The 53,292-nt window shown below is 72.8% G+C and carries 48 protein-coding genes (1 of these 48 cut by a window edge); 45 read left to right on the top strand and 3 right to left on the bottom strand.

The window, feature by feature from the left end:
• Positions 1-139 precede the first annotated feature (139 nt).
• The 3 genes from AB0F61_RS22660 (at position 140) to AB0F61_RS22650 (ending at position 3,019) form a co-directional block, all read left to right on the top strand.
• Positions 140-952, top strand: a complete 813-nt coding sequence (locus tag AB0F61_RS22660) for a sugar nucleotide-binding protein (RefSeq protein WP_357812741.1) — start codon at positions 140-142, stop codon at positions 950-952.
• 66 nt (positions 953-1,018) lie between these two features.
• The gene (locus AB0F61_RS22655; protein ID WP_357812722.1) at positions 1,019-1,618 is read left to right on the top strand and encodes a helix-turn-helix domain-containing protein; all 600 of its coding nucleotides are present in this window, start codon (positions 1,019-1,021) and stop codon (positions 1,616-1,618) included.
• Positions 1,619-1,732: 114 nt separating this feature from the next.
• Complete coding sequence (locus AB0F61_RS22650; protein WP_357812720.1) at positions 1,733-3,019, top strand: MFS transporter; 1,287 nt, start codon at positions 1,733-1,735, stop codon at positions 3,017-3,019.
• 21 nt (positions 3,020-3,040) lie between these two features.
• Here the strand turns inward: AB0F61_RS22650 and AB0F61_RS22645 are convergent, their stop codons facing one another.
• On the bottom strand, positions 3,041-3,781 hold the full coding sequence (locus AB0F61_RS22645) for a GNAT family N-acetyltransferase (protein WP_357812718.1): 741 nt from the start codon (positions 3,779-3,781) through the stop codon (positions 3,041-3,043).
• 141 nt (positions 3,782-3,922) lie between these two features.
• Here AB0F61_RS22645 and AB0F61_RS22640 point away from each other — a divergent pair, with 141 nt between their 5' ends.
• From AB0F61_RS22640 to AB0F61_RS22535, 22 genes are all read left to right on the top strand, one after another.
• A complete protein-coding gene (locus AB0F61_RS22640; RefSeq protein ID WP_357812716.1) occupies positions 3,923-4,135 on the top strand; it encodes a hypothetical protein in 213 nt (70 codons plus the stop codon).
• Between the two features lie 74 nt (positions 4,136-4,209).
• Complete coding sequence (locus AB0F61_RS22635) at positions 4,210-5,748, top strand: replication-associated recombination protein A (RefSeq protein ID WP_357812714.1); 1,539 nt, start codon at positions 4,210-4,212, stop codon at positions 5,746-5,748.
• 2,513 nt (positions 5,749-8,261) lie between these two features.
• On the top strand, positions 8,262-8,957 hold the full coding sequence (locus tag AB0F61_RS22630) for a hypothetical protein (protein WP_357812739.1): 696 nt from the start codon (positions 8,262-8,264) through the stop codon (positions 8,955-8,957).
• A gap of 149 nt (positions 8,958-9,106) precedes the next feature.
• The gene (locus AB0F61_RS22625; RefSeq protein WP_238679808.1) at positions 9,107-9,571 is read left to right on the top strand and encodes a DUF948 domain-containing protein; all 465 of its coding nucleotides are present in this window, start codon (positions 9,107-9,109) and stop codon (positions 9,569-9,571) included.
• Positions 9,572-9,599: 28 nt separating this feature from the next.
• Complete coding sequence (locus AB0F61_RS22620; protein WP_357812711.1) at positions 9,600-9,905, top strand: hypothetical protein; 306 nt, start codon at positions 9,600-9,602, stop codon at positions 9,903-9,905.
• A complete protein-coding gene (gene alaS, locus AB0F61_RS22615; protein ID WP_357812709.1) occupies positions 9,902-12,580 on the top strand; it encodes an alanine--tRNA ligase in 2,679 nt (892 codons plus the stop codon). Before AB0F61_RS22620 ends, alaS begins: the two co-directional genes overlap by 4 nt.
• A 72-nt stretch (positions 12,581-12,652) precedes the next feature.
• The gene (gene ruvX / locus AB0F61_RS22610; RefSeq protein ID WP_112677948.1) at positions 12,653-13,111 is read left to right on the top strand and encodes a Holliday junction resolvase RuvX; all 459 of its coding nucleotides are present in this window, start codon (positions 12,653-12,655) and stop codon (positions 13,109-13,111) included.
• Positions 13,112-14,311 (top strand): endolytic transglycosylase MltG, encoded by a 1,200-nt coding sequence (mltG, locus tag AB0F61_RS22605; protein WP_357812707.1) that lies wholly within the window; start codon positions 13,112-13,114, stop codon positions 14,309-14,311.
• Positions 14,312-14,363: 52 nt separating this feature from the next.
• Positions 14,364-15,203 (top strand): shikimate dehydrogenase, encoded by an 840-nt coding sequence (locus AB0F61_RS22600; RefSeq protein WP_357812705.1) that lies wholly within the window; start codon positions 14,364-14,366, stop codon positions 15,201-15,203.
• A 101-nt stretch (positions 15,204-15,304) separates the two neighbouring features.
• Positions 15,305-17,005, top strand: coding sequence for a glycosyl hydrolase (locus AB0F61_RS22595; protein WP_357812703.1), 1,701 nt, complete (start codon positions 15,305-15,307; stop codon positions 17,003-17,005).
• Positions 17,006-17,217: 212 nt separating this feature from the next.
• Positions 17,218-19,167, top strand: coding sequence for a hypothetical protein (locus AB0F61_RS22590; RefSeq protein ID WP_357812737.1), 1,950 nt, complete (start codon positions 17,218-17,220; stop codon positions 19,165-19,167).
• A gap of 131 nt (positions 19,168-19,298) precedes the next feature.
• Positions 19,299-19,814 carry a DapH/DapD/GlmU-related protein gene (locus tag AB0F61_RS22585; protein ID WP_357812701.1) on the top strand — a complete coding sequence of 172 codons (516 nt, stop codon included), beginning with the start codon at positions 19,299-19,301 and terminating at the stop codon, positions 19,812-19,814.
• On the top strand, positions 19,807-21,405 hold the full coding sequence (locus tag AB0F61_RS22580) for a lipopolysaccharide biosynthesis protein (RefSeq protein ID WP_357812699.1): 1,599 nt from the start codon (positions 19,807-19,809) through the stop codon (positions 21,403-21,405). The genes AB0F61_RS22585 and AB0F61_RS22580 overlap by 8 nt, the downstream gene beginning before the upstream one ends.
• Positions 21,406-21,485: 80 nt before the next feature.
• Entirely contained in the window at positions 21,486-22,775 is a 1,290-nt protein-coding gene (locus tag AB0F61_RS22575; RefSeq protein WP_357812735.1) for an O-antigen ligase family protein, read from the top strand.
• Positions 22,772-24,400 carry a lipopolysaccharide biosynthesis protein gene (locus AB0F61_RS22570; protein ID WP_357812697.1) on the top strand — a complete coding sequence of 543 codons (1,629 nt, stop codon included), beginning with the start codon at positions 22,772-22,774 and terminating at the stop codon, positions 24,398-24,400. Before AB0F61_RS22575 ends, AB0F61_RS22570 begins: the two co-directional genes overlap by 4 nt.
• An 8-nt stretch (positions 24,401-24,408) precedes the next feature.
• Positions 24,409-25,311 (top strand): sulfotransferase domain-containing protein, encoded by a 903-nt coding sequence (locus AB0F61_RS22565; protein WP_357812733.1) that lies wholly within the window; start codon positions 24,409-24,411, stop codon positions 25,309-25,311.
• A complete protein-coding gene (locus tag AB0F61_RS22560) occupies positions 25,308-26,570 on the top strand; it encodes a hypothetical protein (RefSeq protein WP_357812694.1) in 1,263 nt (420 codons plus the stop codon). The genes AB0F61_RS22565 and AB0F61_RS22560 overlap by 4 nt, the downstream gene beginning before the upstream one ends.
• A gap of 214 nt (positions 26,571-26,784) precedes the next feature.
• Complete coding sequence (locus AB0F61_RS22555; RefSeq protein WP_357812692.1) at positions 26,785-27,264, top strand: UDP-N-acetylglucosamine--LPS N-acetylglucosamine transferase; 480 nt, start codon at positions 26,785-26,787, stop codon at positions 27,262-27,264.
• Positions 27,261-27,932: a glycosyltransferase gene (locus AB0F61_RS22550; RefSeq protein WP_357812690.1), complete on the top strand. Its 672-nt coding sequence runs from the start codon at positions 27,261-27,263 to the stop codon at positions 27,930-27,932. Before AB0F61_RS22555 ends, AB0F61_RS22550 begins: the two co-directional genes overlap by 4 nt.
• Positions 27,929-28,852, top strand: coding sequence for a glycosyltransferase (locus AB0F61_RS22545; RefSeq protein ID WP_357812688.1), 924 nt, complete (start codon positions 27,929-27,931; stop codon positions 28,850-28,852). Before AB0F61_RS22550 ends, AB0F61_RS22545 begins: the two co-directional genes overlap by 4 nt.
• A 100-nt stretch (positions 28,853-28,952) precedes the next feature.
• A complete protein-coding gene (gene aroC / locus AB0F61_RS22540; RefSeq protein WP_357812686.1) occupies positions 28,953-30,131 on the top strand; it encodes a chorismate synthase in 1,179 nt (392 codons plus the stop codon).
• Positions 30,131-30,634, top strand: a complete 504-nt coding sequence (locus tag AB0F61_RS22535) for a shikimate kinase (RefSeq protein WP_357812684.1) — start codon at positions 30,131-30,133, stop codon at positions 30,632-30,634. Before aroC ends, AB0F61_RS22535 begins: the two co-directional genes overlap by 1 nt.
• A gap of 30 nt (positions 30,635-30,664) precedes the next feature.
• On the opposite strand, the gene AB0F61_RS22530 is transcribed toward AB0F61_RS22535, so the two are convergent.
• Entirely contained in the window at positions 30,665-31,393 is a 729-nt protein-coding gene (locus AB0F61_RS22530; RefSeq protein ID WP_357812682.1) for an alpha/beta hydrolase, read from the bottom strand.
• Positions 31,394-31,472: 79 nt separating this feature from the next.
• Between AB0F61_RS22530 and AB0F61_RS22525 the strand changes: the two genes are divergently transcribed.
• The 5 genes from AB0F61_RS22525 to nusB all read left to right on the top strand — a co-directional run bounded on the left by AB0F61_RS22525 (position 31,473) and on the right by nusB (position 35,414).
• Positions 31,473-32,471: a YafY family protein gene (locus tag AB0F61_RS22525; RefSeq protein WP_357812680.1), complete on the top strand. Its 999-nt coding sequence runs from the start codon at positions 31,473-31,475 to the stop codon at positions 32,469-32,471.
• A gap of 10 nt (positions 32,472-32,481) precedes the next feature.
• Positions 32,482-33,561 carry a 3-dehydroquinate synthase gene (gene aroB, locus AB0F61_RS22520; RefSeq protein ID WP_357812677.1) on the top strand — a complete coding sequence of 360 codons (1,080 nt, stop codon included), beginning with the start codon at positions 32,482-32,484 and terminating at the stop codon, positions 33,559-33,561.
• Entirely contained in the window at positions 33,558-33,989 is a 432-nt protein-coding gene (aroQ, locus tag AB0F61_RS22515) for a type II 3-dehydroquinate dehydratase (RefSeq protein WP_357812675.1), read from the top strand. The genes aroB and aroQ overlap by 4 nt, the downstream gene beginning before the upstream one ends.
• Positions 33,990-34,422: 433 nt before the next feature.
• Positions 34,423-34,980 (top strand): elongation factor P, encoded by a 558-nt coding sequence (efp, locus tag AB0F61_RS22510; protein WP_007458344.1) that lies wholly within the window; start codon positions 34,423-34,425, stop codon positions 34,978-34,980.
• Positions 34,981-35,003: 23 nt separating this feature from the next.
• Positions 35,004-35,414 (top strand): transcription antitermination factor NusB, encoded by a 411-nt coding sequence (gene nusB, locus AB0F61_RS22505; protein WP_184188983.1) that lies wholly within the window; start codon positions 35,004-35,006, stop codon positions 35,412-35,414.
• A 75-nt stretch (positions 35,415-35,489) separates the two neighbouring features.
• Here the strand turns inward: nusB and AB0F61_RS22500 are convergent, their stop codons facing one another.
• Positions 35,490-35,978 (bottom strand): transcriptional regulator, encoded by a 489-nt coding sequence (locus AB0F61_RS22500; RefSeq protein ID WP_007458348.1) that lies wholly within the window; start codon positions 35,976-35,978, stop codon positions 35,490-35,492.
• Positions 35,979-36,266: 288 nt separating this feature from the next.
• On the opposite strand from AB0F61_RS22500, the gene pyrR reads away from it, so the two are divergent.
• The 15 genes from pyrR to AB0F61_RS22425 form a co-directional block, all read left to right on the top strand.
• The gene (gene pyrR, locus AB0F61_RS22495; protein WP_357812673.1) at positions 36,267-36,851 is read left to right on the top strand and encodes a bifunctional pyr operon transcriptional regulator/uracil phosphoribosyltransferase PyrR; all 585 of its coding nucleotides are present in this window, start codon (positions 36,267-36,269) and stop codon (positions 36,849-36,851) included.
• The gene (locus AB0F61_RS22490; RefSeq protein WP_204944570.1) at positions 36,848-37,774 is read left to right on the top strand and encodes an aspartate carbamoyltransferase catalytic subunit; all 927 of its coding nucleotides are present in this window, start codon (positions 36,848-36,850) and stop codon (positions 37,772-37,774) included. Before pyrR ends, AB0F61_RS22490 begins: the two co-directional genes overlap by 4 nt.
• Positions 37,771-39,048, top strand: coding sequence for a dihydroorotase (locus AB0F61_RS22485; protein ID WP_357812670.1), 1,278 nt, complete (start codon positions 37,771-37,773; stop codon positions 39,046-39,048). The genes AB0F61_RS22490 and AB0F61_RS22485 overlap by 4 nt, the downstream gene beginning before the upstream one ends.
• Positions 39,045-40,208: a glutamine-hydrolyzing carbamoyl-phosphate synthase small subunit gene (gene carA, locus AB0F61_RS22480; protein ID WP_357812668.1), complete on the top strand. Its 1,164-nt coding sequence runs from the start codon at positions 39,045-39,047 to the stop codon at positions 40,206-40,208. The genes AB0F61_RS22485 and carA overlap by 4 nt, the downstream gene beginning before the upstream one ends.
• A complete protein-coding gene (gene carB / locus AB0F61_RS22475) occupies positions 40,201-43,548 on the top strand; it encodes a carbamoyl-phosphate synthase large subunit (RefSeq protein ID WP_357812666.1) in 3,348 nt (1,115 codons plus the stop codon). The genes carA and carB overlap by 8 nt, the downstream gene beginning before the upstream one ends.
• The gene (locus AB0F61_RS22470; RefSeq protein ID WP_357812664.1) at positions 43,545-44,591 is read left to right on the top strand and encodes a quinone-dependent dihydroorotate dehydrogenase; all 1,047 of its coding nucleotides are present in this window, start codon (positions 43,545-43,547) and stop codon (positions 44,589-44,591) included. Before carB ends, AB0F61_RS22470 begins: the two co-directional genes overlap by 4 nt.
• A 255-nt stretch (positions 44,592-44,846) precedes the next feature.
• Entirely contained in the window at positions 44,847-46,121 is a 1,275-nt protein-coding gene (locus AB0F61_RS22465) for an adenosylmethionine--8-amino-7-oxononanoate transaminase (protein ID WP_357812662.1), read from the top strand.
• Positions 46,122-46,185: 64 nt separating this feature from the next.
• On the top strand, positions 46,186-47,022 hold the full coding sequence (gene pyrF, locus AB0F61_RS22460; protein WP_357812660.1) for an orotidine-5'-phosphate decarboxylase: 837 nt from the start codon (positions 46,186-46,188) through the stop codon (positions 47,020-47,022).
• Between the two features lie 177 nt (positions 47,023-47,199).
• Entirely contained in the window at positions 47,200-47,517 is a 318-nt protein-coding gene (gene mihF / locus AB0F61_RS22455) for an integration host factor, actinobacterial type (RefSeq protein WP_030335662.1), read from the top strand.
• 25 nt (positions 47,518-47,542) lie between these two features.
• A complete protein-coding gene (locus tag AB0F61_RS22450) occupies positions 47,543-48,076 on the top strand; it encodes a guanylate kinase (protein WP_357812658.1) in 534 nt (177 codons plus the stop codon).
• A gap of 61 nt (positions 48,077-48,137) precedes the next feature.
• Positions 48,138-48,401 carry a DNA-directed RNA polymerase subunit omega gene (gene rpoZ, locus AB0F61_RS22445; RefSeq protein WP_007075826.1) on the top strand — a complete coding sequence of 88 codons (264 nt, stop codon included), beginning with the start codon at positions 48,138-48,140 and terminating at the stop codon, positions 48,399-48,401.
• 14 nt (positions 48,402-48,415) lie between these two features.
• Positions 48,416-49,624, top strand: a complete 1,209-nt coding sequence (coaBC, locus tag AB0F61_RS22440; RefSeq protein WP_357812656.1) for a bifunctional phosphopantothenoylcysteine decarboxylase/phosphopantothenate--cysteine ligase CoaBC — start codon at positions 48,416-48,418, stop codon at positions 49,622-49,624.
• A gap of 87 nt (positions 49,625-49,711) precedes the next feature.
• A complete protein-coding gene (gene metK, locus AB0F61_RS22435; protein WP_357812654.1) occupies positions 49,712-50,905 on the top strand; it encodes a methionine adenosyltransferase in 1,194 nt (397 codons plus the stop codon).
• A 59-nt stretch (positions 50,906-50,964) separates the two neighbouring features.
• A complete protein-coding gene (locus AB0F61_RS22430) occupies positions 50,965-52,950 on the top strand; it encodes a primosomal protein N' (RefSeq protein WP_357812652.1) in 1,986 nt (661 codons plus the stop codon).
• 245 nt (positions 52,951-53,195) lie between these two features.
• On the top strand, positions 53,196-53,292 hold the start of the coding sequence (locus tag AB0F61_RS22425; RefSeq protein WP_357812650.1) for an AAA family ATPase. It continues 887 nt past the right edge of the window; 97 of the gene's 984 nt are visible here — the first part of the coding sequence; it begins with the start codon at positions 53,196-53,198; the stop codon falls past the right edge of the window.

Raw genomic sequence — 53,292 nt, 5'->3', positions numbered from 1 at the left:
CCCACCCACCCCCCCACCCACCCACCCACCCACCCACCCACCCACCCACCCACCCCGTTGATCATGAGGTTGACGGGCCTGCGCAACCGCGTATGGCTCGTTAACCTCATGATCGATCTGGGTGGGGGAGTGGGCTGTCGTGCGGGTGCTTGTTGTTGGGGGTAGTGGGTTTTTGGGGCGGGAGGTCTGTTCCCGGGGGGTTCGCGCCGGGATGTCGGTGGTGGGGACCTTCCACTCCGGTGAGCTCGCGGTGCCGGGTGTGCACGCGCGCCGGCTGGACGTGACCGACCGGGCCGCGGTGCGCGCGCTGGTCGCGCAGGTGCGGCCGGACGCCGTGGTCGGGACCCCTTATCGGTACGACGACTGGGCGGTCACCGCCGACGGTGCCGCGAACGTGGCGGTCGCCGCCGCCGAAACCGGTGCCCGACTGGTGCACGTGTCGAGTGACGCGCTGCACGCCGGCCGTCCCACGCCGTACGCCGACGACGACCCACCCACCCCGGTGCACGGGTACGGGGCCGCGAAGGCCGCGGCCGAGACCGCCGTGCGGGCGATCGACCCCGGTGCGGCTCTGGTGCGTACCTCGCTGATCCTGGGGGAGGGCAGCAAGCAGATCCAGCTCTGCCGGGACGCGCTCGCGGGCCGGGCCGTCCTGTTCAGCGACGAGCTGCGCTGCCCGATCGACGTCAGCGACCTGGCCGAGGCCGTGCTGGAGCTGGTCGCCTCCTCGTACGCCGGTCCGCTCAACGTCGCCGGCCCGGACGCCGTGAGCCGCGCCGAGCTGGGCCTGCTCGTCGCGGCGCGGTTCGGTCTGGACGCGGCCGGGCTCCGGACCACCGCCGGTGCCGCCGCCGGCCTGTCCCGCCCCCTCGACGTACGCCTCGACTCCGCCCGCGCCACCGGCCTGCTGCGGACGCGACTGCGGGGCGTACGCGAACTTCTCGCACCCTGAGAACGCTCGCACACTTCTTATGCATAAATCTTGTGCATAAGAAGTGTGCAGAGATAGTGTGCAGGCATGGAGAGTCCCGCACCCGGCAGGCCGGTCGAGCCGCGCCACGTCCATCTCGACGGCCGACAGGTCCGCGCGCTGGCCCACCCACTGCGGATGCGGCTCCTCGGTTCGTTGCGGGTCGACGGCCCGGCGACCGCTACCGCGCTGGCCGAGAAGTTGAGCACCAACACCGGCGCCACGAGTTACCACCTGCGCCAGCTCGCCGACGTCGGGCTGGTGACCGAGGACCCCGGCCGGGGCACCAGCCGGCAGCGATGGTGGCAGGCGGCACACGACATCAGTGACTTCGAGCCCACCGACTTCGACGACGACCCGGACGCCCGTGCCGCGGTGCAGTGGATCCAGGCCGACCAGGTGCGGGTGATGGCCGACCTGGCCGAGCGGTGGCTGGCCGTCGAGCACCACCACCCCCGGGCCTGGCGCGACGCGGCCGGCATGAGTGACCTGGTGGTGCCGCTCGACCCGACCCGACTGCGGGCCCTCAACGCCGAACTGTGGGCGGTGTTGATGCGCTACCGCGACGAGCCCGTCGCCGACAACGACGACGTCAAGCCGGTGCACCTGTTCCTGGCCGGCTTCCCACGGCTGGACGAGCGCTGGTGAGCGCGAGGAGTGAGCCGGGTCTGCGGGCCCCGCAGTCGCGAACCGAGGTGACGCCGTGAGCGCGAGGAGTGAGCCGGGTCTGCGGGCCCCGCAGTCGCGAACCGAGGTGACGCCGTGAGCGCGCTGACCGTACGCCAGGTCCGGTTCCGCTACCTCGCCCTCTACGGCCTGCGCTGGCTGCCCACCGGCCTGATCATCCCGGTGATGGTCCTGCTGATGCAGGAGCGCGGCCTGTCGCTGCCGCAGATCGGCCTGGCCTACACCGCGCAGGGGCTGCTGGTGCTCGCGCTGGAGCTGCCCACCGGCGGGTTGGCCGACGCCCTCGGCCGCCGACCCGTGTTGATCGTCGCCGGAGCGCTCAACCTCGTCTCGCTGTCGCTGTTCGCGATGGCCGACTCGTTCTGGCTGTTCTTCCTGGTCTTTGCGGTGCAGGGCGTCTACCGGGCGCTGGACAGCGGCCCGCTGGAGTCCTGGTACGTCGACGCCACCCTGGCCGCCGACCCGGACGCCGAGTACGAACGCGGCCTCGGGTACGCCGGCACCGTCAGCGGCGGCGCCATCGGCGCCGGCGCGCTCCTCAGCGGTGGCCTTGTCGCGCTGGGCCCGATCGGGTCGGTCAGCGCGCTCACCGTGCCCGTGCTTGCCGCGATCGTCGCGCAGGCGGTCGCGCTTGTCGCCCTGCTCGTCCTGCTCGTCGAGCAGCGACCGGCCACCGGCGTGGCGGCCATGCGAGCCTCGATGGTCCAGGCGCCCCGGATGATCGGCGAGGCCATCGGGCTGCTGCGGCGTTCCCGGGTGCTGCTGGCCCTGGTGGCGGTGGAGCTGTTCTGGGGCTTCGGCATGGTCACCTTCGAGTCGCTGCTGCCGGTCCGGCTCGCCGAGGTGATCGGCGACCCGGAACGGGCCGCCGCGCTGCTCGGGCCGGCCAGTTCGGCCGCCTGGCTCGCCTCGGCCGCCGGCGCGGCACTGACCCCGCTGCTGCTGCGCTGGTTCGGGGCGGCTCCGGGCGCGGCCCTGCTGCGCATCCTGCAGGGCGTCACGGTGGTCGGGATGGGGCTGTTCGCCGGGCCGGTCGGCGTGCTGGTGGCCTACCTGGCCTGCTACGCCGTGCACGGCGCGTCGAACCCGCTGCACAGTGGCCTGTTGCACAGGCAGGTCGACGGCCCGTACCGGACCAGCGTGCTCTCGCTGAACTCGATGATGTCGGCACCGGCCGCCGCCCTCGGCGGGGTGGTCCTGACCGCGATCGCCGCCGCCGCCAGCGTCAGCACCGCGATGGTGGTCGGCGCTGTGGTGCTGGCCGTCGCCGCGCCGCTCTACCTGCCCGCCTGGCTGGCCGGCCGCCGGCCCGCGACCCCCGTCGAGCCGCCCGCAGTGCCGGTGTCCGCCGCTGACCGCTGAGGAGGGGCCCCTCCCCAGCGGTCAGGCGAGCCGGATCGTGCTCAGTGGCAGGGTGTTGGTGAAGCCGAGCCGACGGTAGAGCCGCGCCGCACCGACGTTGTGCGTGTAGACGCCGAGCGCCACGGAGTCATGGCGCGCCAGCAGCGCCCGGGTCATCCCGGCGGTCAGGGACGCGCCCAGCCCGCGACCTCGGTGGTCGAGGGCGACGGTCAGGCCGGCGAGGAAACCGATGTCACAGTGGCTGCGGTCCGCGCCGCACGCCACCAGCCGGCCGCCGGCCCGGATGCCGTACCAGTCGACCACCCGCGGATCGCCCGGGCGGGAGGTGCTGCTGGGGAACGCCTCGTCGACAAGCGCCGCAAGCGCGGGCCAGTCGGCGTCGGTGAGGCGTTCCACCTGCTGTTCGGCCGGCTGCGCCGGCGGTGACGTGTCGGTCCAGTGGAAGTCCCAGTCGTTGTGCTCGGCCACCGTCAGCCGGTCGGCCAGCAGACCGCGATCGTGTCGCGGCAGGTGCAGCCGCTGTCCGGGCTGGAGTATCCCGTCGGCGGCGAGCGCGACACAGATCTCCAGCGCCGCCTCGGCCGGGCCGATCGCGCAGCCGGCCGGGCCGTGCTCGGGTGGGACCAGCCACAGCACGGCGCCATCGCGCCGGTACGCGCGCGCCGGTACGGCCCGTCCGAGCGCGTGCCGGGCGAACGGGTGATGGCCGACGGCGGCCAGGATGGCGCTCCGATCCTGGAGCACCCGGTCGTCGATGATCATGACGATCAGCCTAGGAGCCCGGGGTGCGACGGCCGACGCCAGGCCGTCGTGGCGTGGTCGCATCCACCGTGGAGATTGGCGAGCCGACCGATTGGGTACATCACGCGCCGACCTACTGGGAACCCCCACCGGAGGACCGACATGCTCGCCATTCTCGCCGCCATCGTCTTTGGCTTCGCCCTGCTGCTCGACCTGCTCGACACGGACTTCGGAGCACCCGACCTGTTCAACTGGAACACCCTCGTGCTCATCGGGTTGCTCCTGCTCTCGCTCTACCTGGCCGGCGTGGGCAACGGTCCGCGCGGCGGTGGCGGCGGTCGTTGGTACCGGGGCCGGCGTCCGGGTCGCGGCTGACCGGAACCGATCACCGGCGGCGGGCCCACGGCGCGATTCCGGCCTCGTGGGCCCGGCCCGGTACTGTCTTCGTGATGGAGTCCGACGCCCTCTTCTCCCTCGGTGAACCCGCCGGGTCGCGCAGCGCGCCCGACGGTCCCGCCGGTGTCGACGGCTTCACCGCGGTTGCCGACGATTCGCCCCTGCCCGTCCGGATGCGTCCGGTGACCCTCGACGAGTTGATCGGGCAGGATCACCTGCTCGCACCCGGTGCCCCACTGCGGCAACTGGTCTCCGGCGGCGCGCCGATGTCGGTGATCCTCTGGGGTCCCCCGGGCAGCGGCAAGACCACCATCGCGCACCTGGTGGCCGGGGCGACCGACCGCCGCTTCGTCGCCATGTCGGCGCTCTCCGCCGGCGTCAAGGACGTCCGGGCGGTGATCGAGACGGCCCGCCGCCAGCGCCGCGCGGGTGGCCCGCAGACCGTGCTCTTCATCGACGAGGTGCACCGGTTCAGCAAGACCCAACAGGATTCGCTGCTCGCCGCGGTGGAGGACCGCACCGTCACGTTGCTGGCGGCGACCACCGAAAATCCGTACTTCTCGATCATCTCGCCGCTGCTGTCGCGGTGCGTGCTGCTCACCCTGCAACCGCTTGACGACGAGGCGGTCCGGGGCCTGCTGCGCCGCGCGGTCGCCGACAAGCGCGGCCTGGACGGCGCGCTCACCCTGACCGCCGAGGCCGAGGACCACCTGGTCCGACTCGCCGCCGGTGACGTCCGTAAGGCGCTCACCGCACTGGAGGCGGCGGCGGCCTCCGCCACGGCGCTCGGCGGGGGGCGGATCGACCTCGCCACCGCCGAGCAGGCCGTCGACGTCGCGGCGGTGCGCTACGACCGTGACGGCGACGCCCACTACGACGTGGTCAGCGCCTTCATCAAGAGCATGCGCGGCTCGGACGTGGACGCCGCGGTGCACTGGCTGGCCCGGATGCTGGTCGCCGGAGAGGACGCCCGGTTCATCGCGCGTCGTCTGGTCATCTTCGCCAGCGAGGACGTGGGCATGGCCGACCCGGGCGCACTGAGCGTCGCCACCGCCGCCGCCCACGCCGTCGAGTACGTCGGGCTGCCCGAAGCGCAGCTCAACCTGGCCCAGGCGGTGATCCACCTGGCCACCGCCCCCAAGTCCAACTCGGCCACCACCGCCATCGGCGCCGCGATCGCCGACGTCCGGGCCGGCCGGGGTGGCCCGGTGCCGCGCGGGCTGCGCGACGCGCACTACGCCGGCGCCCGCGGCCTGGGCCACGGCACCGGTTACCGCTACCCGCACGACGACCAGCGCGGCGTGGTCACCCAGCAGTACGCCCCCGACGACCTGGTGGGCACCGACTACTACCAGCCCAGCCCGCACGGCGCGGAACGGTCGGTGGCCAGCCGGCTGCCGGTGCTGCGCCGGATCGTGCGTGGCCTGCCGGCCCCGGCCGCCCGTCCGGACACTCCGACAGCCGAGCCGCCGGTAACGACGCGGACCGCGTCCGCGCTTCCTGGTGAGAACGGCCGCCCGACGACGGGCACGGGCGCCCCCGGCACGACGCAGGACAGCGGCGCTGACGCCGCAGGAGAGGGTCAACAGTGAAATCCCGTGGTGGGGACCGCCCGGACGAGGGCCCGGACGAGCGGCGCGATCCTCGCGCCAAGACGCGCCGATGGGGCCGGGGCCGGGCGGCTGAGCCCGAGGCGGAGGAGCCGGTAGCCGGTGAGGAGTTCGGCTGGATCGACGACCTCCGCTCGGCCAAGCAGCAACGCGGCGAACTCGGTCCGGACGGCGCACCGGCGGAACCCCACCGCCCCCACGCGGGTCCGCCGGCTGAGCCGGCCGGGCCGCGCAGGGGTGCGCCGGCTGATCCCGCCGGGCCGCGCAGGGGTCCGCAGGCTGAGCCGGCCGGGCCGCGCACGGCTGCGCCGGTGGAGGCGGCCGGCGCGCGTGGGCCGGTGCCGCCGGAGGCCGCGGTGCCGCCCGCCCCGCGCCAGAGCGGCCCGGGTGGCGGTGCCGCCGCACGTCGACCGGTCGACAGCCCCTGGCCGGGGGACGTGCCGCCAGCGGGCCGCCGCCCGGACGACCGACCACCTGCCGCTGGCCCCAACCAGGGTCAGCCCGTGCGTCGCGGCGTGCAGCCAGCGCCCGGCGCGCGTGCCGCCGTACCGCCGGCACCCCCCGCCACCCGCCCGGTCGGCGGCGACCCGGCCAGCCCGCCGGTGCCTCGCGCCGCGCCCGACGCGCCCGGCGGCCCGGCCCGGCCGCGCCCGGCAACGGCTCCCCCCGGCCCACCCGTGGGCCCACCGACCCCGGGGGGCCCGACCGGGCGCCGTCCGGCTGCCGCCGTTCCGCCGGGCCGCCGTCCGGACGCCGCCGCAGCCGGCGGTCACCCGGACGCGATGCCGCCACTGCGCCGTCCGGACTCCGGCCCACCGGGTCGCCGACCTGGCCCCGAATCCGCCGAGCCCGGCCGCGCACTGCCGCCGGCCGAGGGGATGCCCGCTGGTCGACACGGCGGAGCGGCACCCGATCCGGCACGGGCCGGCGGAGCACCCGCCGCCTCCGGCCCGGGACGCCTGGACGGCGCTCCGGCCGGTGTCGCGCCACCGGCCGCTGACGGCCTGCGGCCCGACCCCGCCATCGACAGTGACCCGCGTACCGCGCGGCGTCGCCCCGGGGCGGTCGACCCGGGGGCACCGGAGCCCGCCGACCGTCGTCCCGCCGAGCGCTCACGTCCGGCCGCCGGCCGCCGCCGTGCCGCCGAATCCGACGAGCCCCCGGTGCCCCGCACGGGCAACGCCCCGCCGGTGCCCGAGGCCACCGGCGCGCACAGCGGTGCCACGCCCACCATCGGTCCGGCCGACGGCACCGGCCGCCGCCGCGCCGTCTCCGCTGAGCCGGAGCGACGTACGCCGGCCGGCGGCGAACCGCGGGTGGACCGCCCCGAACGGCCCGCCGACTGGCTGCGCCAGGCCGGCCGCCTGCCGCACACCGACCCCGGCCTGCCGGTCGTCAACCGCCGCGGCGGCACCCCGCCGGACGCGGGTCGCCGTCCCGCACCGGCCGGCGGTGCGGGTGACCTCGTCGACCACGCGTCCGGTCGCCTCGGCGTGCCCGACCCGGCCGCTGAGCGCACCGCCGCCCGCCGGCCCGCCGGCCCCCCGGCCGACCCCGGCGCGGACGCACCGACAGGTCGCCGTGCCGTCCGACCCGACGACCCGCGAACCACCGGAGAGCAGGCTCTGCCCCAGGCGCCGGCGACCGGCGACCGTCCCACCCGGAGCCGGGGCGCCGCGGCGCCCGTTGCGGACCCCACCGGCGGGCGGGCCCGTCCGGTGGGCGCGCCCGGCCCGGACCCGACACCCACGCCGGACCCGACCGGCCGCCGACGCCGGCCGCCGGCCGATCCCGGCCCGGACGGCCCGGGGCGACCCGGACCGGCGAACGACCGCGGCGACGACCGTTACGCCACTGGTCGACCCACGCCGGGCGCCGGTCCCGCCGCACCCGAGCCCGGGGCTGGCCCCGCACCGGCGCGCGGCGCCGCCCGCTCCGCCCCACCCGGCCGGGCGCGACCCGTTCCGGGTGGCGCACCGGTGCCGGGCGGGGGACGCCGGGGCGCCGACGGCCCACCCCGCCCCGCCCCGGGCACCGAGGCGGCCCCGCGGGACGCCGCCCGTCCGGACAATCCGGCTCGGGCGGCCGTCGCACCAGGTGGGGACGGCCCGGTTCGGGCCGCCGCCACAGCGGGTGTGGACGGCCCGCCGCGGACGCGTCCGGATGGTCCGGCCCGGGCCGCCGTCCGCCCACCCGGAGCTGCGCAACCGCCCCTCTCCGACGATCGGACGCACGGTGAACCGGGTGCTGCCGGTCCCGGGTCCCCGGCGCGTGGTGGCGTCCCGGCCGGCCGACCCGGCCCCGCCGACCGTGCCGCGGGCCGTGCCCTGCCGCCGCACCGGGAGCCCGGCCGCGCGGACCCGAGCGGCGTCGCCCCGGTGCCACCACCCGGCCGCTCCGGCGAGCCCGTCGGGGTGGCCCGTGCCGCCGCGGCCGTTCCGGTCCCGGCCGTTCCGGTGGACCGGCCGGCGGCCGAGCCCGCCGGCGGGCCCGCGCTGCGCTCTGCCGGCCAGGACACGCCCGACGACGATGCCGCGCCGGGTGCCCGCTCCGAGTTGCGCCGGCAGTTGCGGGAACGCCGTCGCCTCCGGGCGGCGGTGCTGGTGCTGGTCAGCGTCGTGCTGCTCGGTGCGGTGCCGCTCTTCTTCGGGATCCGGACGCTGAGCCGTGACCCGGTCTTCGACAACCTGGATCAACTCAACGTGCCCGGCTGGGCCGCCGCGAAGACCGTCGACGACGTCAGCGGCAGCCGCTGGTGCCTGCTCGACTGCCGGCTGCGGGAGCGCACTGTCACCTCGGAGAAGCCGCCGCAGGACACGGCGCAGGTCTACGAGGACGCCCTGCGCCAGGACGGCTGGCGGCCGTGGAAGGTGAGCCGCTGCCCGGAGCAGAAGACGAAGGGCAGCTACACCTGCTGGCGTCGCGACGAGTTGACCCTCGACCTGTGGGTACGCGAGCCGACCTGCGTGCCGCCGCCGGTCGACGGTGAGCCGGCCGTCGTGCCGTCCGGCGACCCGTCGGCCGCTGCGACCGAGTGCACCGGCTCGTTGGTGTCGGTGAAGGTACGCAACGCGATCGACGACGAGCGGACCAGGCCGCAGCCGACCACCGACCCGTCACTGACCGGAGAGGATCCGTTCCCGACGGTCAGCGGGGATCCGCTGGGTGAGCTGACACCCTCACCGTCCTGAGCCGGTCTCCATCACGGACGGTAGGGTCTGGGGCTGGCGGGCTCACCCGCTACCGGTGACCGCCGACGCCGTGGCGGCTGCCACGGCTACCACGGTCGTGCGTTCCGGGGACGTCGGGTCCTGCGGAACTCTGCTTGAGGAGGACAGGCGTGGGCGACATTGGAGCGATCGCGGCGCTGATCGCGGCAAGCGCGTTCGCGGTGCTGGTGCTCATCCTGACGCTGCCCATCCTGCGGCTGCGGCACACGGTGGACGCCACCACCCGGATGATCAACGACCTCAACGATCGGACCGGCCCGCTGCTCGGTGACGTCAACACCACTGTGAAGAACGTCAACACCGCCCTGGAGCAGGTGCAGACCTCGCTCGACGGTGTGAACCTCCAGTTGGCGAAGGTCGACACCATGACCAGCCACGCGCAGAACGTCACCGCCAACGTCGCCAACCTGGCCACCGTGGTCTCGGCCGCGGCCGCTAACCCGCTGGTCAAGGTGGCCGCGTTCGGTTACGGCGTGCGCAAGGCCGCCGCCGGCCGCCGGCACGCCGAGACCGAGCGCGAGGTACGCGACACCATCAAGCAGCAGCGACGGGCCGCGCGACGCGGCAACAGCTGACCGGCCGGCGACCAGGAGGTAGCGGGACATGAGGCGCTTGTTCTGGCTCGGCATCGGGGTGGCCGTCGGTGTGATCGTGGTCCGCAAGGCGACCCGGACCGCGCAGGCGTACACGCCGGCGGGCATCGCCAGCTCGCTGACGGAATCCGCTGGCGGGCTCGTCGAGTCGCTGCGTAGTTTCGTGGAGGACGTCCGGGTCGGGATGGCCGAACGCGAGCAGGAGATCCACCAGGCGTTCGCCCAGGGCGAGGCGTTCGACGATCAATTCGCCGACCTGCGGGAAGACCCGCGCATCGGCGATCGAGACATCTTTCCGGAGGAACACCAGCGATGAAGACGGCGGAGATCAAGCGGCGGTACCTCGCGCACTTCGAGGCGAATGGCCACACCGTGGTGCCGTCCGCTCCGCTGCCCGCCATCAGCGACCCGAACCTGCTGTTCGTCAACGCCGGCATGGTGCAGTTCGTGCCGTACTTCCTCGGTCAGCAGACTCCCGCGTACCAGCGGGCGGTGAGCGTGCAGAAGTGCCTGCGTACGCCGGACATCGACGAGGTCGGCAAGACCAGCCGGCACGGCACGTTCTTCCAGATGAACGGCAACTTCTCCTTCGGTGACTACTTCAAGGCCGGCGCGATCCCGCTGGCCTGGGAGTTGTCCACGAAGCCGATCGCCGAGGGTGGTTACGGGCTGGATCCCGAGCGGATCTGGCCGACGATCTACCTCGACGACGACGAGGCGTACGAGATCTGGCGGTCGGTGGGTGTGCCGGCCGAGCGGATCGTCCGCCGGGGCAAGGCGGACAACTTCTGGTCGATGGGCATTCCCGGGCCGTGTGGTCCGTCGTCGGAACTCTTCTACGACCGGGGCCCGGAGTACGGCCGGGAGGGCGGGCCGGCGGTCGACGAGGACCGGTACATGGAGTACTGGAACCTCGTCTTCATGCAGTTCGAGCGGGGTCCGGGCACCACCAAGGAGGACTACCCGATCCTGGGTGACCTGCCGGCGAAGAACATCGACACCGGCATGGGCCTGGAGCGGATGGCCTCGATCCTGCAGGGCGTCGACAACCTCTACGAGATCGACGAGGTCCGGCCGATCCTCGCGCGGGCGGCGGAGCTGACCGGTAAGCGGTACGGCGCGCACTCCGGGCACGTGGCCAGCGAGTCGCACCCGGACGACGTCCGGCTGCGGGTGATCGCCGACCACGTGCGGACGGCGCTGATGCTGATCGGCGACGGCGTGACCCCGAGCAACGAGGGGCGTGGCTACGTGCTGCGCCGGATCATGCGCCGGGCGATCCGGTCGATCCGGCTGCTCGGCTGGCAGGATCGCGCGCTGCCCGAGCTGCTGCCGGTTGCCCGGGACTGCATGGCCCCGTCGTACCCGGAGCTGGCGACCGACTTCGACCGGATCGCGGACTACGCGTACGCGGAGGAGGAGGCGTTCCTCTCCACCCTGCGGGCCGGCACCACGATCCTGGACACCGCGATCGCCGAGACCCGCACGGCTGGTGGCTCCGCGCTGTCCGGGGCGAAGGCGTTCCAGTTGCACGACACGTACGGCTTCCCGATCGACCTGACCCTGGAGATCGCCGCGGAGCAGGGCCTCACGGTGGACGACGAGGGCTTCCGCAGGCTGATGGCCGACCAGCGCACCCGGGCGAAGGCGGACGCGCAGGCCCGTAAGACCGGGCACACCGACCTGTCGGCGTACCGGTCGGTGCTGGACGCGGGTGGCCCGGTGACGTTCACCGGGTACAGCGAGGTGTCCCGCGAGTCGACGGTGCGGGCGCTGCTCGGCGCCGACGGCCCGCGGCAGGCGGCGACCGAGGGCGACACCATCGAGCTGGTGCTCGACACGACCCCGTTCTACGCCGAGGGCGGCGGCCAGCAGCCCGACCAGGGCATGATCACGGTGGGCGGCGGGCAGGTCGAGGTCCTCGACGTGCAGCAGCCGGTCCCCGGTCTGATCGTGCACCGGGCCCGGGTGATCCGGGGTGAGGTACGCGCCGGTGAGGCCGGCTTCGCCGAGATCGACACGACTCGGCGGCGGGCGATCTCCCGATCGCACACGGCCACGCACCTGGTGCACCAGACCATGCGCAACTTCCTCGGTGAGTCGGCCACGCAGGCGGGTTCGCTGAACGCGCCCGGTCGGCTCCGGTTCGACTTCAACACCCCGACCGGGGTGTCGCCGAGCGTCCTGCGGGACGTGGAGCAGCAGGTCAACGAGGTGCTGCTGGCCGACCTGGAGGTGCACGCCTTCATCACCTCGCTGGACGAGGCGCGGCGGATCGGCGCGATGGCGCTCTTCGGCGAGAAGTACGGCGAGGAGGTGCGGGTCGTCGAGGTGGGCGACTACGCCCGGGAGCTCTGCGGCGGCACGCACGTGGCCCGCTCGGCCCAGCTCGGCCTCGTGAAGATCCTCTCCGAGTCGTCGATCGGTTCCGGCGTCCGCCGGGTCGAGGCGCTCGTCGGCATGGACGCCTTCGGTTTCCTGGCCAAGGAGCACCTGCTGGTGTCCCGGCTGGCCGAGCTGTACCGGGTGCCCAACGACCAGGTCGCCGACCGGGTGGAGCAGACCGTCACCCAGCTCCGGGACGCGGAGAAGGAGCTGGAGAAGCTGCGCGCCCAGTTGGTGCTGGGCGGGGCGTCGGCGCTCGCGGCGCAGGCCAAGGATGTGCGCGGGGTGGCGTACGTGGGCACCGAGGCGCCGGAGGGCGCGGCCGGCAACGACGTGCGGACCCTGGCCCAGGAGATTCGCGGCAAGATCGACGCGGCGCGGCCGGCGGTGGTCGCGGTGGCGGCCCGGTCCAACGGCAAGGCGTCCCTGGTGGTGGCGGTCAACGCGGCCGCGCGCGGTCGGGGCCTGGCCGCCTCGGATCTGGTGAAGGCCGCGTTCTCCGGGCGTGGCGGCGGCAGCCCCGACCTCGCCCAGGGCGGTGGCCTGCCCGCGGCCGAGGCGCCGAACCTGCTGCTCACCGTCGAGAAGGCGATCACCGAGGCGTGACAGATCATCACTGTGAGTCAGGGCGGGCCATGTGGTCCGCCCTGGTTCGTACCCGGTCGGTGGTGACCGTCGGTGGCTGAGTTGACGCGCGGCGTGCGGATCGGCGTGGATGTCGGTCAGGTGCGGGTGGGTGTGTCCCGCTCGGACCCGGACGGGATCCTGGCTACGCCGCTGGTCACCCTGGCTCGGGATCTCACGGCGGCCCCGGACGCGGTGCCGAGCGATCTCGCCGAGCTGGCCGCGCTGGTGGCCGAGCACGAGGCCGTCGGGGTTGTCGTCGGCCTTCCGGTCAATCTCGCCGGTAAGCACGGCCCGGCGGCTGTCCACGTGAAGGCGTACGCTGACCGACTGGTCGATGTGATAGCGCCCGTCCCGGTAACGCTCACTGACGAGAGGATGTCGACGGTGGTCGCCTCTCGTAGGCTTGCCGAACGTGGCGTCCGAGGTAAACGTCAACGTGCGGTTGTCGATCAGGCGGCCGCAGTGGAGATCCTGCAGAGCTGGCTGGACGCGCAGCGGAGGCGGACGTAAATGATCGACGATCTGGACCTTGGGTTCGACGAGGCGGAGCGGGGGGAGAAGGGCCGGCACCGGCGCAGCTTCCGCAAGCGCAACGGCGGGTCCGGCGGCGGCCGGGGCAAGACGTTCCTGGCGCTGCTGATGGCCCTGGTCCTGTTGGGCGTGATCGGCGGCGGCGCGTACTACGGCTTCGACCGCGTCCAGAGCTACTTCGTCACCCCCGACTACGACGGCGCCGGCTCCGGCGAGGTCACCGTCGACATCAAGAACGGCGCGCTGATCGCCGACATGGCCGACGCCCTCGTCGCGGCCGACGTGGTGAAGAGCCAGAAGGCGTTCATCGAGGCGGCCGAGGCCAACTCGCGCAGCAAGAACATCCAGCCGGGCACGTACAAGCTGCGCAAGCAGATGAGCGGCGAGAACGCCGTCACCGCGATGCTCGACCTGAAGAACAAGATCGTCAACGGGTTGACGATCCCCGAGGGTCGCACCAGCCTGAACATCTACAAGCTGCTCTCCGACAAGACCAAGATCCCGGTGAAGGATTTCCAGACCGCCGCGAAGGATCCGAAGGCGCTCGGCATTCCGGACTGGTGGTTCACGCGCGAGGACGGCAAGAAGGTCGTCAAGTCCGTGGAGGGCTTCCTCTACCCGGACACGTACGAGATCCCGCCGAAGGCCACCGCGCAGAGCATCCTCAAGCTGATGGTGAACCGCTTCCTCTCGGTGACGGGGGAGATGAAGTTCGCTGACACGGTGCAGAAGGAACGCCAGGGCATCAGCCCGTACGAGGCGTTGATCGTGGCCTCGCTGGCGCAGGCCGAGGCGGGCAACAAGGACGACCTGGGCAAGGTCGCCCGAGTGGCCTACAACCGGGCGTACGGCGACTTCCCCTGCAACTGCCTGGAGATGGACGTCACTGTCAACTACTACCTGGAGTCGATCGGCCGCCCGACCAAGTCGTCCAAGCAGATGACCGAGGCCGAGCTGAACGACTCGAGGAACCCGTACAACCGCAAACTGCCCGGCATGATCCCCACCCCGATCAACAACCCCGGCAAGGAAGCCCTGGAAGGGGCGATGGACCCACCGCCGGGCAAGTGGCTCTTCTTCGTGGCTGTCGACAAGCAGGGTCACTCCGAGTTCGCCGAGACTCCCGAGCAGCACGAACGGAACAAGGACAAGGCTCGGGCGGCCGGCATCATCGACTGACGGCATCCCATCCGACCCACCCGGGAGGGCAGGGCAGTGACGACAACCGGCGGTGGCCGTGTCGACCCGTAGGGCCGCGGTGCTCGGCAAGCCGATCGCGCACTCCCTCTCCCCGGTGATCCACAACGCGGGGTACGTCGCTGCCGGGTTGACCGGGTGGTCGTACACCCGGATCGAGTGCGCGGCCGCGGAGCTGCCGGATCTGGTCGCCGGCCTGGGCCCGGAGTGGGCCGGTCTGTCGGTGACCATGCCGGGCAAGGAGGCGGCGCTCGCCGTGGCCGACGCCGCGTCGCCGGTCGCCGTCGCCGTCGGTGCGGCCAACACGTTGGTACGCCGTCCCGACGGCTCCTGGTACGCGGACAACACCGACGTCGCCGGCATGGTGCGGGTGCTCACCGACGCCGGAGTGGTCGCCGGTGCCGCCGTGACGGTGCTCGGCGCCGGTGGCACGGCCCGCGCCGCGCTGGCCGCCGCCGCACGGTTGGCCTGCTCCTCGGTCACGGTGGTGGCCCGTCGGGCGGCTGCGGTCGACGAACTGCGGCCGGTGGCGGACGCGCTGGGCGTCGTGCTGATCCCCGCCGACTGGGCCGCCGCGCACCAGCATCTCGCTGCCGCCGACGTGGCCGTCTCCACCGTGCCGAAGGGGGTCGCCGACCCGTTGGCCGACGCGGTGGCCTGGCGGTCGGGGGCGGTGTTCTTCGACGCGCTCTACGACCCGTGGCCCACGCCGCTGGCCGCCTCCGCCGTCGCGGCCGGCGTGCGGGTGGTGTCCGGTCTGGACCTTCTGCTGGCCCAGGCGGTGGGGCAGTTCGAGCAGTTCACCGGCGTGGCCGCGCCGGTCGAGGCGATGCGGAACGCGGTGCGACAGGCGGCCGGAGGCGGCCTCCCTTAGCTGACGGTTAAGACGCGCTTACGGGAAACTGTCCTTCCCGCGATGTGTCCTGGTCGTGGATACGCTGCTCACCGTTACGGACGCAGACACAGGGAGTTTCCTTGACCAGGCACGGACTGCACCGCATCACCCGGTTCCGCTCCGCACCCCGGCGCAAGGCGATCGCCATCGGCGTGGTCGGCGGATCCGTGGTGGCCGGCATCGTGGCGACCATGATGCCGCTGTTGGCGAGCGACGACCTGTCGATCCGGGCGGCGGCCGACACCACCGCGACCGCGGTCTCGCAGGACGGCGACAACGCGGCCAAGGCGACGCTTGCCACCTGCTCGACGCGTTGCGACGGCAATCCGCGCGGTGGCCGCGAGGCGGTCATCGAATTCGCGGTGACCACCGTGCCCGCCAACGCGGTGAACGTCCGGGCGACGCTGCGGGTGCACGCCTGGCAGCAGTTCGCCGCCACGGTGACGGCGCACGCCTCGCCGCTGAGCGCCCGCGAGGCGCGGCCGACCCCGGCGCCGGCCGGTCCCGCGCTGGACAGCGTGACTGGTGTGTCCAAGGGCTTCAACGAGTGGGACATCTCCAAGCTGGTCACCGGCAACGGCACCTGGACCGTCGGGCTGGCCCAGACCGGTCTGGAGAGCCGGATCTACTGGGCGTCGGTCGAGAACCGCAACCCGGACCTGCGTCCCAGCCTGGTGATCAGCTACGACATCGGCACCCGTCCGTCGTCGGTGCCGACCACCCGGTCCGCACCGCCGCCGAGTGCCGCGCCGACCACCGCCGCGCCGAAGCCGTCGGCCACCATCGCGCCGAGCCGGACCGCGACACCGAGTCCGAGCGGCACCCTCCCGGGCGGCAAGTGTGGGTCCGTGTCGGACAAGCTCGTCCCGTCCTGCGGGGCCTGGTGGGGCATGTACTCACCGGCCGGGGCAGGCGGCGGCTGGGACCACGGCAAGGCCGTCACCGACGTGGAGGCCCAGGTCGGGCGCAAGTTCGACATCGTGCACCGCTACCACGACTTCTCCAACGCCGGCAGCAACGGCGCCTTCCCGGACGAGTACGAGCAGCAGCAGATGCGCGAGGGCCGGTTGATGTTCTTCGCCTGGGAGTCCCGTGACTTCTCCGCCGGCACCACCCTGAAGTGGTCGGAGATCTACAGTGGCCGGCAGGACGCGACGATCGACGCGGTCGCGGGCCGCATCCGCGCGGCCGGTGTGCCGGTGTTCATGGGCTTCGACCACGAGCCGGAGGACGAGCCGGCCAAGGGTGGCGACGCCGACTTCGTCCGCGCCTGGCGCTACGTCTACGAGCGGTTCGCCAAGGCCGGCGCGACGAACGCGGTCTGGGTCTGGACGATGATGGGCTGGTCCGGGCACTACTCCCGGTACGCCGGCCTGTACCCCGGTGACCGTTACGTCGACTGGGTGGGCTACGACCCGTACAACTTCCACGTCTGCAACGGCAGCACGGTGTGGAAGAGCCCGAGCACGACTGTCGGCGGTTTCTACGACTGGTTGGACGCCAACGGCGTCGGCGCCGGCAAACCCCGGATGCTCGCCGAGTTCGGCACCAACTTCAACTCCGCCGACCTGGGCGCCAAGCAGCGCTGGTTCCAGGATTTCCCGGCAGCGCTGAAAGCGCACCCGAAGATCAAGGCCGCCATCTACTTCAACTCGCCCGGCATGACCAGCCGGACGGAGACCTGCGACATGACGATGAACCACGACGCCTCGGCCGTGGCCGGCTTCACGAAGGCCGGGCAGGATCCGTACCTGCGGCAGCCCACCGGGGGGAGCCGCTGACGACCGTCACTGCTCACTGACAGGACGCCGGGCACCGGAGGTCGGACATCCGACCCTCCGGCGTTCTGTCGGCTAGCAGATTCATGCACCGCCCAATCGGCGGATTCAATTGACCAAGCTGGGCGAGGCACGCTACCTCGGGTTCTCATCCACCTTGGAGGCGCAGCGTGCCTAAACTCTCGCACTTGTGGCGTTTGGCAGGACGACGTCGGATCGCAGCGGGGGTGGTCGCGTCGGCGATCGTCGCCGCGGTTCTGGGCGTGCCCACCACCGCGTCGGCGGCGGTGGTCCCGGTCCCGGAGACGGCGACCCTGGTGTCGGCCAATCCAGCCGACGTGACGCCGCACGCCCGAGACGGTGAGACCCGCGCCTTCGCGCAGGTGGGCAACACGGTCTTCGTCGGCGGCAGCTTCACCCAGCTCCGGCAGACCGCCGGCTCCGCGTGGGTCACCCAGCGCTACCTCTTCGCGTACGACCGGCTCACCGGCACCATGTCCACCACCTTCCTGCCGGTGCTCGACGGCGCGGTCAACACGCTCGTCGCCGGTCCCGGCGGCACGCTGATCGTCGGCGGCACCTTCAAGAACGTCAACGGGGTCTCCCGGAAGAACCTGGTCGCGCTCGACCCGGCCACCGGCGCGATCATCGACGGCTGGGTCGGGCGCTCCGACGGCGGCACGGTCCGTGACCTGGCGCTGCACGGCAACTGGCTGTACGTGGCCGGCGCGTTCAACTGGCTCAACGGCACCGCGCACGTCGGTCTCGGCCGGCTCAACGCGAGCACCGGCGCGATCGACCCCAGCTTCGTCGTCGACGCCACAGTGGGACGGCACGGCACCACGTCGTACGTCTGGACGCTCGACGTCGCACCGGACGGCAACACGCTCGTCGTCGGCGGCAACTTCACGCTGGTCAACGGCCTGGCGCGCAACCAGATCGCGCTTGTGGACGTCTCCGCGACGCCCACGCTGCTCGACTGGAGCACCGAGAAGTACTCCTCGCCCTGCGCGTCGCCGACGACCTTCGTGCACTACGTGCAGGACGTGAAGTTCGGTGAGGACGGTAGCTGGTTCGTCGTCGGCAGCAACGGTGGCGGCGGCTGGCCGACCGCGTACTGCGACGTCCTGGTCCGCTTCGAGACCGCCGCGCGCGGCAGCGGTCTGGTCGCCACCTGGGCCGACTTCACGGGCAACGACACCATCACCTCCGTCGAGGTGGCGGACAACGTGATCTATCTGGGCGGGCACTTCCGCTGGATGAACAACCCGAACGCCAGCGACGTCGCCGGCCCGGGCGCGGTCGACCGGCTCGGCATCGCCGCTGTCACCCCGGCCACCGGGATGCCGGTGAACTGGAATCCGCGCCGCAGCGGCAGCGCGTCGATGCCCGCGGGCACCAGTAGTTGGGGTTCGGCGGTGCCGGTGCTCTGGCGCGGCTCGGACGGCCTCTACTTCGGGCACAACTCCGACGGCATGGGCGAGGAGTACCACGGCCGGCTCGGCATGTTCCCGCTCGCCGGCGGGCGTACCTTCGCCCCGATGAACCCGCCCTCGGCCACCACCGGCAACCTTTACCTGAACACCGCCCCGGGCACGCTGGCGAAGGTGCCGTTCGACGGCACCGCGCTGGGCGCCGCGACCACTGTCAGCCAGCCCGCCTACGCGGCGGCCGGCGCGACGTGGCGGGTGAACGACCGGATCTACTGGTCGCACACGGTGGCCGGCACGCCCACCGGCAGCCGGATCGACGTCTCACTGTTCAACGGCGGTGCGATCGGCTCGCCGTGGGAGGCGTCCGGCTACAACGACTGGTACAACCCGGCGGTGCTGACCGGCGCCTTCTTCCTCGACGGCCGGCTCTACTACACCCGCACCGGGGCAAACAGTCTCTACTACCGCTACTTCGAGATCGACGGCAACTATCTCGGCGCCACCGAGTTCACCCTGCCGACCACGGGCGTGACCTGGTCCGCAGTGCGTGGCATGGCCTGGGTGGGCGGTCGGATCGTCTACGGTGGCACCGACGGCGCCCTGCGCAGTGCGCCGTTCGACCCGACGGCCGCGTCGAACATGGCGGTCGATGGCACCACGGCGACAGTCATCAGCACCGCGACGCCCGAGTTGTCCTGGTCCACCCCGTCGACGTTCTTCTCCGTCCAGTAATGGTCAACCGTTCGTAACGGAGCGTCGGTAGATTGTTCACGTTGGGTCGGCGGCGGGCAGCACCGCCGCCGACCCCGTGACGTGGGGGAGGCTCGTTGCTCGGCGGCGCTGGCATCCATACGAGACGCGCGGTGCGTCTGGTCTTCGCGGTCAAACGCCTGTGGTACCGGCTCCGCTACCGGCGGCTGACGCTCGGCCGGGACGTGGAGATCCGTGGCCGGATCCGGCTGCGCCGGGGCGTGCGGGTGACCATCGGCGACCGCACCCGGATCAACAAGCTGGTCCGCTTCGCGGGCCCCGGTGAGGTACGCGTCGGCGCCGACTGTCTGCTCAACGCCACCTGGATCGGCACCTGGACGTCGGTCACCGTGGGGGACCGGTGCCTCCTGTCGGATTGTGAACTGCTCGACAACGACTTCCACAACCTGCCGCCCGCGCAACGGCACGCACCGCCCGGCCCGGCCACCCGTGCCCCGATCGTCCTTGAGGACAACGTGTGGGTGGGCGCGCACGCCCTGGTGTTGAAGGGCGTCCGGGTCGGCCGGGACAGCGTCGTGGGCGCGGCGACGGTGGTCCGCACGGACGTCCCACCCGGCGTCGTGGTCGTCGGCAATCCTCAACAGACGGTGAAGAAGTTCCATGACTGATGCGACTTCCGGCTCCTGGACCACTGACGGCCCGTCCTCCGCGACCCCCGGCGCGGTGACACTCACCGACCTGTTGCGGGTGCCGATGCACCGGTTGCGGCTGGTGGGCGTGGCGGCCCTGGTCGGTCTGCTCGCCGCGCTCGGTTACGTGCTGCTGGTGCCGGCGGCGGTGACCGCGAACGCCGTGGTGGCGGTCCGGCCGGTGGTGACCGACGCGTTCACCCCCAGCGGGGCGGGTGCCGACCGGGCGGTCAACATGAACGTGGAGAGCGGCATCGCCACCGGCACCGAGGTGGTGCAGCGGCTCGCCACCGCGGCCGGCGGGCACCCCCGTGACATCCGCGGCGCGCTCGAGGTCGAGGTGCCCACCGGTGGGCAGATCCTGCGCTTCACCTACCAGGCGCGCGAGGCACACCGGGCGGTGCAGGGGGCCAACCTGGCCGCCCAGACCTACCTGGACGTGCGACGCACCATGTTCGAGCAGCAGCGCGCCGAGATGCTGCGCTCCTACGACGCCAGCATCACCAAGGTCGCCGCCCAGCAGGCCGCGCTGCAGAAGCGGGCCGCCGCCACCAAGGACCCAGCCGCCGGCAACGCGGTGGTCGCCGAGTTGGCCGGGATCAACAACCAGCTCACCCAGCTCAACTCCGCGCGTACCGAGATCGCGGCGGTCGACGTCAACCCCGGCTGGGTGACCCAGACCGCCGAGAAGTCGCTTGTCACCTCCGCCGGGCACCGGCCGCTCTACCTGGTCGCCGGCCTGCTCGGCGGCGCGCTGATCGGCATCGTGCTCGCCTACGCCTGGGAGTCGGCCGACCGGAGGGTCCGCTCGGTCGCCGACGGCCGCGACGCCACCGGCCTGCCGCTGCTCGGCACCGTGCGCCGCCCGCCGTTGCGGGGCAGCCCCCGGGCGGTCGACGCCGACGTCCGGTACGTGGCGATGGCGGTCGCCGAGCGGGTCCGTCAGCCCGCCCGGGTGGCGCTTGTCAGCGCCCGGGAGGACGCTACCGCGCTCACCGCCGGGCTCGCGGTGGCGCTCGCCGCCGGCGGCCGCGACGTCTTCGTCGCCGACGACAGCGGGCGCACCGAACGACTGCGCGCCACCGTGCTCGCCGACCGGGGGCGGCTGCCCGTCGATCCGTCCCGGCCGCCGCTGGTGCCCAAGCCCCGCCCCGCCGGCAGCCCTCCCGCCGCCGCTGCCGCAGACGCCACGGCCCCCCGCCGACCCTCCCCGCATCCGCCCGGCGCCCGCCCGTCCACCGATGCGGACGCCACGCTGACGCTTCCCCGGGTGTCGTCCGCCCGCCCGGAGAACGGCCGCGTCGTCGACCCGGACGAGGTGAGCGTCGGTGTGGGCAGCGTCCGGTTCGGCACCTGGCGACAGGGCGCGGACCACGGCCTGGTGCTGTTCAACGCCCCGCCCGCCGAGTCCGACGAGCGTGGTGTCGCCGTCGCCCGGCAGGGCAACGCGGTGGTGGTCGTGGAGCGGGACCGCACCCGGCAGAGCGACCTGCGACGCCTGGTGGAGCGGCTGCGCGCCGCCGGGGTCACCCCGCTGGGCTTCGTGCTCACCCGCAACGGCCGGGCCTGAGGGTGTCGATCACCCGCGCCCCGGCGACCGACCCGCCGCCGGGAGGCGCTCCCGCCGGCGTCGCCCCGGCGTCGCCGCCGCTGCCGCCCCGGCTGCCGCTGTGGCCCCTGTCGCTGATGTTCGGCCTGGTGCCGCTCTGGTGGCTGTTCGGTGCGTTCTACCTCGGCTGGCCGCTGCTGGGGGCGTTGCTGTTCGCGTTGCTGCTCACCCGGGGTCGGGTGCCACTGCCGCCGGCGGCCGGGATCTGGCTGCTGTTCCTCGCCATCGTGGTGGTCAGCGCCACCCGGTTGGCATCGCCCGCCTCGCTGCTGACGTTCGCCCTGCGCCTGGCGTTCTACCTGACCGCGCTTGTGGTCGGCGTCTACGTCTACGTCGCCGCCCGGGAACGCGCGAGCCTGGTGGCGGTGCTCGGCCCGCTCTGCGCGTTCTGGTTCGGGCTGGTGGCGCTCGGCTGGCTCGGGGTGCTGGTGCCCCGGCTGGCCATCACCACCCCGATGGAGGTGCTGCTGCCCGGCGGGGTGGCCGGCACCCCCTTCATCCAGGACATGGTGCACCTGACCACCGCGGAATACAGCACCCGGTCACTGAACCCGATCTACCGGCCGGCGGCGCCGTTCGCGTACACGAACAACTACGGCAGCGCGTACGCCATGACGCTGCCCTGCGTGGTGGCCTACGCGATGCTGCGCCGGCGAGGGGTCCTGCGCTGGGCGCTCCTCGTGTCGTTGCCGCTGTCGCTCGCTCCGGCGTTCCTCACCCTCAACCGGGCGATGTTCCTCAGCCTCGGCGCCGGGCTGGCGGTGCTCGGGGTGCGGGCCAGCCTGCGCGGCAACATCCGGGTGGCCGCGTCCATCGTGGGGGTGGTGGTGATCGGCGCGTTGGCCACGCTGTTCATCCCGATCACCGAACTGATCAGCAACCGGGTCGATTCCAGCGACACCAACACCGACCGGCTCTCGCTCTACACCGAGGTGATCCGCCGGGTGCAGGAGTCACCGTGGTTGGGCTACGGAGCGCCGGTGAACGTCGACACCGTGTCGGCAGACGCGCCGATCGGCACCCAGGGGCAGCTCTGGATGGTGCTGTTCAGTCACGGCGTACCGGCGCTCGTCTGTTTCCTCGCCTGGTTCGTCGCCGCCGCGGTGATCTGCGCGCGGGCGACGTCGGCGGCCGGGCAGTGGCTGTCGGTGGTGCCGGTGGTCTGCCTGGTGCAGGTCCCGTTCTACGGCATGGCGAACCAGAATCTGGCTGTCGCGTTCTTCGCTGTTGGTTTCGCGATGGCGCTCACCGAACGGGAACGGCGGACCGGGCCGCCCCGGACGGCCGGGTGGCAGCGGCCCGCCGCGCCGGACGCGGCGGTGCCGGCATGACCGCCGCGACCCGACCGCCGACCGGCCCGGAGCACCCGACGGCGACGCCCGCCGCCGCGGACCAGCCGGCCGCCGTCGCGGACGCGGGCTCGGCCGAGACCCGACGCAGCGCGCGCAGCGGCGTGGCCGGGCTGCTCGGCGCGGCCACCAGCGGGCTGTTCGGCTTCGTGCTGGCCGTGGTGATCACCCGGGGGTACGGCACGGCCGGCTCGGGCGCGTTCTTCGCGGCGATCGGGGTGGTCACCGTGGCCACCGCGATCTGCACGCTCGGCGCGGAGACCGGTCTGATGTGGTCGCTGCCCCGGCGCAGCGCCGGCGCGCGCGGGGACGCGGCCCGGGTGCTCCCGGTGGCGCTGATCCCGCCGCTGCTGGCCGGGCTCCTGGTCGCCGGTGTCGGCGTGCTGGCCGCCGACGCGCTCGCGCCCCGGCTGCTGCGGGGCTCCGGCGCGAGCGGCCACGCGCTGCTCACCGTCACGTTCGCCGCGGTGCCGGTGGTGGTCGCGATGACCCTCCTGCTGGCCGCGTTGCGGTGCGTGCGGTCCATCCGGGCGTACGTCGGGGTGCAGTTCCTGCTGCTGCCGGTTGCCCGGCCGGCGCTGGTCGGTGCCGCCGCGCTGGCCGGCGGAGGACTGGTGGCCGGCATGACCGGCTGGTTGGTGCCGGCGGCGCTGGCGCTGCTTGTCTGCCTCACCCTCGTGGCCGGCCCGCTCGGGCTGGGTCGGGGCGCGGCGCTGCGACCCGACCGCGGCGACTGGTCGACGTTCTGGCGTTTCGCGCTGCCCCGGGCCGCGTCGGCTGCCATCGACGCGGGCAGCATGTGGGTGGGTGTGCTGCTCACCTCCGTGCTGGCCGGGCCGACGGACGCCGGCGTGTTCGGCGCGGTCGGCCGGTACGTGCTGGCCGGCCAGCTCGCCATGCAGGGGTTGCGGGTGGCGGTGTCACCGCAGTTGTCCCGGCTGCTCGGGCGCGGCGAGCGGGCCGCGGCGGCGGCCGTGCACCGGCAGTTGACCATCTGGGGGCTGGTGCTGTCCTGGCCGGTGTACCTGCTGCTGGCGGTCTTCGCGCTGGCCTTCCTGCGGCTGTTCGGGCCGGAGTTCACCGCCGGTGTGCCGGCGATGACCGTGCTGGCGCTGGCGATGCTCGTCAACACCGGGGTGGGCAACGTGCAGAGCCTGCTGCTGATGGGTGGGCGCAGCGGGCTGCACCTGGTGGCCACCGTGGCCGGGTTGACGGTGACCGTCTCGCTGGGCCTCTGGCTGATCCCCCGTTACGGCGCGACGGGAGCGGCGGTGGCGTGGGCCGCCGGCATCGCCACCGAGAACCTCACCGCGGCCGGGTTCGCCCGGTCGGTGGTCCGGGAGCCGCTGTTCGACGGCAAGACGGTGCGTGCCGCGGCGGCCACGGCGGCCGCGGTGGGCCTGGCGGCCGGCGCCGGTGTGATGGTGGGCGGGCGGGGGCTGCCCGGCCTGGCGGTGGCGTTGGTGGTGCTGCTGGCCGGCTGCGTCGGCATGTTGACGTTGCCCCGGGTGCGCGCCGGCGTCCGGGAGACCATGAGGCAGGTCCGGGGACGGGACAACGGGGCCGCGGCCGCCGACCCCGGCCCGGTATCGACGAGAGGCAGGTGAGGTCCGTCGTGGCGTCCATCCGTGACCGGGTCAAGCAGTTGGTCCCGACCCAGGTGACCGTCCGGGTGAAGGAGTCCCTCGTGGACTACGGGGTCCGCACGAGTGACCGGCGGCCCCTGCCGGACTTCCTGATCATCGGCACGAAACGGGGCGGCACCACCTCCCTGTGGAACTACCTCATCCAGCACCCGCTCGTGCCCCGGCTCTTCCCGGCGTGGAACACCAAGTCGGCGCACTACTTCGAGGAGCACTGGGGGCGCGGTGAGGCGTGGTACCGCTCGCACTTCCCGACCCAACGCCACCGCGACGCCCTGTCGAAGCGGCACGGCGGGCCGGTGCGGGTCGGCGAGGCCGCGCCGCTGTACATGTTCCACCCGCTCGCCGCGCAGCGGGTCGCCGCGCTGCTGCCGGAGGTGAAGCTGATCGTGCTCCTGCGCGACCCGGTGGAGCGGGCGTACTCGCACTGGAAGGAGCGCCGCACGCACGGCATCGAGCCGTTGGACTTCGCCGCCGCGCTGGCCGCCGAGCCGGAGCGGACGGCGGGGGAGCGGGAGCGGCTGATCGCCGAGCCGGAGTCGTTCAGCGAGGCGTACGACTGGTACACGTACCGGGCGCGGGGTCGCTACCTGGAGCACCTGGAGCCGTGGTTGGCGCTCTTCGACAGGCGGCAGATCCTCTTCCTGCCCAGCGAGGACCTCTACCGCGACTCCCGGGCGACCTACCAACGCACCCTCGACTTCCTGGGGCTGCCGGCGTACGACCTGCCCGACTTCAAGGTCTACAACGACAGGCGCTCGGCCCCGCTGGAGCCCGCGGTGCGCGCCGAGCTGACCGACTACTACCGGCCGTACAACGACGCGTTGCGCGAGCGGCTCGGGCTGGACCTCGACTGGGCGGACCGGCCGGCGTGACGACGCGGGTGGGCCCGGCCACCGATCCGCGGGCCCGGGTGGATGGTCTGGGCTGGGTGAGCCGTGCGGTCTTCCCGGACGAGCGGGTCACCCTGACCGTGGGCGGCGCCGCGCCGGCCGGTCAGCGGGCGGTGGCCCGGTACGCGGTGGTGCCGTCGGTCGCCCGGGCCCGGTTCCTGGTGCCGTTGGGCGCGCCCCGGGCCGGGGCGGCGTCGCTGTGGGCGTACAACGCCCTGCGACCACCGAAGGTGCGCGCGCTGCGGGCGGTCCTCGGCGGGCTGGCCCGCCTCGGTGCGGTGGGGCTCGCGCCCTTTCCGACGCTCACCGTCTCGGTGCCCGCCGGGGCGGCCGGGGAGGAGGTGTTGTTGACCGAGCGGCTCGCGGCCGAGTTGGGCGGCACGCCGCTGCTTGCCGCGTGCGGGGTCCGACCACCCGACCCGAACGGCAAGCCCACCCTGCAACTCTTCACCGCCGACGGTCGTCCGCGCGGCTACGCGAAGATCGGCTGGAACGACGCGACCCGCGCGTTGGTCACCGCCGAGGCGGCGGCGCTGCGGGCACTGCGGGCGGTGACCGGTGTCGCCGACCACCCGACGCCGCCGCGGCTGCTCACCGAGACGGCGTGGGCGGGCCAGGTGGTCGCGGTGATCGAGCCACTGCCACCGGCGGTACGCGGGGTGCCGGTCGACGACCCGCCGCGGATCGCGGCGCTGCTCGCGGTCGCCCGGCGTGGGAGCCCGCCGGATCCGCTCCGCACACTGGCCGGGTCGACCTTCCTGACCCGCCTGGAGAAGCAGGCCGACCGGGCCGCGGCGGCCGAGGCGACCGGTGCGCGGGCGGTCGCCGCGGTCGCCGCGCTGGCCCGCCGGCACGGCGACACGAGCGTCGAGTTCGGCCACTGGCACGGTGACTGGGTGCCCTGGAACCTGGGCTGGCACGACGGCCGGTTGGTCGCCTGGGACTGGGAGCACAGCGGAGCGGACGTACCGGTCGGCTTCGACCTGGCGCACGACGCGTTCCAGCGGGCCCTGGTGCTGCGGGGCGAGTCGGCCGCCGTCGCCGCGTCGGCCGTCGACGCGTACCTGGACCGGCACGGCGACCGACTCGGCCTCGACGCGCCGCGGCGCCGGCTCGTCGCCGACGCGTACCTAATGGAGATGTGGTTGCGGACCTGGCGGCTGGCCGACGCGGGCGCGGGCTGGAACACCGCGCTGCATCCCGCTCTCTTGGATGTCATCGAGAAAAGACATAGCGGCTGATCCGGAGGAATCGCGGCGTCCGGGTGCGCCACAGAGTGACGACAAAATCGCAGGTGGTGATGACGATCGATAGACCCTCGGGCGTTCGACGCGCCCGAGCGACGGAGGCAGAGATCGATGTATCGACCGGTCGCGCTATTCAACGACCGGAGAACGTGTGATCTGCTTCTGCCTGGCGTGAACTGGAATTCCAAGCGAACTTGTGGGGAGTCGCGTGGACACGAAGAACGACGACGATGCCGCGCCAGTGCTTCTGCTGGTCGGCTCCAGCGGCGGCCATCTGGCCCAACTACTCGCCCTGCGGCCCTGGTACGAACAGTGGCGGCGCTGCTGGGTCACCTTCGACACCCCGGAGGCGGTGTCCCTGCTGACCGGCGAGGACCTGGTGCCGGCGCACCACCCGACCACCCGCAACATCCCGAACCTGCTGCGCAACGCGTTGCTGGCCTGGCGGGTGCTGCGGGCCCGGCGGATCGCCGCGGTGGTCACCACCGGCGCCGGGGTGGCGGTGCCGTTCGTGGTGCTGGCCCGGCTGTGGCGCATCCCGACCGTCTACATCGAGGTGTACGACCGGATCGACACTCCGACGTTGACCGCCCGGCTCTGCCGGCCGTTCCTGTCCGCGATGCTCGTGCAGTGGGACGAGCAGCGCCGGCAGTATCCCGAGGCCACAGTCGTCGGGACGCTCCTGTGACGGGGGAGGCCGGCACCGCCTGGCGTCCGCAGGCCGGGTCGACCGGCGAGGAGCCCCGGCTGCCGCGCCAACGCGACACCTCGACCGGTCAGCTCCGGCTGCTGGTCGCGGTCGGCACCGACAAGCACCCCTTCGACCGGCTCGTCGACTGGCTGGCGCAGTGGCACGCGCAGGCCACCGACCCGGTCGGGCTGACGATGCAGCACGGGCACACCCGTGCTCCGCACCTGCCCGGCGCGGTGCCGTTCCTCGGCCACGACGCGCTGCAACAGGCGATGGACGAGGCCGACCTGGTGGTCTGCCACGGCGGCCCGGCGACCATCCTGGAGGCTCGCCGGCACGGCCACCTGCCCATCGTGGTGCCCCGCGACCCGGCCCGCGGTGAGCACGTCGACGACCACCAGCTCCTGTTCGCCCGCCGGCTCGGCGCCGCCGGCCTGGTGGCGCTCTGCGAGACCCGGGAGGCGCTGCACGGCGCGCTGGCCGACGGGGTGGCCGACCCGTCCCGGTACGCGGTGGCCGCCGACCCGAAGGCGCACGAGGCACAACGGGCGGCGGTGGCCCGGGTCGGGCGGATCGTCGACGACCTGGTGGCCCGCTCGACCCCGCGCCCACTCCGGCGGCGGGCCTGGTCCCGGCCGCGCCCGGGTGCGAAGGAGATCCGATGACCCACCAGCCAAGCGTCAGCGTCGTGGTGCCCACCCGGGACCGCCCCGAGCTGCTGCGGTCCGCGGTGCGCGCGAGCCTGGCGCAGGAGTACCCAGGCCCGATCGAGGTCGTGGTGGTGTTCGACAGGTCAGTGCCGGACGAGTCGCTGACCGAGCTGGCGGACGGCCCGGCCCGGGCGGTGCGGGTGATCGGCAACACCCGTACCCCGGGGTTGGCTGGGGCCCGCAACAGCGGCATCCTCGCCGGCACCGGTGAGCTTGTCGCGTTCTGCGACGACGACGACGAGTGGCTGCCCGGCAAGCTGGCCGTGCAGGTCGACGCGCTGGCCGCCGACCCGGCGGCCGAGTTCGTGTGTTCCGGCATCCGGGTCAGCTATGACGGGCACACCGTCGACCGGGTGCTGGAAAAGGACCGGATCAGCCTGGACGACCTGCTGCGGGACCGGTTGACCGAGCTGCACCCGTCGACCTTCCTGATCCGCACCAGTGCGCTGCGCGACGGGTTCGGGCTGGTCGACGAGGAGATCCCGGGCAGCTACGCGGAGGACTACGAGTTCCTGCTCCGGGCGGCGCGCAGCGCACCGCTGATCAATCTGCGGACACCCTCGGTGCTGGTCCGTTGGCACAAGCGCTCGTACTTCTCGCAGCGTTGGGACACGATCTCCGACGCCTTGCAGTGGCTGCTGCAGCGCTATCCCGAGTTCGCCGGCCAACCGGCCGGTGCGGCTCGGGTCGCCGGTCAGATCGCGTTCGCGCAGGCCGCCGCAGGCAACCGCCGGGGCGCGCTGCGGTGGGCCCGGCGCACCCTGCGGAGCAATCCCCGTGAGCCGCGCGCCTATCTGGCTCTCGCCGTCGCCGGTCGGGTGGTCCGGGCCGACGCGGTGCTGCGCACCCTGCACAAGCGCGGTCGGGGGATCTGACCTGCCGCCGGTGCCCGGTCGAGCGGGCACCGGCGTCCGCAGGGCGGGACGCGGCGGGCAGCGTGCCGGGTCGGTGGCGCGCCGTGACAGACTGACCGCTGTGTTGCGTTGGTTGACTGCAGGTGAATCGCACGGTCCCGCCCTCGTCGCGATGCTGGAGGGGGTGCCGGCCGGCATCGAGGTGACCACCACCGAGATCGCCGACGAGCTGGCCCGTCGGCGGCTGGGCTACGGCCGGGGTGCGCGGATGTCGTTCGAGCGCGACGAGGTCGAGCTGCTCGGCGGTCTGCGGCACGGTGTGACCCTGGGCAGCCCGGTGGCGATCCGGGTGGGCAACTCCGAGTGGCCGAAGTGGCAGACCGTGATGGCCGCCGACCCGGTCGACCCGGACGAGCTGGCCCGGCAGGCCCGCAACGCCCCGCTGACCCGTCCCCGGCCGGGCCACGCCGACCTGGCCGGCATGCAGAAGTACGGCCACACCGACGCCCGGCCGATCCTGGAACGCGCAAGCGCCCGGGAGACCGCCGCCCGGGTGGCGGTCGGCACTGTCGCCAAGGCGCTGATCCGGCAGGCGCTCGGCATCGAGATCGTCTCGCACGTCGTCGAGCTGGGCCCGGTGGCCGCGAAGCCGGGGCTGCGTCCCGTGCCGTCCGACGCCGCCCGCATCGACGCCGACCCGCTGCGCTGCCTCGACCCGGAGGCCAGCGCGCTGATGGTCGCCGAGGTCGACGCCGCGAAGAGGGCCGCCGACACCCTCGGGGGTGTGGTCGAGGTGCTGGCGTACGGGGTGCCGCCGGGGTTGGGCAGCCACGTGCAGTGGGATCGCAAACTCGACGCCCGACTCGCCACCGCGCTGATGTCCATCCAGGCGATCAAGGGCGTGGAGATCGGCGACGGCTGGCAGCAGGCTCGGTCCCGGGGCTCGGAGGCGCACGACGAGATCATCCCGTCGGCGACCGGCGTCCGTCGGGTCACCGACCGGGCCGGCGGGCTGGAGGGTGGCATCACCACAGGTGAGCCGCTGCGGGTTCGCGCCGCGATGAAGCCGATCTCCTCGCTGAACCGGGCACTGGCCACCGTGGACATCACCACCGGCGAGGCGGCCACCGCGATCAACCAGCGGTCCGACGTCTGCGCGGTGCCCGCCGCGGCGGTGGTCGCCGAGGCGATGGTGGCGCTGGTGCTCGCCGAGGCGGCCACCGAGAAGTTCGGCGGGGACTCGATCGCCGAGATCCGCCGCAACCTGGCCGGCTACCTCGACGCGCTGGTGATCCGCTGATGGCACCGGTCGTCGTGCTTGTCGGCGTGCCCGGGTGCGGCAAGACCACAGTCGGCCGGGCGCTCGCCGCCACCCTCGGAGTGGAGTTCCGCGACACCGACCTCGACATCGAGCAGATGGCCGGCAAGCCGATTCCGGAGATCTTCATCGACGAGGGTGAGGCGCACTTCCGTACCCTGGAACGGGCCGCGGTGGCCGCGGCGTTGGCCGCGGGCACGGGCGTGCTGGCCCTCGGCGGCGGCGCGGTGCTGGCCGAGGAGACGCGGGCCGCGTTGATCGGGCACCGCGTGGTGCACCTCTCGGTGGAGTTGCCGGACGCGGTGAAGCGGGTCGGGTTGGGCGCCGGCCGGCCGCTGCTGGCGATCAACCCGCGCGCCACCCTCAAGCACCTGATGGACCAGCGCCGGCCGCTCTACCGCGAGGTCGCCACCGTGACGGTGACGACCGACGGCCGGACCCCGGCGGCGGTCGTCGCCGAGATCGCCGCACTGCTGCCCCGCTGACCGGCCCGGTGACCGGCGGTCCCGGCTCGCTCAGCCGCGGGCGACCAGACCGAGGACGTCGGCAAGCGCCTTCGGCTCGCTGAGCATCGGCCAGTGCCCGGTGGGCACCTCGTGCAGTTGTCCGTCGGCCAGGCCGGTGAAGAACGGGTGCCGCTGGTCGATCATTTGCCGCACCACGCTGAGCGGAAAGGTGCTGGCGATCAGCGCCGTCGGGACCGGCCGCCCACCGGTGCGTCGCACCGGGTCGGTCGCGGCCCGCAGTGGCTGCGCGGTGGCCCGGGTACGCAGCAGGGCCAGCGTCGGCTCGTCCAGCCCGGCGAGGTTCACCGGATCGGCGAGCGGATCCCAGGCGGGCGGCGGCAACAGGTGGCCGTCGCCGATCGCTACCCGCAGGCGCTGCTGCTCCTCCGGCGGCACGGTGTCGAACTGCGCGGTGCCGTCGGGTAGCGGCCCGCTCTCCACGTAGACCACCCGGGCGATCCGGTCCGGGATGCGGTCGGCGGCCTGGGCGACCGGCATGCCACCGCCGGAATGCCCGACCAGCAGCACGTCGCGCAGGTCCTCGACCTCGATGAGCCGGACGATGTCGACGGTGTGCGTCTCCAGGCTCACCTCCGGCCCGGCCAGGTGGTCGCGTTCGGCAAGCCCGGTAAGCGTCATCGGGTAGACGTCGTGGCCCTGCGCGCGCAGGGCCCCGGTCACGTCCCGCCACGCCCAGGCGCCCAACCAGAACCCCGGCACCAGCACGTACGTCGCCATCTGTCGCTCCTTCTCTCGGTTACCGACAGACCGTACGATCGAATCCGGACAGAATCCGCCCGGTTTCGAGGAGTGGTCCGTGTCACATCCCGCCGGTCGGGTGCTGGCCCTGCTGGAGTTGCTCCAGGCCCGGCACCGCGCGACCGCCGCCGAGCTGGCCGGCCGGCTCGGCGTCGACGAGCGGACCGTGCGCCGGTACGCGGCCACCCTCGTCGAGTTGGGCATCCCGGTCACCGCCGACCGGGGGCGGCACGGCGGCTACCGGCTGCACCCCGGCTACAAGCTGCCACCGCTGATGCTCACCGACGACGAGGCGGTGGCGGTGCTGCTCGGGCTTGTCGTCGCGGAGCGGGTCGGGCTGGCCACCGAGCAGCCCGCCACGGCCACGGCGCTCGCGAAGATCCGTCGGGTGCTGCCGGCGGCGCTCGCCGACCGGCTCGCGGCCGTCCAGGAGCACCTCGGCTTCACCCTGCGCCGCCCCGAGCCGGAGCTGCGGCCGGCGTCGGGCACCCTGCTCGCCCTGGCCGCAGCGGCCCGCCACCGGCGGCGGGTGGCACTTGACTACCGCTCCTGGCGGGGCGAGCAGTCGCATCGTGAGCTCGACCCGTACGGCCTGGTCTTCCACTCCGGCCGCTGGTACGTCACCGGCCACGACCACCGGCGCGGAGAGGTCCGCACGTTCCGGCTGGACCGCGTCGGCGCCGTGACGCCCGGTACGGCGACGTTCACCGTCCCGGAGGGCTTCGACCCGGTGGCCCGGGTGACCCGGTCGCTGGCCGGCGTGCCCTACCCGCACGAGGTCGAGGTGCTGCTGGAGACCGACCTGGACACGGCTCGCCGCCGGATCCCGCCCAGCGTGGCCGAGTTGACCGTCACCGCCCAGGGAGTGCTGCTGCGGGCGCGGGCGGAGAGCCTGCCCGGGATGGCCGCGCTGCTCGCCGGCCTGGGCTGCCCGTTCACGGTGCGAGAGCCGGAGGCGCTGCGCGCCGCGGTGGCCGAGCACGCCCGCCTGCTCGCCGACTGGGCGGCCCGGCCACCAGGTGGGCAGCTACCGTCACCGCGCCGCCCGCTGGACTAGGCTGCCGGCGATGGACGAGGTGACCCGGATTCCGGTCGGCGGCGAGCGGCCGTACGACGTGTTGGTGGGACGTGACCTGTTGGGCGCGTTGCCCGGCCTGCTGCCCGGCGCGAGCCGGGCAGCGGTGCTGCACGCGCCCCCGCTCAAGGCCCTGGCGGACGCGCTCGGCGAGCGGCTGCGCGCCGCCGGTGTGCAGCCGCTGCCGATCGAGGTGCCCGACGCCGAGTCGGGCAAGCAGATCGACGTGGCGGCCGCCTGCTGGGACCGGCTCGGCGCGGCCGGCTTCACCCGTACCGACGCGGTGGTCGGGGTGGGCGGCGGCGCGGTGACCGACCTGGCCGGCTTCGTCGCGGCCTGCTGGCTGCGCGGGGTGCGCTGGGTGCCGGTGGCAACCTCACTGCTGGGCATGGTGGACGCCGCGGTGGGCGGCAAGACGGGCATCAACACGGCCGCCGGCAAGAACCTGGTGGGCGCGTTCCATCCGCCGGTCGGTGTGCTGGCCGACCTGGCCACCCTGGACAGCCTGCCCGCTGTCGACCTGGCGGCCGGGCTCGCCGAGGTCGTCAAGTGCGGGTTCATCGCCGATCCGGCGATCCTGGAGCTCGTCGAGCGCGACCCGGTGGCGGCCACCGACGCGCGCGGGCCGGTGACGCGGGAGCTGATCGAGCGGGCGATCCGGGTCAAGGCCGACGTGGTCGCCGGTGACCTGCGTGAGTCGGGCGTGCGCGAGGTGCTCAACTACGGTCACACGCTGGCCCACGCGATCGAGCAGCACGAGGGTTACCGCTGGCGGCACGGGCACGCCGTCGCCGTCGGCCTGGTCTACGCGGCCGCGTTGGCCCGCCTCGCCGGCCGGCTGGACGCGCCGACCGCCGAGCGGCACCGGGCCACGTTGAGCGCGCTGGGCCTGCCGGTGAGCTACCCGGCCGACGCCTGGCCGCACCTGTTGGCCGCGATGCGGGTGGACAAGAAGACCCGGGGCAGCCGGCTGCGCTTCGTGGTGCTGGACGGGCTGGCCCGCCCGTCGATGTTGGAGGGCCCGGACGACGCGCTGCTGGAGGCCGCCTACCGGGAGGTGGGCGTCCGGTGAGGGTGTACGTCCTCAACGGGCCGAACCTGGGCCGGTTGGGCACCCGCGAGCCCGAGGTGTACGGCGCGACCAGCTACGCCGATCTGGTGGCGCTCTGCGAGGCCACCGGCCGGGAGTTGGGGTTGGACGTGACGGTCCGGCAGACCGACGCCGAGCACGAACTGCTCGGCTGGCTGCACACCGCCGCCGACGAGGCTGCCGCGGTGGTGCTCAACCCGGCTGCCTGGTCGCACTACTCGTACGCGGTGCGCGACGCGTGCGCGATGTTGCGGGGGCCGTTGGTGGAGGTGCACCTGTCGAACATCCACGCCCGTGAGGAGTTCCGGCACCATTCGGTGGTGTCCGCGGTGGCGACCGGTGTGATCTGCGGCCTCGGCATCGACGGTTATCGCCTCGCTCTGCATCACCTGGCCGCCCGAGGCGCCTGACCGGCGGCTTCCCGCCCGCCGTACCCGGCCTTTCACCGCCTTTCGCGCCGGTCTGTGACAAATCACCGATTGTGATCGCTAACTTTCGTCGCCGAGCGTCACTCAGCGTTCCCGCCCGGCCGCGGCCCACCTGCCTGCTCGGTCCCCTTTGCTCTGCACCCGCGGATGCGACAGGGCGGTGAACTGCGGATATGTGAGCTGCGTTGCCGTAGGGGCGGCAGTCTGCCGGCACGGTGCGTGACTGTCGCATATAGGGAAGCAGAGCAAAGGGGTCGACCAGGGGTAAGGCATCTCCCCTGAGGGTCACTCTGTGTTATCTGCGTGGGCGTCGATGCCCACGGGGTGGCCCTCGCCGAAGTAGGGCGGTCAGCGGGTCTTGGCGCAGCTAGTAGACTCGTAAGGTCTGTCCGCCAATTGATGATCAAGGCAGGAAATGGCCTCCACCAACGACCTCAAAAACGGCCTGGTACTCAACCTGGACGGCGAGCTCTGGGCTGTCGTCGAGTTCCAGCACGTCAAGCCCGGTAAGGGTGGTGCCTTCGTGCGCACCACGCTGAAGAACGTGCTGTCCGGGAAGGTGGTCGACAAGACCTTCAACGCGGGCACCAAGGTCGAAACCGCGACCGTTGACAAGCGCACGATGCAATACCTGTACGCCGACGGTGAGGACTTCGTCTTCATGGATCTGGAGACGTTCGACCAGATCACCGTGCCCGGCGGCACCGTCGGCGAGGCAGCCAACTACCTGCTGCCCGAGGCGGAGGCGACCGTCGCCCAGCACGAGGGTGTGCCGCTCTACATCGAGCTGCCCACCAGCGTCGTGCTGGAGGTCACCTACACCGAGCCGGGCCTGCAGGGCGACCGCTCGACCGGCGGCACCAAGCCGGCGACCGTGGAGACCGGCGCCACCGTGCCGGTGCCGCTGTTCATCACCACCGGTGAGAAGATCAAGGTCGACACCCGCGACGGCCGTTACCTCGGCCGCGCCTGATGGCTGAGGGTTCCAAGCAGCAGATGCCGGCGCGCCGCAAGGCGCGCAAGCGGGCGCTGGATGTGCTCTACGAGGCAGACCTGCGGGACAAGCCTCCGGTGGAGGTGCTGGCCGGCTACGTGCAGCGGATCGAGCAGCCCCGACCGGAGCACCTGGGCTACGCGGTCGGCCTGGTCGAGGGTGTTGCCGAGCACCTCAACCGGATCGACGAGCTGATCGCCAGCTACGCCGAGGGTTGGACGCTCGAGCGGATGCCTGTCGTCGACCGCAACCTGGCCCGGATCGCCGTCTACGAGCTGCTCTACGTCGACGAGATCGACGACGCGGTGGCGATAAGCGAGGCAGTGGAGCTGGCCCGGCAGATGTCGACTGACGATTCGCCGCGCTTCCTCAACGGGGTGCTCGGCCGGATCGCCGAGTACGCCACCCGCTGAGCGTCGCACCGACGAACGCCGCAAGCCGAAAGGGCCCGTGCCAGAAGGCACGGGCCCTTTCGGTACAGCGACAGCTCAGGAGGCGAAGAACGCCCGCGGGTCGGCCACCAGCACACCGTGCTCGGTGAGCCGCTCGATCAGACCCGACGGCGAGGCGTCGTAGACGATCGCGAGCGCCCGCAGGTCGTCGGCGCGGATCGAGAGCACCCGGCCGTTGTAGTCACCACGCTGCTGCTGGATGGCGCGGGCGTAGCGGGCGACGTAGGCCAGGTCCTCGGAGGCCTCGTCGTAGAGCCGCTCCAGGTCCAGGACGATCTTGCTGGTGGGCTCGTGCCGGACACCACTGCCGTCAGGCAGCAGCTCCGAGACGGGGACACGGTAGAACTCGGCCAACTCGGCCAGACGGGACACCGTCACGGCCCGGTCGCCGCGCTCGTACGAGCCGACCACCACGGCCTTCCACCGCCCATTCGACTTCTCCTCCACACCCTGCAGGGAAAGACCCTGCTGCTGGCGGATGGAGCGCAGGCGGGCGCCCAGAGACTTGGCGTATTCAGAGGGCATTCGGACACTCCCAGTGCTGCTCGGGGTTCTCCCGTCGATCGCTACGGAGCGTGACGGTACGGGGAATGAGACACCTGGTCAAGTGGTCGTGACCTGACCGTTGGGGAGCGTCCGGGAAGTTATCCCCATTTCCTGGTCCTGATCCGGTGGTCAGCGGCCGCCGTCCAGCGGACCGGTGACCACTGGTAACGTGGCGTGAAGCCTCGGTCAGGTCCGCTACGCGGTCCGGCCGGAGGTGCCCGACATCCTTTAACGACCCGTCCCGTGAGGCGGGGAAGGAGGTCCGCCGTGGCATACCCACCGGCTGCCCGCTCGTCACCACCGCGACAACCCTCGGTGAAGGTGATCCTCGCCAGCGCCGACGTGCAACGCGTGGTCGACCGCATCGCCCACCAGATCCTGGAGAAGACCCAGGGCGCCGCCAACACGGTGCTGCTGGGGATTCCGACCCGGGGCACGCCCCTCGCCCGGCGGCTCGCCGACCGGATCAGCACCTTCGAGGACGTCGCCGTTCCGGTCGGTGTGCTCGACATCACTCTCTACCGCGACGACCTGCGCCGGCACGCCACCCGCGCGGTCGGCCCGACCGAGTTGCCGTCCGGCGGGATCGACGGCAAGCGGGTCATCCTCGTCGACGACGTGCTCTTCTCCGGCCGCACCGTCCGGGCCGCGCTCGACGCGCTCAACGACGTGGGCCGCCCGGCGTCGGTGCAGCTCGCCGTCCTGGTCGACCGCGGCCACCGGGAGTTGCCGATCCGCGCCGACTACGTCGGCAAGAACATCCCGACCTCGCTGGCCGAGAGCGTGAAGGTGACGTTCGCCGAGACCGACGGGACGGACGAGGTCAAGCTGTACGGGGGGACCACCTCATGATCAAGCATCTGCTCTCCGGCGCGGACCTGGACGCCGACACCGCCACCGAGATCCTGGACACCGCCGCCGAGATGGCCACCGTCGCCGGCCGGGAGATCAAGAAACTGCCCGCGCTGCGCGGCCGGACCGTGGTGAACCTCTTCTACGAGGACTCCACCCGCACCCGGATCTCCTTCGAGGCGGCGGCGAAGCGGCTCAGCGCCGACGTGATCAACTTTTCCGCGAAGGGGTCAAGCGTCACCAAGGGCGAGAGCCTGAAGGACACCGCGTTGACCCTGCAGGCCATGGGCGCCGACGCCGTCGTCGTGCGGCACCCCGCCTCAGGCGCCCCGCACCGGCTGGCCAACTGGGTCGACGGGTCGGTCGTCAACGCCGGCGACGGCACCCACGAGCACCCCACCCAGGCGCTGCTGGACGCGTACACCATGCGGGCCCGGCTGGGCCGGCTCGCCGGGCTGTCGGTCGCGGTGGTCGGGGACGTGCTGCACTCCCGGGTCGCCCGCTCCAACGTCCTGCTGCTCTCCACCCTCGGTGCGAAGGTCACCCTGGTCGGCCCGCCGACCCTCATCCCGGTCGACATCGCCGGAGCCCTCGCCCCCGCCACCGACGTCTCCTACGACCTCGACTCCGTGCTGCCGAACGTCGACGTCGTGATGATGTTGCGGGTGCAGCGGGAGCGGATGAACGACTCCTACTTCCCCTCCGCGCGCGAGTACGCCCGCCGCTACGGGCTGGACGGCCCGCGGATGCGCCGGCTGCCCGAGCACGCGATCGTCATGCACCCCGGCCCGATGAACCGGGGGATGGAGATCACCCCCGAGGTCGCCGACTCACCCCGCTCCACAATCGTCGAACAGGTCACCAACGGGGTCTCCGTGCGGATGGCTGTTCTTTACCTGCTGCTCGGAGGGAACAACCGGTGAGCGCGTACCTGATCACCAGCGTGAGTGTCGTCGGCGGCCCGCCGACCGACCTGCTGATCCGCGACGGCCTGGTCGCCGAGGTCGGGCCCGGCCTGTCCGCGCCGGACGCCACAGTCGTCGACGGCACCGGGCTGGTCGCCCTGCCCGGCCTCGTCGATCTGCACACCCACCTGCGCGAGCCCGGTCGGGAGGACGCCGAGACCGTCGAGTCCGGGTCCCGCGCGGCGGCGATGGGTGGCTACACGGCTGTCTGCGCGATGGCCAACACGTCCCCGGTCGCCGACACCGCCGGCGTGGTCGAGCAGGTCTGGCGGCTCGGCCGGGAGGCCGGGCTCGTCGACGTGCAACCGATCGGCGCGGTCACCGTCGGACTGGCCGGCGAGCGCCTGGCCGAGCTGGGCGCGATGGCCGACTCCGCGGCCCGGGTGCGGATCTTCTCCGACGACGGGCACTGCGTCGCCGACCCGAAGCTGATGCGCCGGGCCCTGGAGTACGTGAAGGCGTTCGACGGGATCATCGCCCAGCACGCCGAGGAGCCCCGGCTCACCGAGGGCGCGCAGATGCACGAGGGTGAGGTCTCCACCCGGCTCGGCCTGATCGGCTGGCCGGCGGTCGCCGAGGAGGCGATCATCGCCCGGGACGTGCTGCTCACCGAGCACGTGGGCAGCCGACTGCACGTCTGCCACGTCTCCACCGCCGGCAGCGTCGAGGTGCTGCGCCAGGCCAAGGCACGCGGGGTACGCGTCACCGCCGAGGTCACCCCGCACCACCTGCTGCTCACCGACGAGCGGGCGGAGAGCTACGACCCCGTCTTCAAGGTCAACCCGCCGTTGCGGACGGCCGCGGACATCGCCGCGCTGCGCGCCGCGCTCGCCGACGGGGTGATCGACGTGATCGCCACCGACCACGCCCCGCACGCCGTGGAGGACAAGGAGTGCGAGTGGGCGTACGCCCGGCCGGGCATGCTCGGCCTGGAGACGGCCCTGTCCATCGCGCTCGACGTGCTCGGCCCCGAGTGGGACCTGATCGCCGAGCGGATGTCGCGTACCCCCGCCCGGATCGCGGGGCTGACCGGGCACGGCGTCGACCCGACACCCGGCGCGCCGGCCAACCTGACCCTTGTCGACCCGGCCGCCCGCCGCACCATCGAGCCGGCTGAGCTGGCCAGTCGCAGTCGCAACACCCCGTACGCCCGCATGACGCTGCCGGGTCGCATCGTGGCGACCTTCCTGCGTGGCGAGCCGACGGTCCTGGACGGAAAGGCCATCAAGTGACCAAGCGCAGGCCCGCGATCCTCGTGCTCGAGGACGGGCGAACGTTCCCCGGTGAGGCGTACGGCAGCGTCGGGGAGACCTTCGGCGAGGCGGTCTTCAACACCGGCATGACCGGCTACCAGGAGACGCTCACCGACCCGTCGTACCACCGGCAGGTGGTGGTGCAGACCGCCCCGCACATCGGCAACACCGGCGTCAACGGCGAGGACGACGAGTCCGGCCGGATCTGGGTGGCCGGTTATGTCGTGCGCGACCCGGCCCGGATCGGCTCGAACTGGCGGGCCACCGGCTCCCTGGAGGACCGCCTCGCCACCGAGGGTGTGGTGGGCATCAGTGGGGTGGACACCCGGGCGTTGACCCGGCACCTGCGCGAGCGGGGCGCCATGCGGGTGGGCATCTCCAGTGTCGACAGCGACCCGCAGAGCCTGCTGGCCCGGGTCCGCCAGGCGCCGCAGATGGTGGGCGCGGACCTGTCCGCCGAGGTGAGCACCCCCGAGCCGTACGTGGTCGAGGCCCTCGGTGAGCACCGCTTCACCGTGGCGGCACTGGACCTGGGCATCAAGCGCAACGTGCCGCGCCGGCTCGCCACCCGCGGGGTGACCACGCACGTGCTGCCGGCCTCGTCGAGCATCGACGACCTGCTCGCCACCGGCGCCGACGCGATCTTCCTGTCGCCCGGACCGGGCGACCCGGCCACGGCCGACGGCCCGGTGGCGCTGGCCCGGGAGGCGCTGCGGCGGCAGGTGCCGCTGTTCGGCATCTGCTTCGGCAGCCAGATCCTCGGTCGGGCGCTCGGCTTCGGCACCTACAAGTTGGGCTACGGCCACCGGGGCATCAACCAGCCGGTGCTCGACCGGGCCACCGGCAAGGTCGAGGTGACAAGCCACAACCACGGCTTCGCGGTCAAGGTGCCGGGCGCGGGTGCCGACGCGGTCGTCCCCGACCAGGTGATCGACACCGACTTCGGCGGTGTACGGGTGTCGCACGTCTGCCTCAATGACAACGTGGTCGAAGGGCTGCGGGCCGTGGACGTGCCCGCCTTCACCGTCCAGTACCACCCGGAGGCGGCGGCCGGCCCGCACGACGCGGACTACCTCTTCGACCGATTCGCGGAACTGATCGAAGGCCGGATTCACAGCGGGGGGCGCAGCAATGCCTAAGCGGACCGATCTCAAGCACATCCTGGTGATCGGCTCCGGGCCGATCGTCATCGGGCAGGCCTGCGAGTTCGACTACTCCGGCACCCAGGCGTGCCGGGTGCTGCGCAGCGAGGGGATCCGGGTCAGCCTGGTCAACTCCAACCCGGCCACGATCATGACGGACCCGGAGTTCGCCGACGCGACCTACGTCGAGCCGATCACCCCGGAGTTCGTGGAGCTGGTCATCGCCAAGGAACGCCCGGACGCGATCCTGGCGACCCTCGGCGGGCAGACCGCGCTGAACACGGCCGTCGCCCTGCACGAGGCCGGCGTCCTGGATAAGTACGGGGTCGAGTTGATCGGCGCGAACATCGACGCCATCAACCGGGGCGAGGACCGGCAGTTGTTCAAGGAGATCGTGGCGAAGGCCGGCGTACGCCTGGGCGTCGACGACCCGACCGGGTTGGTGCCCCGCTCCCGGGTCTGCCACTCGATGGACGAGGTCGAGGCGACAGTCGCCGAGCTGGGTCTGCCGGTGGTGATCCGGCCGTCGTTCACCATGGGTGGTCTGGGCTCCGGCATGGCGCACACCCCGGAGGACCTGGCCCGCATCGCCGGTGACGGTCTGGCCGCCAGCCCGGTGCACGAGGTGCTCATCGAGGAGAGCGTGCTCGGCTGGAAGGAGTACGAGCTCGAACTGATGCGCGACCGGCACGACAACGTGGTGGTGGTCTGCTCGATCGAGAACATCGACCCGATGGGTGTGCACACCGGCGACAGCGTCACAGTGGCCCCGGCCATGACGCTCACCGACCGGGAGTACCAGCGCCTGCGGGACCTGGGCATCGCGGTGCTGCGCGAGGTCGGGGTGGACACCGGCGGCTGCAACATCCAGTTCGCGGTCAACCCGGTCGACGGCCGGATCGTCGTGATCGAGATGAACCCCCGGGTGTCGCGCTCCTCGGCGCTGGCCTCGAAGGCGACCGGTTTCCCGATCGCGAAGATCGCCGCCAAGCTGGCCATCGGCTACACCCTCGACGAGATCCCCAACGACATCACGTTGAAGACCCCGGCGGCGTTCGAGCCGACCCTGGACTACGTGGTGGTGAAGATCCCGCGGTTCGCGTTCGAGAAGTTCCCGGGCGCCGACCCGGAGCTGACCACCACGATGAAGTCGGTGGGCGAGGCGATGAGCCTCGGGCGTAACTTCGCCGAGGCGCTGAACAAGGCGATGCGCTCGATGGAAACCAAGTCGGCCGGTTTCTGGAGTGTGCCGGACCCGGCGGGCGTCACCCTGGCGGACACTCTCGCCGCGCTGCGGATCCCGCACGACGGCCGGCTCTACACGGTCGAGCGGGCGCTGCGCCTGGGCGCGTCGATCGCCGAGGTCAACGAGGCGTCCGGGGGCATCGACCCGTGGTTCCTCGACCAGATCGCCGCGCTGATCGAGCTGCGCGCGGAGCTCGTCGACGCGCCGGTGCTCGACGCCGAGCTGCTGCGTCGGGCCAAGCGGGCCGGCCTGTCCGATCGGCAGCTCGCCGCGCTGCGCCCGGAGCTGGCCGCCGAGGACGGCGTACGGACCCTGCGGCACCGCCTCGACGTGCGCCCGGTCTACAAGACGGTGGACACCTGCGCGGCCGAGTTCGAGGCGACCACGCCGTACCACTACTCGTCGTACGACCAGGAGACCGAGGTCGTGGCGTCGGACCGGCCGAAGGTGCTGATCCTGGGCTCTGGTCCGAACCGGATCGGGCAGGGCATCGAGTTCGACTACTCCTGTGTGCACGCGGTGCAGGCGTTGCGGTCGGCCGGTTACGAGACCGTCATGGTCAACTGCAACCCGGAGACGGTCTCCACCGACTACGACACCGCCGACCGGCTCTACTTCGAGCCGCTCACCTTCGAGGACGTGCTGGAGGTCTGGCACGCCGAGGACTCGTCCGGCCGGGCGGCCGGCGGGCCGGGTGTGGTCGGTGTGGTCGTCCAGCTCGGCGGGCAGACCCCGCTGGGGTTGGCGCAGCGGCTCAAGAACGCCGGTGTGCCGGTGGTCGGCACCTCCCCGGAGTCGATCCACCTGGCCGAGGAGCGGGGCGCGTTCGGCGCGGTGCTGGCTCGGGCCGGGCTGCGCGCCCCGGCGCACGGCATGGCCACGTCCTACGACGAGGCCAAGGCGATCGCCGACGAGATCGGCTACCCGGTGCTGGTCCGGCCGTCGTACGTGCTGGGCGGGCGGGGCATGGAGATCGTCTACGACGACCCGACCCTGCGCGACTACATCGGACGGGCCACCGACATCTCCCCGGACCACCCCGTGCTGGTGGACCGGTTCCTGGACGACGCCATCGAGATCGACGTGGACGCTCTCTGCGACGCCGACGGTGAGGTCTACATCGGCGGGGTGATGGAGCACATCGAGGAGGCCGGCATCCACTCCGGCGACTCGTCCTGCGCGCTGCCGCCGATCACCCTCGCCGGCTCGCACCTGGCCGAGGTCCGCCGCTACACCGAGGCCATCGCCCGGGGCGTCGGCGTCCGCGGCCTGCTGAACGTGCAGTACGCCCTCAAGGACGACGTGCTCTACGTGCTGGAGGCCAACCCGCGCGCGTCGCGGACCGTTCCGTTCGTGTCCAAGGCCACGGCGGTGCCGCTGGCCAAGGCGGCGGCCCGGATCGCGCTCGGGGCGAGCATCGCCGAGCTGCGGGCCGAGGGCCTGCTGCCCGCGACGGGGGACGGGGGCACGATGCCCGCCGACGCGCCGGTCGCGGTCAAGGAGGCGGTGCTGCCGTTCAAGCGGTTCCGGACCCGCGCCGGCAAGGGGATCGACTCACTGCTCGGCCCGGAGATGAAGTCGACGGGCGAGGTGATGGGCATCGACACCAACTTCGGGCACGCCTTCGCCAAGAGTCAGTCGGCCGCGTACGGGTCGCTGCCGACCGCCGGGAAGATCTTCGTCTCGGTGGCGAACCGGGACAAGCGCGGCATGATCTTCCCGATCAAGCGGCTGGCCGATCTCGGCTTTGAGATCGTGGCGACCACCGGCACCGCCGAGGTTCTGCGCCGGCACGGCATCGCGTGCGAGCAGATCCGCAAGCACTACCAGGCTGGCGAGGGCGACGACGCGGTGTCGTTGATCAGTGGCGGTCAGGTGGCGCTGGTGATCAACACGCCGCAGGGTTCGGGCGCCAGCGCCCGCTCCGACGGCTACGAGATCCGCAGCGCGGCCGTCACCGCCGACATCCCCTGCATCACCACTGTCCCGGGGGCCGCCGCGGCCGTGATGGGCATCGAGGCCCGCATCCGCGGCGACATGCAGGTACGTCCCCTCCAGGATCTGCACGCCATCCTCCGGGCCGCCCAGTGACAGTGTTCGAGCAGGCGGTACGGCCCTGGTTGTTCCGGCTCGGGGGTGGGGACGCCGAGGCGGCGCACGAGTGGACACTGCGGCGGTTGACCGCTCTGTCGCGGCGACCGGCTGCGTTGGCGGCGCTGCGCGCCCGGTACGCGGTCAGCGCGCCGCGCACGGTGTTCGGCGTGCGCTTCCCCAACCCGGTCGGGTTGGCCGCGGGGATGGACAAGGACGGCGCGGCGCTGCCGGCCTGGCCGGCCCTCGGCTTCGGTTTCGTCGAGGTCGGCACTGTCACGGCGCACGCCCAGCCGGGCAACCCACGACCGCGGCTGTTCCGCCTGCCGGCCAGCGAGGCAGTGGTCAACCGGATGGGCTTCAACAACGCCGGGGCCGCGGCGTTGGCCGCCCGGCTGGCGGCGCTGCCCCGCCCGCTCGGGGTGCCGCTGGGCATCTCGTTGGGCAAGTCCAAGGTGACTCCGCTCGACGAGGCGGTCGAGGACTACCTCGCCTCGTACCGGGCGCTGCGCGGGCACGGCGACTACTTCGCGGTGAACGTGTCCTCACCGAACACTCCCGGTCTGCGGTCGTTGCAGGACCGCACCCACCTGGACGCGCTGCTCGGTGCGCTGGTGGGGGAGAAGCCGGTGCTGGTCAAGATCGCACCAGACCTGACCGAGGCGGCGATCGCCGAGCTGCTGGAGGTCTGCCTGGCCCGCGGTGCCGCCGGGGTGATCGCCACCAACACCACGCTGTCCCGTACCGGGCTGGCCGCGGCCGACGCCGAACGGGGCGCCCAGGCCGGCGGTCTCTCCGGTCGGCCCCTCACCACCCGGGCTCGGGAGGTGGTCGACTTCGTGCACCGGGAGACGGCTGGTCGGCTGCCGATCGTCGGCGTCGGCGGGGTGCTCGACCCGGACGACGCGGCGCGGATGTTCGACGCCGGCGCCTCCCTGGTGCAGCTCTATACCGGCTTCATCTACCGGGGCCCGGCCCTGGTCCGGGCAGCCGCCCGCGCGACGGCCACGGCGGCGGCACCGGACCCGGTCGCCGACCGGTGACCCCCCTCGGCGCGGTGCTGGCCCGGCGCAACCGGGTACCGAGCCCGCTCGGCGCCGAGGAACCCACCCCCACCGCAACCCCTTTGCTCTGCACCCACGGGTGCGCCACCTGGCGCTCGACACTCGGCCACCGGGTGTCGCCCCCATGGGTGCAGAGCAAAGGCGGAGGAGAGGGAGAAGGAGGGGGAGGGGAGGGGTTAGACCCGGCCGCAGGGCGTCCGCGGTCCGGACCGTTTTTGGCACAGAGGAGTACGTGTGACACCCGAGGAGATCCTGGCCGTTGACCGGGCGCACGTCTGGCACCCGTACGCCGCGCTGCCGCCGACGAATCCGCCGTACGTGGTGCAGAGCGCCGAGGGGGTGCGGCTGCGCCTGGCCGACGGGCGGGAGCTGGTGGACGGCATGTCGTCCTGGTGGGCGGCGATCCACGGCTACCGGCACCCGGTGCTGGACGCGGCGGTGACCGACCAGCTCGGCCGGATGAGCCACGTGATGTTCGGCGGGCTCACCCACGAGCCCGCGGTGCGGCTCGCCCGGACCCTGGTCGAGCTGACCCCGGACGGTCTGGAGCACGTGTTCCTTGCCGACTCCGGCTCGGTGAGCGTCGAGGTGGCGGTGAAGATGTGCCTGCAGTACCAGCGGGCCGTCGGTCGACCGCAGCGGCGCAGGTTGGCGACCTGGCGGGGCGGCTACCACGGCGACACGTTCCACCCGATGAGCGTCTGTGACCCGGAGGGCGGGATGCACCACCTCTGGGGTGACGTGCTGCCCCGGCAGGTGTTCGCCCCGGTCCCGCCCGGCGGCTTCACCGACCCGCCCGACGACGCGTACGTGGCGGCGCTCGTAGAGACCGTCGAGCGGCACGCCGACGAACTCGCCGCGGTGATCGTCGAGCCCGTCGTCCAGGGCGCCGGCGGGATGCGGTTCCACCATCCGGGCTACCTGCGGGTGCTGCGCGAGGTGACCCGGGCGCACGGGGTGCTGCTGATCTTCGACGAGATCGCCACCGGGTTCGGTCGTACCGGTGCGATGTTCGCCGCCGAGCACGCCGGGGTGACGCCGGACGTGCTGTGCCTGGGCAAGGCGCTCACCGGGGGCTACCTGACGCTCGCGGCGACGCTCTGCACCCCCGAGGTCGCCCGGGGCATCTCCGCCGCTGGCGTGCTGGCGCACGGACCCACGTTCATGGGCAACCCGTTGGCCTGCGCGGTGGCCAACGCCTCCATCGGGCTGCTGCGGGCCGGAGACTGGTCGGCGCAGGTCGCCAGGGTTGGTGCCGGCCTGCGCGCCGGCCTGGAGCCCCTGCGCGGTGCGCCGGGCGTGGCCGACGTGCGGGTGCTCGGCGCGATCGGGGTGGTCCAGCTCGATCACGAGGTCGATCTCGGCGCGGCCACCGTGGCCGCGGCGGATCAGGGGGTGTGGCTGCGCCCGTTCCGCGACCTGGTCTACACGATGCCGCCGTACGTCACCGACGACGCCGACCTGGCCCGGATCACGGCCGGGGTGGCGGCGGCGGTCGCGGCCGGCTGAACCGCAGTCGGCAACGGACACCCGGGAGGCGGTCCGCCGCCCGGCAGGAGAGAGGGAGTACCGGATGGAGAGCTTCGGAACCCGGCTGCACCGGGCGATGAGCGAGCGGGGGCCGCTCTGTGTGGGCATCGATCCGCATCCCGGTCTGCTGGCCCGCTGGGGCCTCCCGGACGACGTTCGGGGGCTGGACCGGTTCACGCGAACCGTCGTGGAGGCACTCGGTGACCGGGTTGCGGTGGTGAAGCCTCAGTCGGCCTTTTTCGAGCGATTCGGATCCCGCGGAGTGGCGATTCTTGAGTCAACTATCCGACAGTTACGGGATGCCGGCTCGCTCGTTCTCCTCGACGTCAAGCGCGGCGACATCGGCTCGACGGTGAGCGCGTACGCCTCCGCGTACCTCGATCCATCCAGCCCCATGTATGTCGACGCGGTCACCGCGAGCCCCTACCTCGGGGTCGGTTCGCTGGCGCCGATGTTCGAGCTGGCCGCCAAGCACGGCGGCGGCGTCTTCGTGCTGGCCCTCACCTCCAACCCCGAGGGCGCGGCCGTGCAGCGGGCCCGCACGGCCGACGGCCGCACCGTGGCGCAAACCGTGATCGACGAGATTTCCCAGCTCAACAGGGGTGCGACTCCGCTCGGGAGCTTCGGCCTGGTGGTCGGTGCGACCATCGGCGACACCGGTCACGACCTCTCCGGCGTGGGGGGTCCGCTGCTCGCCCCGGGGCTCGGCGCGCAGGGCGCGGGTGCCGCCGATCTGCGTGCCGTCTTCGGTTCGAGCCTCGCCGCGGTGCTCCCGTCGTACTCCCGGGAGGTGCTCTCGGCCGGCCCCGATGTCGCCGCCCTGCGGGCCGCCGCGGACCGCGTTCTGGCGGACTGCCGGGCCGTATTGCCTGCCCGGTGACTGACTGACGGGTCGGTCACCTTACGGTGATCATGCGGCCCCACGTTGCCGAAAGCTCCGTTGGCCGCTAGTTTTCCCCGCGCTGGGAACCATGGACCCCTTGGTTCACAGCGACACCACGTTTCACAGATGCGGCGGTGCGCCCCGCCCGCCGCGATAGGGACCTGAGGAGAACTGGTGCCGCTCCCGTCACTGACCCCCGAACAACGCGCTGCCGCGCTCGAGAAGGCCGCGGAGATCCGCAAGGCCCGTGCTCAGCTGAAGGAGCAGCTCAAGCAGGGCAAGACCACTCTTGGTGCCGTCCTCGAGCGCGCCGAGAGCGACGACGTCGTCGGAAAGCTCAAGGTTTCGGCCGTCCTGCAGGCCATGCCGGGTATCGGCAAGATCCGGGCTACCCAGATCATGGAGAAGCTCAAGATCGCCGACAGCCGTCGCCTGCGTGGCCTCGGCGAGCAGCAGCGCAAGGCACTGCTTGGAGAGTTCGCCGCCAACTGAACCTGGCAGCGTGTAGAAACAAGCAGTGAGCACGGATGACGAGGCGCGCCCGGCTGCTCGGCTCACTGTCCTGGCTGGACCTTCGGGTTCCGGCAGGGAGAGTGTCGTCGAGCTGGTCCGGGCGCGTTCTCCGTCCGTGTGGATCCCGGTGCCGGCAACCACCCGGCCGCGCCGGGAGTCGGAGATCGACGGGGAGGACCGGGTCTTCCTCGCCCCCGCCGAGTTCGATCGCCGGCTCGCCGTCGGCGAGCTGCTGGAGTGGTCCCGGGTCGGCGGATACCGCCGGGGCACTCCGTACCCGCCGCTGCGCGCCCGGCTCGACGCCGGGCAGCCGGTGCTGCTCCCGCTCGACCTGCCCGGCGCCGCACTGGTGCGGGCGCGCCTGCCCGACGCGCGGCTGGTGCTGCTGAGCCCACCCGGGTACGAACCGCACCCCACCGTGTCGGCCGCCGTCACGCACACGCTCACCCACGACCACACCGAGCGGGTGGTCGACGAGCTGGTAGGCTTACTCGGTTCTTCTTATCCGGACCCGGCCTGGTCGCGCGTGCGCGGCTGAGCGCCGGCCGTTGAGACTCAGCACCGCGTGCGCGCGGCTCGAAAGACGCAGAGGTTAATTCGTGGGATCCATTGCCAACCCCGAAGGCATCACCAACCCGCCGATCGACGAGCTCCTCGAGAAGACGACGTCGAAGTACGCGCTTGTCATCTTCGCCGCCAAGCGCGCGCGCCAGGTCAACGCCTACTACAGCCAGCTCGGCGAGGGCCTGCTGGAGTACGTCGGCCCGCTCGTTGAGACCACCCCGCAGGAGAAGCCCCTCTCCATCGCCATGCGCGAGATCAACGCGGGCCTGCTCACCGCCGAGCCGACCGACCAGCCGTAAGCTCCCGCCGGCCGATGTCCGCCTCGATCGTCCTCGGGGTCGGCGGCGGCATCGCCGCCTACAAGGCGTGTGAGCTGCTGCGACTCTTCACCGAATCCGGTCACCGGGTTCGGGTCGTGCCGACCGCGTCGGCGCTCCGGTTCGTCGGGGCGCCGACCTGGGCGGCGCTCTCCGGCCAGCCGGTCGCCGACGACGTCTGGACCGACGTCCACGAGGTGCCGCACGTCCGGCTCGGCCAGCAGGCCGACCTGGTGGTGGTCGCGCCGACCACCACCGACCTGCTCGCCAAGGCCGCGCACGGGCTCGCCGACGACCTGCTGACCAACACCCTGCTGACCGCCCGCTGCCCGGTGCTGCTGGCCCCGGCCATGCACACCGAGATGTGGGAGCACCCGGCCACCGTGGCGAACGTCGCCACGCTGCGCGCCCGGGGAGTCCGGGTCATCGAGCCGGCCGTCGGGCGGCTCACCGGCGTCGACACCGGCAAGGGTCGGCTGCCCGACCCGGCGGAGATCTTCGCCGTCGCCCGCCGGGTCCTGGCCCGGGGCGACTCCGCACCCGCCGACCTGGCCGGCCGCCGGGTGGTCGTCACCGCCGGTGGCACCCGGGAGCCACTGGACCCGGTCCGCTTCCTGGGCAACCGCTCCTCCGGCAAGCAGGGTTACGCGTTCGCCCGCGCGGCTGTCGCCCGAGGCGCCCGGGTCACCCTGATCGCGGCCAACGTCTCCCTCGCCGACCCGGCCGGCGTCGACCTGGTCCGGGTCGGCACCACCGCCGAGCTGCGGGAGGCGACGCTGAAGGCCGCCGTCGAGGCCGACGCGGTGGTGATGGCGGCGGCTCCTGCCGATTTCCGGCCGGCGGCCTACGCGCCTGGCAAAATCAAGAAGTCGGACGACGGTGTCGCGCCCACCATCGAGCTCGTCACGAACCCGGACATCGCGGCGGAGCTCGGCAAGCGCAAACGACCGGAGCAACTGCTTGTGGTGTTCGCCGCCGAGACCGGCGACGCCGAGGCCAACGGCCGAGCGAAACTCGCCCGGAAGCAGGCCGACCTGATCGTCATCAACGAGGTCGGTCCCGACCTGGTCTTCGGCGCCGACACCAACACGGTGACGGTCATCGGCGCGGACGGCTCGGTCAGCCGGCTGCCCGAGCAGGCCAAGGAAGCCGTGGCCGACACCGTCTGGGATCTCGTCGTGGCGCGGTTGCCCGTCCGCTCCTGACGGGTGGAACAGAGCGCGACCGGTCCCTAGACCGACCGCAGTGGTGACTAGACTGCCGCGGAACGACCTCACACGCTTAGGAGTGCCGTGACACGCCGCCTCTTCACGTCCGAATCGGTCACGGAAGGCCACCCGGACAAGATCGCCGACCAGATCAGCGATGGCATCCTCGACGCGTTGCTAACCGAGGATCCGCACAGCCGGGTTGCGGTGGAAACCATGATCACCACCGGCCAGGTGCACATCGCCGGTGAGGTGACCACCAAGGCGTACGCCGACATCCCGACAATCGTCCGCCGGACCATCCTCGACATCGGATACGACTCGTCGAAAAAGGGCTTCGACGGCGCGTCCTGCGGCGTCAGCGTCTCCATCGGCGCCCAGTCCGAGGACATCGCGCAGGGCGTGGACAACGCCTTCGAGCTGCGTACCGGGGCGTCGGAGAGCGCGCTGGACGCACAGGGCGCCGGCGACCAGGGCATGATGTTCGGCTTCGCCTGCTCGGAGACGCCCGAGCTGATGCCGTTGCCGATCGCCCTGGCCCACCGTCTGGCCCGCCGCCTGGCCGCCGTGCGCAAGGACGGCACGATTCCCTACCTGCGGCCGGACGGCAAGACCCAGGTGACAATCGAGTACGAGGGGCTGCGTCCGGTCCGGCTGAACACCGTGGTCGTGTCCAGCCAGCACGCCGCGGACATCTCGCTGGACTCGCTGCTCACTCCCGATGTGCGCGACCACGTGATCGCCCCGGAGCTGGAGAGCCTCGGTCTGGACACCGACGGCTACCGGCTGCTCGTCAACCCGACCGGCCGGTTCGAGATCGGTGGCCCGATGGGTGACGCCGGGCTGACCGGCCGCAAGATCATCGTTGACACCTACGGCGGGTACGCCCGCCACGGCGGGGGCGCGTTCTCCGGCAAGGACCCGTCCAAGGTGGACCGCTCCGCCGCGTACGCGATGCGCTGGGTCGCCAAGAACGTCGTCGCCGCCGGTCTGGCCGAGCGGTGCGAGGCGCAGGTCGCCTACGCCATCGGCAAGGCCCACCCGGTGAGCCTGTTCATCGAGACGTTCGGCACCGAGACCGTGCCGGTCTCCTCGATCGAGAAGGCCGTCGCCGAGGTGTTCGACCTGCGTCCGGCCGCGATCATCCGGGACCTCAACCTGCTCCGCCCGATCTACCAGCAGACCGCCGCGTACGGCCACTTCGGCCGCGAGCTGCCGGACCTCACCTGGGAGAGCACCGACCGGGCCGCCGACCTCAAGTCGGCCGCGGGAGCCTGACCGCCACCACGCGTAGCGACCGGCGACCCGCGGACGGGTCGCCGGTCGCGCGCGTCTGCGTGGACGTCCCGCTGGCCCATCTGGACCGGCCGTTCGACTACCTGGTGCCGGCCGAGCTGGACGCGGTGGCGGTGCCCGGCACCCGGGTGAAGGTGCGCTTCGCCGGGCAGCTCGTCGACGGGTGGCTGCTGTCGCGCGCCGACGACTCCGGCCACACCGGCCGGCTCGCGTACCTGGAGAAGGTCGTCTCGCCGGAGCCGGTGCTGGCGCCCGAGATCGCCCGGCTGGCCCGGGCGGTCGCCGACCGGTACGCGGGCAGCCTCGCCGACGTGCTCCGGCTCGCCGTCCCACCCCGGCACGCCCGGGTCGAGAAGGAGCCCCGCGACGACGACGCGTCCACCGCGCCGGAGGCCGCCGCCGACCAGGGCACCGCGGGGCTCGCGACCGTGCGGCCCGCCGCCGCCGGCCCGACCGCGGTCGCCGGGGCCGCGGCCGTCGACCCGCGCGGCTGGCGGGACTACCCGACGGGCCCGGCGCTGCTGCGGGCGCTCACCGACGGCCGGGCGCCCCGGGCGGTCTGGTCGGCGTTGCCCGGCGAGGACTGGGCGGCCCGCTACGCCGACGCGGTGGCCGCCACCGTCGCCGGCGGGCGCGGCGCGGTGGTCGTCGTGCCCGACGCCCGCGACCTGGACCGGCTGGACGCCGCGCTCACCGGTGTGCTCGGCCCGGGGCGGCACGTCACCCTCTCCGCCGCCCTCGGGCCGGCCCGGCGCTACCGGGCGTTCCTCGCCGCCCGCCGTGGGCAGGTGCCGGTGGTGATCGGCACCCGGGCGGCGATGTTCGCCCCGGTGGACCGACTCGGTCTCGTCGCCATCTGGGACGACGGCGACGACCTGCACTCCGAACCCCGGTCGCCCTACCCGCACGCCCGCGACGTGCTGCTCACCCGTGTCCAGCTCGCCGAGGCCGGCGCGCTTGTGGGCGGGTACGCCCGCACCGCCGAGGCGCAGTTGCTGCTGGAGACCGGCTGGGCGCGGGAGGTGGTCGCCGAACGGGCCACCGTACGGGCCCGGATCCCGGCCATCGCGCCGACCGGTGACGACCCGCAACTGGCCCGCGACCCGGGGGCCGCCACCGCCCGGCTGCCCAGCCTGGCCTGGACGGCCGCCCGTGACGCCCTCCGGCAGGACCTGCCGGTGCTGGTGCAGGTGCCTCGACGCGGCTACCTGCCGTCGATCTCCTGCGCCGAGTGCCGCACCCCGGCCCGCTGCGCGCACTGCTCCGGGCCGCTCGCGCTGCCCTCGGCCGGCGGCACCCCGGCCTGCCGGTGGTGCGCCCGGGTGGCTGCCGCGTACGCCTGCCCGCAGTGCGGTGGGCGGCGGCTGCGGGCCGCGGTGACCGGCGCCCGGCGGACCGCCGAGGAGCTGGGTCGTGCGTTCCCCGGCGTGCCGGTCCGCACCTCGGGGCGCGAGGAGGTGCTGACCGACGTGCCCGGCGGCGCGGCCCTGGTGGTGACCACGCCCGGCGCCGAGCCGGTCGCCGAGGGCGGCTACGGCGCGGTGCTGCTTCTCGACTCGTGGGCCCTGCTGACCCGGGCCGACCTGCGGGCCGGTGAGGAGGCGCTGCGCCGCTGGCTGGCGGCGGCGGCCCTGGCCCGTCCGGCGCCGGCGGGCCGGGTGGTGGTGGTCGCCGACGGTGCGCTCGCCCCGGTGCAGGCGCTGCTGCGCTGGGACGCCGCCTGGTTTGCCGGCCGGGAGCTGGCCGAGCGTCGGGAGTTGGGCTTCCCGCCGGCCGTCCGGATGGCGAGCGTCACCGGCGCGGCCGAGGCGGTGGCCGACCTGCTCGCCGCGGCCCGGCTGCCCGACGACGCCGAGGTGCTCGGGCCGGTGCCGGCCGAGGAGGGCCGGGAACGGATGCTGGTCCGGGTGCCCCGGGCGCGGGCTGCCGCGCTCGCCGAGGCGCTGCACTCGGCCGCCGGTGCTCGCGCCGCCCGCAAGGCCGCCGACCCGGTTCGTCTCCAGGTCGACCCGCTGAGCCTGTTCTGAGGGGTTTCGGTAGGTGCCGGCCGGGGGTCACCCCGGCCCGCGCGGGTGGCCCTCGCACACCGCGTCCGACAAAGCGGTGGCGGTCAAGTGGTAGCATCGCCCGTCATGCCAAGGCGTACGACGGCTCCAGGTCGCGACGGAGCGTCACAGGCGCCGTGCCGGGGCCGCCGCAGGATGGCGGGAACGCGTCGGTCGGACGCGATGTCGATGATGTCTTTGAGCCGGTGAGCAGGGGTGGACCAGTCGTGACCGTTGGACAATCGATCGTCTTCAACGGCGACCTCGGCAGCGGCAAGAGCACCGTGTCGGTCGAGATCGCCAAGCGGCTCGGCATGCGCCGGG

Source organism: Micromonospora sp. NPDC023888, from assembly GCF_040639415.1.
In the GTDB taxonomy this organism is placed as follows: Bacteria; Actinomycetota; Actinomycetes; order Mycobacteriales; family Micromonosporaceae; genus Micromonospora.
Note: the sequence above shows the minus strand (reverse complement) of the source record. Positions and strands in the feature narration are given on the sequence as shown.

Excerpts from the sequence above, each read along its gene's own strand:
- AB0F61_RS22655 (WP_357812722.1), top strand. The coding sequence starts at position 1,019 with ATGGAGAGTCCCGCACCCGGCAGGCCGGTCGAGCCGCGCCACGTCCAT.
- AB0F61_RS22645 (WP_357812718.1), bottom strand. The coding sequence starts at position 3,781 with ATGATCATCGACGACCGGGTGCTCCAGGATCGGAGCGCCATCCTGGCC.
- AB0F61_RS22640 (WP_357812716.1), top strand. The coding sequence starts at position 3,923 with ATGCTCGCCATTCTCGCCGCCATCGTCTTTGGCTTCGCCCTGCTGCTC.
- AB0F61_RS22635 (WP_357812714.1), top strand. The coding sequence starts at position 4,210 with ATGGAGTCCGACGCCCTCTTCTCCCTCGGTGAACCCGCCGGGTCGCGC.
- AB0F61_RS22620 (WP_357812711.1), top strand. The coding sequence starts at position 9,600 with ATGAGGCGCTTGTTCTGGCTCGGCATCGGGGTGGCCGTCGGTGTGATC.
- alaS (WP_357812709.1), top strand. The coding sequence starts at position 9,902 with ATGAAGACGGCGGAGATCAAGCGGCGGTACCTCGCGCACTTCGAGGCG.
- mltG (WP_357812707.1), top strand. The coding sequence starts at position 13,112 with ATGATCGACGATCTGGACCTTGGGTTCGACGAGGCGGAGCGGGGGGAG.
- AB0F61_RS22580 (WP_357812699.1), top strand. The coding sequence starts at position 19,807 with ATGACTGATGCGACTTCCGGCTCCTGGACCACTGACGGCCCGTCCTCC.
- AB0F61_RS22570 (WP_357812697.1), top strand. The coding sequence starts at position 22,772 with ATGACCGCCGCGACCCGACCGCCGACCGGCCCGGAGCACCCGACGGCG.
- AB0F61_RS22545 (WP_357812688.1), top strand. The coding sequence starts at position 27,929 with ATGACCCACCAGCCAAGCGTCAGCGTCGTGGTGCCCACCCGGGACCGC.
- AB0F61_RS22535 (WP_357812684.1), top strand. The coding sequence starts at position 30,131 with ATGGCACCGGTCGTCGTGCTTGTCGGCGTGCCCGGGTGCGGCAAGACC.
- AB0F61_RS22530 (WP_357812682.1), bottom strand. The coding sequence starts at position 31,393 with ATGGCGACGTACGTGCTGGTGCCGGGGTTCTGGTTGGGCGCCTGGGCG.
- aroB (WP_357812677.1), top strand. The coding sequence starts at position 32,482 with ATGGACGAGGTGACCCGGATTCCGGTCGGCGGCGAGCGGCCGTACGAC.
- efp (WP_007458344.1), top strand. The coding sequence starts at position 34,423 with ATGGCCTCCACCAACGACCTCAAAAACGGCCTGGTACTCAACCTGGAC.
- nusB (WP_184188983.1), top strand. The coding sequence starts at position 35,004 with ATGCCGGCGCGCCGCAAGGCGCGCAAGCGGGCGCTGGATGTGCTCTAC.
- AB0F61_RS22500 (WP_007458348.1), bottom strand. The coding sequence starts at position 35,978 with ATGCCCTCTGAATACGCCAAGTCTCTGGGCGCCCGCCTGCGCTCCATC.
- AB0F61_RS22490 (WP_204944570.1), top strand. The coding sequence starts at position 36,848 with ATGATCAAGCATCTGCTCTCCGGCGCGGACCTGGACGCCGACACCGCC.
- carB (WP_357812666.1), top strand. The coding sequence starts at position 40,201 with ATGCCTAAGCGGACCGATCTCAAGCACATCCTGGTGATCGGCTCCGGG.
- pyrF (WP_357812660.1), top strand. The coding sequence starts at position 46,186 with ATGGAGAGCTTCGGAACCCGGCTGCACCGGGCGATGAGCGAGCGGGGG.
- coaBC (WP_357812656.1), top strand. The coding sequence starts at position 48,416 with ATGTCCGCCTCGATCGTCCTCGGGGTCGGCGGCGGCATCGCCGCCTAC.